The sequence below is a fragment of the Nonomuraea maheshkhaliensis genome (assembly GCF_039529435.1).
GTDB classification, from domain to species: Bacteria; Actinomycetota; Actinomycetes; order Streptosporangiales; family Streptosporangiaceae; genus Nonomuraea; species Nonomuraea maheshkhaliensis.
Genome location: NZ_BAAAMU010000019.1, coordinates 1 through 55,149, shown reverse-complemented (window position 1 = coordinate 55,149; position 55,149 = coordinate 1). Strand labels below are relative to the sequence as shown.

At 69.0% G+C, this 55,149-nt stretch carries 55 protein-coding genes, 1 tRNA gene and 1 pseudogene (1 of these 57 only partly in view); 25 read left to right on the top strand and 32 right to left on the bottom strand.

Annotated features, from left to right (window positions below):
• Positions 1–89 carry the 5' portion of a nucleotidyltransferase domain-containing protein gene (locus tag ABFX54_RS15450; RefSeq protein ID WP_346105358.1) on the bottom strand. It extends 640 nt beyond the left edge of the window, so 89 of the gene's 729 nt are visible here — the first part of the coding sequence; the start codon lies at positions 87–89; its stop codon lies beyond the left edge, outside the window.
• Between the two features lie 10 nt (positions 90–99).
• Between ABFX54_RS15450 and ABFX54_RS15445 the strand changes: the two genes are divergently transcribed.
• Positions 100–915 (top strand): SDR family NAD(P)-dependent oxidoreductase, encoded by an 816-nt coding sequence (locus ABFX54_RS15445; protein WP_346105356.1) that lies wholly within the window; start codon positions 100–102, stop codon positions 913–915.
• Here ABFX54_RS15445 and ABFX54_RS15440 read toward each other — a convergent pair.
• Both ABFX54_RS15440 and ABFX54_RS15435 read right to left on the bottom strand, forming a co-directional pair.
• On the bottom strand, positions 902–1,840 hold the full coding sequence (locus ABFX54_RS15440) for a ribose-phosphate diphosphokinase (RefSeq protein ID WP_346105354.1): 939 nt from the start codon (positions 1,838–1,840) through the stop codon (positions 902–904). The genes ABFX54_RS15445 and ABFX54_RS15440 overlap by 14 nt on opposite strands.
• Positions 1,841–1,930: 90 nt before the next feature.
• Positions 1,931–2,557 carry an HAD family hydrolase gene (locus ABFX54_RS15435; RefSeq protein ID WP_346105352.1) on the bottom strand — a complete coding sequence of 209 codons (627 nt, stop codon included), beginning with the start codon at positions 2,555–2,557 and terminating at the stop codon, positions 1,931–1,933.
• Between the two features lie 131 nt (positions 2,558–2,688).
• Here ABFX54_RS15435 and ABFX54_RS15430 point away from each other — a divergent pair, with 131 nt between their 5' ends.
• Positions 2,689–4,488, top strand: coding sequence for an alkyl/aryl-sulfatase (locus tag ABFX54_RS15430; RefSeq protein WP_346105351.1), 1,800 nt, complete (start codon positions 2,689–2,691; stop codon positions 4,486–4,488).
• An 11-nt stretch (positions 4,489–4,499) separates the two neighbouring features.
• Here the strand turns inward: ABFX54_RS15430 and ABFX54_RS15425 are convergent, their stop codons facing one another.
• Positions 4,500–4,988: a hypothetical protein gene (locus ABFX54_RS15425; RefSeq protein ID WP_346105350.1), complete on the bottom strand. Its 489-nt coding sequence runs from the start codon at positions 4,986–4,988 to the stop codon at positions 4,500–4,502.
• Positions 4,989–5,008: 20 nt separating this feature from the next.
• Complete coding sequence (locus tag ABFX54_RS15420) at positions 5,009–6,427, bottom strand: purine-cytosine permease family protein (RefSeq protein ID WP_346105348.1); 1,419 nt, start codon at positions 6,425–6,427, stop codon at positions 5,009–5,011.
• Positions 6,428–6,699: 272 nt separating this feature from the next.
• On the opposite strand from ABFX54_RS15420, the gene ABFX54_RS15415 reads away from it, so the two are divergent.
• A complete protein-coding gene (locus ABFX54_RS15415; RefSeq protein WP_346105346.1) occupies positions 6,700–8,088 on the top strand; it encodes an MFS transporter in 1,389 nt (462 codons plus the stop codon).
• On the opposite strand, the gene ABFX54_RS15410 is transcribed toward ABFX54_RS15415, so the two are convergent.
• Positions 8,077–9,072, bottom strand: coding sequence for an NAD-dependent epimerase/dehydratase family protein (locus ABFX54_RS15410; protein ID WP_346105345.1), 996 nt, complete (start codon positions 9,070–9,072; stop codon positions 8,077–8,079). The genes ABFX54_RS15415 and ABFX54_RS15410 overlap by 12 nt on opposite strands.
• A gap of 185 nt (positions 9,073–9,257) precedes the next feature.
• Between ABFX54_RS15410 and ABFX54_RS15405 the strand changes: the two genes are divergently transcribed.
• On the top strand, positions 9,258–10,670 hold the full coding sequence (locus ABFX54_RS15405; RefSeq protein ID WP_346105343.1) for a sensor histidine kinase: 1,413 nt from the start codon (positions 9,258–9,260) through the stop codon (positions 10,668–10,670).
• Between the two features lie 10 nt (positions 10,671–10,680).
• On the top strand, positions 10,681–10,986 hold the full coding sequence (locus ABFX54_RS15400) for a MazG nucleotide pyrophosphohydrolase domain-containing protein (protein WP_346105341.1): 306 nt from the start codon (positions 10,681–10,683) through the stop codon (positions 10,984–10,986).
• Positions 10,987–11,031: 45 nt separating this feature from the next.
• On the opposite strand, the gene ABFX54_RS15395 is transcribed toward ABFX54_RS15400, so the two are convergent.
• The gene (locus tag ABFX54_RS15395; protein ID WP_346105339.1) at positions 11,032–12,819 is read right to left on the bottom strand and encodes a bifunctional metallophosphatase/5'-nucleotidase; all 1,788 of its coding nucleotides are present in this window, start codon (positions 12,817–12,819) and stop codon (positions 11,032–11,034) included.
• Positions 12,820–12,927: 108 nt separating this feature from the next.
• Here ABFX54_RS15395 and mshD point away from each other — a divergent pair, with 108 nt between their 5' ends.
• Positions 12,928–13,836 (top strand): mycothiol synthase, encoded by a 909-nt coding sequence (gene mshD / locus ABFX54_RS15390; protein ID WP_346105337.1) that lies wholly within the window; start codon positions 12,928–12,930, stop codon positions 13,834–13,836.
• Positions 13,837–13,850: 14 nt separating this feature from the next.
• On the opposite strand, the gene ABFX54_RS15385 is transcribed toward mshD, so the two are convergent.
• From ABFX54_RS15385 to dcd, 3 genes are all read right to left on the bottom strand, one after another.
• Positions 13,851–14,858: an inorganic phosphate transporter gene (locus tag ABFX54_RS15385; RefSeq protein WP_346105335.1), complete on the bottom strand. Its 1,008-nt coding sequence runs from the start codon at positions 14,856–14,858 to the stop codon at positions 13,851–13,853.
• An 8-nt stretch (positions 14,859–14,866) separates the two neighbouring features.
• Positions 14,867–15,484: a DUF47 domain-containing protein gene (locus ABFX54_RS15380; RefSeq protein WP_106243913.1), complete on the bottom strand. Its 618-nt coding sequence runs from the start codon at positions 15,482–15,484 to the stop codon at positions 14,867–14,869.
• 266 nt (positions 15,485–15,750) lie between these two features.
• Entirely contained in the window at positions 15,751–16,326 is a 576-nt protein-coding gene (gene dcd / locus ABFX54_RS15375; protein ID WP_346105333.1) for a dCTP deaminase, read from the bottom strand.
• A gap of 112 nt (positions 16,327–16,438) precedes the next feature.
• On the opposite strand from dcd, the gene ABFX54_RS15370 reads away from it, so the two are divergent.
• Positions 16,439–16,509: transfer RNA gene (locus ABFX54_RS15370), tRNA-Gly, on the top strand.
• Positions 16,510–16,615: 106 nt separating this feature from the next.
• On the opposite strand, the gene ABFX54_RS15365 is transcribed toward ABFX54_RS15370, so the two are convergent.
• The 7 genes from ABFX54_RS15365 to ABFX54_RS15335 all read right to left on the bottom strand — a co-directional run bounded on the left by ABFX54_RS15365 (position 16,616) and on the right by ABFX54_RS15335 (position 22,377).
• Positions 16,616–17,959 carry a tyrosine-type recombinase/integrase gene (locus ABFX54_RS15365; protein WP_346105331.1) on the bottom strand — a complete coding sequence of 448 codons (1,344 nt, stop codon included), beginning with the start codon at positions 17,957–17,959 and terminating at the stop codon, positions 16,616–16,618.
• On the bottom strand, positions 17,959–18,165 hold the full coding sequence (locus ABFX54_RS15360) for a helix-turn-helix domain-containing protein (RefSeq protein WP_346105329.1): 207 nt from the start codon (positions 18,163–18,165) through the stop codon (positions 17,959–17,961). The genes ABFX54_RS15365 and ABFX54_RS15360 overlap by 1 nt, the downstream gene beginning before the upstream one ends.
• A 12-nt stretch (positions 18,166–18,177) precedes the next feature.
• A complete protein-coding gene (locus ABFX54_RS15355) occupies positions 18,178–19,713 on the bottom strand; it encodes a replication initiator (protein WP_346105480.1) in 1,536 nt (511 codons plus the stop codon).
• Between the two features lie 178 nt (positions 19,714–19,891).
• On the bottom strand, positions 19,892–21,301 hold the full coding sequence (locus ABFX54_RS15350; RefSeq protein WP_346105327.1) for an FtsK/SpoIIIE domain-containing protein: 1,410 nt from the start codon (positions 21,299–21,301) through the stop codon (positions 19,892–19,894).
• 88 nt (positions 21,302–21,389) lie between these two features.
• Positions 21,390–21,692: a hypothetical protein gene (locus tag ABFX54_RS15345; protein ID WP_346105325.1), complete on the bottom strand. Its 303-nt coding sequence runs from the start codon at positions 21,690–21,692 to the stop codon at positions 21,390–21,392.
• On the bottom strand, positions 21,689–21,964 hold the full coding sequence (locus ABFX54_RS15340; protein ID WP_346105324.1) for a hypothetical protein: 276 nt from the start codon (positions 21,962–21,964) through the stop codon (positions 21,689–21,691). Before ABFX54_RS15340 ends, ABFX54_RS15345 begins: the two co-directional genes overlap by 4 nt.
• Positions 21,964–22,377 carry a plasmid replication, integration and excision activator gene (locus ABFX54_RS15335; protein WP_346105322.1) on the bottom strand — a complete coding sequence of 138 codons (414 nt, stop codon included), beginning with the start codon at positions 22,375–22,377 and terminating at the stop codon, positions 21,964–21,966. The genes ABFX54_RS15340 and ABFX54_RS15335 overlap by 1 nt, the downstream gene beginning before the upstream one ends.
• Before the next feature lie 90 nt (positions 22,378–22,467).
• Here ABFX54_RS15335 and ABFX54_RS15330 point away from each other — a divergent pair, with 90 nt between their 5' ends.
• Positions 22,468–22,890 (top strand): hypothetical protein, encoded by a 423-nt coding sequence (locus ABFX54_RS15330; protein WP_346105321.1) that lies wholly within the window; start codon positions 22,468–22,470, stop codon positions 22,888–22,890.
• Here the strand turns inward: ABFX54_RS15330 and ABFX54_RS15325 are convergent.
• Positions 22,878–23,618, bottom strand: coding sequence for a GntR family transcriptional regulator (locus ABFX54_RS15325; protein WP_346105319.1), 741 nt, complete (start codon positions 23,616–23,618; stop codon positions 22,878–22,880). The genes ABFX54_RS15330 and ABFX54_RS15325 overlap by 13 nt on opposite strands.
• A gap of 785 nt (positions 23,619–24,403) precedes the next feature.
• Here ABFX54_RS15325 and ABFX54_RS15320 point away from each other — a divergent pair.
• Both ABFX54_RS15320 and ABFX54_RS15315 read left to right on the top strand, forming a co-directional pair.
• Positions 24,404–25,276 carry a DUF5919 domain-containing protein gene (locus ABFX54_RS15320; protein WP_346105317.1) on the top strand — a complete coding sequence of 291 codons (873 nt, stop codon included), beginning with the start codon at positions 24,404–24,406 and terminating at the stop codon, positions 25,274–25,276.
• On the top strand, positions 25,273–26,097 hold the full coding sequence (locus tag ABFX54_RS15315) for an inositol monophosphatase family protein (RefSeq protein WP_346105316.1): 825 nt from the start codon (positions 25,273–25,275) through the stop codon (positions 26,095–26,097). The genes ABFX54_RS15320 and ABFX54_RS15315 overlap by 4 nt, the downstream gene beginning before the upstream one ends.
• A gap of 530 nt (positions 26,098–26,627) precedes the next feature.
• On the opposite strand, the gene ABFX54_RS15310 is transcribed toward ABFX54_RS15315, so the two are convergent.
• A complete protein-coding gene (locus ABFX54_RS15310; protein WP_346105314.1) occupies positions 26,628–27,140 on the bottom strand; it encodes a hypothetical protein in 513 nt (170 codons plus the stop codon).
• A 1,495-nt stretch (positions 27,141–28,635) separates the two neighbouring features.
• Between ABFX54_RS15310 and ABFX54_RS15305 the strand changes: the two genes are divergently transcribed.
• Positions 28,636–29,913: a hypothetical protein gene (locus ABFX54_RS15305; RefSeq protein WP_346105312.1), complete on the top strand. Its 1,278-nt coding sequence runs from the start codon at positions 28,636–28,638 to the stop codon at positions 29,911–29,913.
• A 186-nt stretch (positions 29,914–30,099) separates the two neighbouring features.
• Here the strand turns inward: ABFX54_RS15305 and ABFX54_RS15300 are convergent.
• Positions 30,100–30,651 (bottom strand): annotated as a pseudogene (locus ABFX54_RS15300) (transposase); the annotation flags it as partial.
• 223 nt (positions 30,652–30,874) lie between these two features.
• On the opposite strand from ABFX54_RS15300, the gene ABFX54_RS15295 reads away from it, so the two are divergent.
• Entirely contained in the window at positions 30,875–31,369 is a 495-nt protein-coding gene (locus tag ABFX54_RS15295) for a GNAT family N-acetyltransferase (RefSeq protein WP_346105311.1), read from the top strand.
• Between the two features lie 110 nt (positions 31,370–31,479).
• On the opposite strand, the gene ABFX54_RS15290 is transcribed toward ABFX54_RS15295, so the two are convergent.
• Positions 31,480–32,043 carry a GNAT family N-acetyltransferase gene (locus ABFX54_RS15290; RefSeq protein ID WP_346105309.1) on the bottom strand — a complete coding sequence of 188 codons (564 nt, stop codon included), beginning with the start codon at positions 32,041–32,043 and terminating at the stop codon, positions 31,480–31,482.
• Between the two features lie 246 nt (positions 32,044–32,289).
• On the opposite strand from ABFX54_RS15290, the gene ABFX54_RS15285 reads away from it, so the two are divergent.
• Positions 32,290–33,081 (top strand): ArsR/SmtB family transcription factor, encoded by a 792-nt coding sequence (locus ABFX54_RS15285; RefSeq protein ID WP_346105307.1) that lies wholly within the window; start codon positions 32,290–32,292, stop codon positions 33,079–33,081.
• 118 nt (positions 33,082–33,199) lie between these two features.
• Here the strand turns inward: ABFX54_RS15285 and ABFX54_RS15280 are convergent, their stop codons facing one another.
• The 3 genes from ABFX54_RS15280 to ABFX54_RS15270 all read right to left on the bottom strand — a co-directional run bounded on the left by ABFX54_RS15280 (position 33,200) and on the right by ABFX54_RS15270 (position 34,353).
• Positions 33,200–33,421: a hypothetical protein gene (locus ABFX54_RS15280; RefSeq protein ID WP_346105305.1), complete on the bottom strand. Its 222-nt coding sequence runs from the start codon at positions 33,419–33,421 to the stop codon at positions 33,200–33,202.
• Positions 33,422–33,507: 86 nt separating this feature from the next.
• Positions 33,508–33,927, bottom strand: a complete 420-nt coding sequence (locus ABFX54_RS15275) for a hypothetical protein (RefSeq protein WP_346105303.1) — start codon at positions 33,925–33,927, stop codon at positions 33,508–33,510.
• A 270-nt stretch (positions 33,928–34,197) separates the two neighbouring features.
• Complete coding sequence (locus ABFX54_RS15270; protein WP_346105302.1) at positions 34,198–34,353, bottom strand: hypothetical protein; 156 nt, start codon at positions 34,351–34,353, stop codon at positions 34,198–34,200.
• A gap of 19 nt (positions 34,354–34,372) precedes the next feature.
• Here ABFX54_RS15270 and ABFX54_RS15265 point away from each other — a divergent pair, with 19 nt between their 5' ends.
• Complete coding sequence (locus tag ABFX54_RS15265) at positions 34,373–34,750, top strand: sensor histidine kinase (protein ID WP_346105300.1); 378 nt, start codon at positions 34,373–34,375, stop codon at positions 34,748–34,750.
• 139 nt (positions 34,751–34,889) lie between these two features.
• On the opposite strand, the gene ABFX54_RS15260 is transcribed toward ABFX54_RS15265, so the two are convergent.
• The 3 genes from ABFX54_RS15260 to ABFX54_RS15250 form a co-directional block, all read right to left on the bottom strand.
• Positions 34,890–35,900 carry a serine hydrolase domain-containing protein gene (locus ABFX54_RS15260; RefSeq protein WP_346105298.1) on the bottom strand — a complete coding sequence of 337 codons (1,011 nt, stop codon included), beginning with the start codon at positions 35,898–35,900 and terminating at the stop codon, positions 34,890–34,892.
• Positions 35,901–36,021: 121 nt separating this feature from the next.
• Positions 36,022–36,441, bottom strand: a complete 420-nt coding sequence (locus ABFX54_RS15255) for a hypothetical protein (protein ID WP_346105296.1) — start codon at positions 36,439–36,441, stop codon at positions 36,022–36,024.
• A 258-nt stretch (positions 36,442–36,699) separates the two neighbouring features.
• A complete protein-coding gene (locus tag ABFX54_RS15250; protein WP_346105294.1) occupies positions 36,700–38,796 on the bottom strand; it encodes an MMPL family transporter in 2,097 nt (698 codons plus the stop codon).
• A gap of 67 nt (positions 38,797–38,863) precedes the next feature.
• Between ABFX54_RS15250 and ABFX54_RS15245 the strand changes: the two genes are divergently transcribed.
• A complete protein-coding gene (locus tag ABFX54_RS15245) occupies positions 38,864–39,334 on the top strand; it encodes a MarR family winged helix-turn-helix transcriptional regulator (RefSeq protein WP_346105292.1) in 471 nt (156 codons plus the stop codon).
• Positions 39,335–39,495: 161 nt separating this feature from the next.
• Positions 39,496–40,137, top strand: a complete 642-nt coding sequence (locus ABFX54_RS15240; protein WP_346105290.1) for a histidine phosphatase family protein — start codon at positions 39,496–39,498, stop codon at positions 40,135–40,137.
• Here the strand turns inward: ABFX54_RS15240 and ABFX54_RS15235 are convergent.
• Together ABFX54_RS15235 and pyrH are read right to left on the bottom strand one after the other, a co-directional pair.
• A complete protein-coding gene (locus tag ABFX54_RS15235; protein WP_346105288.1) occupies positions 40,132–40,974 on the bottom strand; it encodes a class I SAM-dependent methyltransferase in 843 nt (280 codons plus the stop codon). The genes ABFX54_RS15240 and ABFX54_RS15235 overlap by 6 nt on opposite strands.
• 172 nt (positions 40,975–41,146) lie before the next feature.
• Positions 41,147–41,866 (bottom strand): UMP kinase, encoded by a 720-nt coding sequence (pyrH, locus tag ABFX54_RS15230; RefSeq protein WP_346105286.1) that lies wholly within the window; start codon positions 41,864–41,866, stop codon positions 41,147–41,149.
• Between the two features lie 115 nt (positions 41,867–41,981).
• On the opposite strand from pyrH, the gene ABFX54_RS15225 reads away from it, so the two are divergent.
• The 3 genes from ABFX54_RS15225 to ABFX54_RS15215 all read left to right on the top strand — a co-directional run bounded on the left by ABFX54_RS15225 (position 41,982) and on the right by ABFX54_RS15215 (position 44,480).
• Complete coding sequence (locus ABFX54_RS15225) at positions 41,982–42,659, top strand: hypothetical protein (RefSeq protein WP_346105284.1); 678 nt, start codon at positions 41,982–41,984, stop codon at positions 42,657–42,659.
• Positions 42,660–42,762: 103 nt separating this feature from the next.
• The gene (locus ABFX54_RS15220; protein WP_346105282.1) at positions 42,763–43,671 is read left to right on the top strand and encodes an ATP-binding cassette domain-containing protein; all 909 of its coding nucleotides are present in this window, start codon (positions 42,763–42,765) and stop codon (positions 43,669–43,671) included.
• Between the two features lie 50 nt (positions 43,672–43,721).
• Positions 43,722–44,480: an ABC transporter permease gene (locus tag ABFX54_RS15215; protein ID WP_346105280.1), complete on the top strand. Its 759-nt coding sequence runs from the start codon at positions 43,722–43,724 to the stop codon at positions 44,478–44,480.
• A gap of 74 nt (positions 44,481–44,554) precedes the next feature.
• Here the strand turns inward: ABFX54_RS15215 and ABFX54_RS15210 are convergent, their stop codons facing one another.
• The gene (locus tag ABFX54_RS15210; RefSeq protein ID WP_346105278.1) at positions 44,555–46,573 is read right to left on the bottom strand and encodes a GxGYxYP domain-containing protein; all 2,019 of its coding nucleotides are present in this window, start codon (positions 46,571–46,573) and stop codon (positions 44,555–44,557) included.
• Between the two features lie 194 nt (positions 46,574–46,767).
• On the opposite strand from ABFX54_RS15210, the gene ABFX54_RS15205 reads away from it, so the two are divergent.
• From ABFX54_RS15205 to ABFX54_RS15180, 6 genes are all read left to right on the top strand, one after another.
• Positions 46,768–47,994 carry a sensor histidine kinase gene (locus ABFX54_RS15205; RefSeq protein WP_346105276.1) on the top strand — a complete coding sequence of 409 codons (1,227 nt, stop codon included), beginning with the start codon at positions 46,768–46,770 and terminating at the stop codon, positions 47,992–47,994.
• A complete protein-coding gene (locus ABFX54_RS15200; protein WP_346105274.1) occupies positions 47,991–48,644 on the top strand; it encodes a response regulator in 654 nt (217 codons plus the stop codon). The genes ABFX54_RS15205 and ABFX54_RS15200 overlap by 4 nt, the downstream gene beginning before the upstream one ends.
• A gap of 88 nt (positions 48,645–48,732) precedes the next feature.
• Positions 48,733–49,065 (top strand): hypothetical protein, encoded by a 333-nt coding sequence (locus ABFX54_RS15195; RefSeq protein WP_346105272.1) that lies wholly within the window; start codon positions 48,733–48,735, stop codon positions 49,063–49,065.
• Positions 49,066–49,075: 10 nt separating this feature from the next.
• Entirely contained in the window at positions 49,076–51,199 is a 2,124-nt protein-coding gene (locus ABFX54_RS15190; protein ID WP_346105270.1) for a carbon starvation CstA family protein, read from the top strand.
• A 53-nt stretch (positions 51,200–51,252) separates the two neighbouring features.
• A complete protein-coding gene (locus ABFX54_RS15185; RefSeq protein WP_346105268.1) occupies positions 51,253–52,236 on the top strand; it encodes a DNA polymerase domain-containing protein in 984 nt (327 codons plus the stop codon).
• A gap of 122 nt (positions 52,237–52,358) precedes the next feature.
• Positions 52,359–53,861, top strand: coding sequence for a M20/M25/M40 family metallo-hydrolase (locus ABFX54_RS15180; RefSeq protein WP_346105266.1), 1,503 nt, complete (start codon positions 52,359–52,361; stop codon positions 53,859–53,861).
• On the opposite strand, the gene ABFX54_RS15175 is transcribed toward ABFX54_RS15180, so the two are convergent.
• Both ABFX54_RS15175 and ABFX54_RS15170 read right to left on the bottom strand, forming a co-directional pair.
• Positions 53,788–54,501, bottom strand: coding sequence for a zinc-binding metallopeptidase family protein (locus tag ABFX54_RS15175; RefSeq protein ID WP_346105264.1), 714 nt, complete (start codon positions 54,499–54,501; stop codon positions 53,788–53,790). The two genes, ABFX54_RS15180 and ABFX54_RS15175, sit on opposite strands and share 74 nt — an antisense overlap.
• A 134-nt stretch (positions 54,502–54,635) precedes the next feature.
• Entirely contained in the window at positions 54,636–54,944 is a 309-nt protein-coding gene (locus ABFX54_RS15170) for a M28 family peptidase (protein ID WP_346105262.1), read from the bottom strand.
• Positions 54,945–55,149: the final 205 nt, after the last annotated feature.

Below are 55,149 nucleotides of genomic sequence, written 5' to 3'. Positions count from 1 at the left end.
GAGCCGTGAGCCCAGAGCGCGACCAGGGGGACGGCCGATTCGACACCCTCCTGAAAATCTTTGAGCAGTCGTTCGGTGGCTGCGTGCATGATGGCAACTATGATCGATTCCAGGCTCGGAGGGAAGGTAGCGCTGATCACCGGCGCCAATCACGGCATCGGCGCCGCCACCGCGGTGGCGCTGGCCGCGCAGGGCGTCGCGGTCTTCCTCACCTACAAGCGGCTGGCCCCGTCCAACGTGCCGGCCTATCCCGCCGCCTACGACCAGCAGCGGGCCGCCGGCGCCGACGAGGTGGTGCGGCGCATCAGGGCGGCTGGCGGCTCGGCCGAGGCGGCCGAGGCCGACCTGGCCGACCCGCGGACCCCGCAGGTGCTGTTCGACCTGGCCGAGAAGGCGTTCGGCCCGGTGGAGATCCTGGTCAACAACGCCAGCGGCTGGCTCGGCGACACGTTCACGCCGGCCGGGCGCGACGACTTCGGCCGCCCCCTGCGCGTGGTGGACGCGGAGACGTACGACCGGCAGTTCGCGGTGGACGCGCGGGCCCCCGCGCTGCTGATCGCCGAGTTCACCCGTCGGCACCTGGCGCGCGGCGCGAGCTGGGGCCGCGTCATCGGGCTGACCTCGGGCGGCCCCGACGGCTTCCCGACCGAGGTCTCCTACGGCGCGGCCAAGGCCGCCCAGGAGAACTACACCATGTCGGCCGCGCACGAGCTCGGCCGGTACGGCATCACGGCCAACATGGTCTACCCGCCCGTCACCGACACCGGCTGGATCAACGATGAGGTGGAGCGCGCGGTCGCCGCCTCCAGCGTGCTGCGTGACATCGCCCAGCCCGAGGACGTGGCCGAGGTGATCACGTTCCTGGCCTCGCATCAGGGGCGCAGGGTGACGGGGCAGCGGCTCAGGATGTACTGAACAGGGCGCTCACCGACTCGCCGTCGTGGATCCGGCGCATGGCCTCGGCCAGGGCGGGCGCGATCGACAGGACGGTGAGCTTGTCACTGGGCTTGGGCGGCGGCACGGTGTTGGTGCAGACGATCTCCTCGACCTCGGGCAGCTCGCTCAGCCGCTCGATCGCCTCGCCGGCGAACAGGCCGTGGGTGCACGCGACGCGCACGGACCTGACCCGCTGCTCGCGCAGGCGGTTGAGCAGCTCGATGACCGTGCTGCCCTTGGCGATCTCGTCGTCGAGGACGATCACGTCCCTGCCCGTCACCTCGCCGATCACCGAGCTGATCACCACGCGGTCGTCGCTGAAGCGCTGCTTGGCGCCCATCGCGACGCCGGTGCCGAGCAGGCGGGCGAAGTGGGCGGCCTCCTTGGCGTTGCCGAGGTCGGGGGAGACCACGACCGTGTTGGACAGGTCGTAGCGGCGGAAGTGCCTGGCCAGCTCGCGCAGCGCGTGCAGGTGGTCCACGGGGACGCTGAAGAAGCCGTGCACCTGCGGTGAGTGCAACGTCATGGCCAGCACCCGGTTGGCGCCCGCGGCCACCATCAGATCGGCCACCAGCCGCGCCCCGATCGAGATGCGCGGAGCGTCCTTCTTGTCGCTGCGGGCGTAGGCGTAATGCGGCATCACCACGGTGGTCCTGGCCGCGGAGGCGCCACGGGCGGCGTCGAGCATGAGCAGCAGCTCGACCAGGTGCTCCTGGACGGGCGGCACGAGCGGCTGGATGAGGAACACGTCGCGTTCGCGGCAGTTGGCCTGGAGCTGCACTTCGATGACGTCGTTGGCGAATCGGTTGAGCTGGACGGGATGCAGAGGGGTGCCCAGGTGGGCGCAGATCTCCTCGGCCAGTTCGGGATGTGCACTGCCGGAAAAAACGGTGATGTCTCGCACGATTCCGTAATCGTAGTCACAGGATCGACGTTCTCCGAGGCGGCCGCCTACGGGCGTGTCACGACAGCGCGGCGGCACGCGTACGGGCGGCTACGACAGCGCCTCCGGGGTGAGCGCGTCGAGGTCGGGCAGCACACGCCAGGCCAGGGCGAGCGCGTCGGGCGCGGGCGGGTAGCGGGGGTGCGGTACGGCGATCACGCGCATCCCGGCGGCGTGCGCCGAGCGCAGCCCGTTGCTCGAATCCTCGACCGCCACGCAGCCGCCGGGATCGGCCCCGATCCGGCGGGCCGCCTCCAGGTAGCCGTCGGGTGCGGGCTTGCCGCGCGGCACCTCCTCGGTGGAGACGGTGGCGGCGAAGCACCCCGTCAGCCCGGCCGCGTCGAGCACCACGTCGATCAGCCGCCGCGGTGACGAGCTGGCCAGCCCCAGCGTGGTCCGCTCCGCCAGGCGTCGCACCGCCTCGACGGCGCCGGGCATCAGCGGCACCTCGTCCCGGTAACGCGCGGCCATCTGGTCGACCACCCCGCGGGCGATCTCGCCGGGCGGCAGGTCCACGCCCAGTTCGTGCAGGTACGCGGCCCACTCGGGGGTGCTCATCCCCATCAGCCTGGACTGCGTGTCGGGCTGCCAGGCGCCGCCGTGGCCGGCGACGAAGCCCCGCCGTACCTCCTCCCACACCGGCTCGGAGTCGACCAGCACGCCATCGAGATCGAACACGCACGCTTCCATGGACGACAAGCCAATCACACGGCCGGAGCCGGCTCCCCCTCGACCGGCGCTGTCCTTATTGTCCATGATTAGGGGTTTTGTTGAGCTATGTCGGCTGAATTCAGGGCATGCGGCAGGGCATGGCAGACCTTCCCTTCCACGACAGAGGCGACTTCGAGGACGCCGACCGCGGCTTCCTCGCCAAGCTCAGCCCCGCGGTGATCAAAACGGTGGACGGCCGGGTCGTGTGGGACAACGACTCCTACGACTTCCTCCAGGAGGACTGCCCCGCCACGGCCCACCCCAGCCTCTGGCGGCACGGCAAGCTCTGCGCGAAACAGGGCCTGTACGAGGTGACCGAGGGCATCTACCAGGTACGCGGCCTGGACCTGTCCAACATGACGCTGGCCGAGGGCGAAAACGGCGTCATCGTCATCGACCCGCTCATCTCCACCGAGTGCGCCGCCGCCGCGCTCAAGCTCTACCGCGCCCACCGCGGCGGCCGCCCCGTGACCGGCGTCGTCTACACCCACGCCCACGCCGACCACTACGGCGGCGTACGCGGCGTCACCACTGGCGGGGTGCCGATCCTGGCCCCGGCCGGCTTCATGCGGCACGCGGTGACCGAGAACGTCTACGCCGGCCCGGCCATGACCCGCCGCGCCGCGTACATGTACGGCCCCGCCCTGCCCCGCTCCCCGGAGGGCCAGATCGGCGCGGGCCAGGGCCTGACCGCCTCGACCGGCACCATGTCGCTCATCCCGCCCACCGTCGAGATCGCGCGTACGGGCCAGGAGGAGACGATCGACGGCGTCAGGATGATCTTCCAGCTCACGCCGGGCGCCGAGGCCCCGGCCGAGATGAACTTCCTCCTCCCCGCCCGCCGCGCCCTCTGCCTGGCCGAGAACGCCACCCACAACCAGCACAACGTGCTGCCCCTGCGCGGCGCCGCCACTCGCGACGCCCGCGCCTGGGCGCGTTACCTGGGCGAGGCCCTGTCCATGTTCGCCGGCCTGGCCGACGTGGCCTTCGCCTCCCACCACTGGCCCACCTGGGGCGCCGAGCGCATCGAACGTTTCCTGTCCCAGCAGCGGGACATGTACGCCTACCTGCACGACCAGACCCTGCGCCTGCTCAACAAGGGCCTGACGGCGGCCGAGATCGCCGAGACCGTACGGATGCCGCCCGAGCTGGAGCAGGTCTGGCACACCCACGGCTACTCCGGCTCGGTCAGCCACAACGTCAAGGCCATCTACCAGCGCTACCTGGGCTGGTTCGACGGCAACCCCGCGCACCTGTGGGAGCACCCGCCGAGGGAGAGCGCGATCCGGTACGTCGAGTGCATGGGCGGCGGCGCGGCCGTGGTCGCCTACGCCAGGCGTTACATCGACGAGAACGACCTGCGCTTCGCCGCCCAGCTCCTCAACCACGCCGTCTTCGCCGACGAGGGCAACAAGGAGGCCAGGGACCTGCTGGCCGAGGTCTACACCCGGCTCGGCCACGGCGCCGAGAACGCGACCTGGCGCAACTTCTACCTCATGGGCGCCCTGGAGCTGTCGGACGGCATCGCGCCCACCCTCATGGAGACGGCCTCGGCCGACTTCTTCAACGCGCTGACCGTGGAGCAGATCTTCGACTCGATCGCCATTCGGGTGGACGGTCCCAAAGCCTGGCACGAGCGGCTGAACATCGACTGGCACCTGATCGACCTGGGGGAGCGCCATCGTACGACGCTGTCCAACGGCGTGCTGATCCAGCAGTTCGACCCGCCGGGAGAGAGTGCGGAGCTGACGTTGCGGCTGACCAAGGCCCAGCTCGTCGGGCTGCTGTCGGGCAAGGGGGTGGAGGGCATCGAACGCGAGGGGGACGCGACGGTGTTGCAGCGGCTGGTGGCCGTACTGGACCGGCCGCTGCCCGACTTCGCCATCGTGACAGCCTGATGGGAGCGGGCTCAGGACGGTCGTTCGTGGGCGGTGCTCATGGCCTCGCAGGCGAGCGCGAGCAGCGTCACCACGACCGCCGCCACGCCCGGACCGACCAGGAGCGGCATGGTCAGCTCGCCCGCGTGCCAGGCCGCCGCGATGATCGCCGAGGAGGTCAGCACCGTCACGCCGAACATGGCCGCCCACAGCGGCAGCACCCGCAGGTAGGCGAAGAGCAGCGGGAACGCCAGCCACACGAACGGCGCCGCCGCCACGGCCAGCACCGCCCACCCGGCGGTCACCAGCCCCAGCCACACGTGCGCGAGCCGTACGTACCCGGAGCCCTCCCGGCGCCGGAACGCGGGCGCGGCGGCGTACACGAGGCCGAGCAGCGCGCCCGCGGCCGCCACCGCCGCGCGCTCCTCGCGCAGCATGGTGATCACGGCCATCGCCAGCAGCCCACCGGCGGTGGCATGCACCGCCCACCGCAGCAGTCGCAACGGAACGTCCATCATCAACTACCAAGGGTAACGGACGTTCAGGCGTGCGCGTCCCCTCGGCGACGGCCGCCGACGGCGGTGATCGCGAAGTAGAGCAGCCCGGCCAGCACCAGCGCGATCACCACGCCGATGTTCGCGCTGCCGAACGTGCCGCCCTTCAACTCCTCGCTCATCAGGAAGCCGACCACCCTGGCGATGTACGGATCGGCCGACACGATGAGCCCGAGCCCCACGATCGACGCCACGACCAGCGACACCAGCCCCGCGCCGTTGAGCGCCGGCGCGCCCTGCCGCAGCAGCCGTTCGTCGTACGACGCGCCGCCCGCCCGCAGCCGCCACATGTCCACCAGGAAGATCGCCACCCAGGCCGCCATCACCACGCCCGCGATGGCGAGGAACGCCTGGAACGTGGCCAGGAAGCTGGTGGAGACGAACAGCAGGTAGTAGCCGCCCAGCACCATCAGCACCCCGTCGATCAGCACCGCGTAGTGCCGCCTGACGGGCACGCCCAGCGCCAGCATCGACAGCCCGGACGAGTAGATGTCCATGATCGCCCCGGCCAGGAACCCGCCGATGGCGGTCAGCAGGTATGGCAGCAGGAACCAGGTGGGCAACGCCTCGGCCAGCGCCGCCACCGGGTTGGCGCCCGCCGCCTCGGCCAGCTTCGGATCGCCCCCGGCCAGCAGCACGCCGAACACCAGCAGCACCATCGGCGGCAGCGCGCCCCCGAGCATCGTCCACAGGGCCACCGAGCGCGGCCTGGAGCTCGCCGGCAGGTAGCGCGAGTAGTCGGCGCCGCAGTTGACCCAGCCCAGACCGAGCAGGGTCATGGCGAAGATGACCCCGCCCACCCAGCCGCCGGGCCCGGCCGTGGTCTCCAGCGAGCCGCCCAGCCTGGGCGCCATGAGGGCCATGTAGACGACCGTGAGCACGACGAACACGTACGTCAGGTAGCGCTGGACCACCATGATCATCGCGTGGCCGTACACGCCGACGACGATCACGACCAGGGCGGCGACCACGAAGCACACGGCGGTGGTCGTGGTGGCCGGGATGCCGGGCGCGAGCCGCCGCAGGATCTCCGCGCCGCTCTGCGCCGCGAGCGTGACCAGCACGATCTCCCAGCCGACGTTGGAGATGTACGAGAACATCGTGGGCAGCTTGTTGCCCTGGTAGCCGAACGGCGCGCGTCCCAGCGTCATGGTCGGCACGCCCGAGCGGGCGCCGCCGATGGCCACCAGGCCGACCAGCAGGAACGACAGCGCGTACCCGATCGCGCCCGTGACGATCGCGGGCACCACGCCGAGTTGCAGGCCGACGATGTAGACGCCGAAGGCCACGCCGAAGAGTGACAGGTTGGAGCCCGCCCAGGGCCAGAACAGGTCCCTCGGCCGGCCGCGCCGCTCGCCCTCGGGGACCGCGTTGATGCCGTTCTGCTCGACCGCCATCGTTCCCATGATCGGACGTTACCCGCGTGCGGGGGCTGCGGGCAAAGAAATCATCGCTCAAAGATATTTCCGGATTTGTCGGGAATTATGAGCGCAGGGGGTGCAGGGGGTGCAGGGGGTACAGCCGCCGGAGAGGCGCTTGAAGGGGCTTGCCCCGCGGGGCCGCCTGGGACCGATACCTGACGGGGTGTCCGCGGGAGTCGCCTGAGCCGGACATCTAAGAGGCACCCTTGAGGGGACGCCTGGGGGGTGCCTTGAGGGGGTTGCCTGAGGGGGTGATCGTGGCGCCGGATACGCGACGGCGCGCACTGGCCGTCTGCCTCGTGGCCGCGTTCATGACGGGGCTCGACGTGAGCATCGTCAACGTCGCGCTGCCGTCGATCCGCGACGGGCTGCACGCCACGGACGACGGCCTGCAGTGGACGGTCTCCGGGTACGCGCTCACGTTCGGCCTCCTGCTGGTCCCGGCCGGGCGGCTCGGCGACGCCAGGAGCCGCCGGACGATCTTCATGTGGGGCGTGACGCTCTTCACCCTCTCCAGTGCCGCCTGCGGCCTGGCCGGCAGCATGAACGTGCTGATCGCGGCGCGGCTGATCCAGGGCATGGCGGCCGGGATGATGAACCCGCAGGTCTCCGGCATGATCCAGCAGATGTTCCAGGGGTACGAGCGGGGCCGGGCCTTCGGCGCGCTCGGCGCCACCATCGGCGTGGCCACCGCCGCCGGGCCGCTGATCGGGGGCGCGCTGGTGACCGCCTTCGGCGCCGATCACGGCTGGCGGTGGGTGTTCCTGGTGAACCTGCCGATCGGGCTCGTGCTGCTGCCGCTGGCCTGGAGGCTGCTCCCGAGGCAGCAACTGGTGCACTGGCGGTCGGAGAGCATGGACCCGGTGGGCGTGCTGCTGCTCGGGATCGGCGTGGCGGGGCTGCTGCTGCCGTTCATCCAGCGGCACCAGTGGGAGGGCGACGCCAAGTGGCTGCTGGTGCCGGCCGCGCTGGTGGTGCTGGCCGGCTTCGTGATCTGGGAACGGCACTACCGCCGTGAGCCGCTGATCACCCTGGCGCTCTTCCGCAAGCGCTCCTACACCTTGGGCTCGACGATCGCGCTGTTCTATTTCGCCGGTTTCACCGGCATCTTCTTCATCTTCACGCTGTACCTGCAGAGCGGGCATGGCTACAGCCCGCTGCTGGCCGGGCTGGCGATCACCCCGTTCGCGCTCGGCTCGGCCTCGGCGGCCGTGGTCGGGGGCCACCTGGTGGGGCGGCTGGGGCGGCGGCTGGTGGTCATCGGGCTGTCGATGGTGATCGCCGGGCTGCTCGCCACGATGGCGGCCACCGCGCTGGTGCCGGGACAGGCGACGGGGCTGGCGACCGCGCTGCCCCTGCTGTTCGCGGGCATGGGCAGCGGCTTGGTCATCTCGCCCAACCAGGCCATCTCGCTGTCGGAGGTGCCGCCCGAGGGTGGCGGGAGCGCGGCGGGGGTGCTGCAGACCGGGCAGCGCCTGGGGTCGGCCTTCGGGATCGCGGCGGCGGGCACGACGTTCTTCGGCTCGCTTGGTCAGGGGTGGGCGACGGCGTTCAGGCACGGGCTGGTCGTGGTGACGATCTCGGTCGCCATCGCCCTGTCCGCCGCCCTCTACGACCTCTTCCGCACCTCCCGCTCACCCACCTGAAGCCCATCCTCCGAGCAGCTTGGCCTCCACCGCCGGGTCGAGGCCCACGGCCGGGCGGTCGGGTCGCATGGGAGCCTTCCCGCCGATGCTCCGCAACCAGGCCCACGTGTCGGCGACGGTCTCCTCGACCGGCCTGACCTCCAGCCCGGCCGCCACCGCCTTGCCGACGTCGCCTCCGTACATGAAGTCGTAGCCCTCGCCCGTCAGCCAGAGCGGCAGCTCGGTCCACTGCCGCACCCCGGCCGCCAGTAACCGCTCGCCCTCGACCCAGCGCAGCTCGGCCCCCGCCCCGGTCACCCGCGCACAGATCTCCAGCAGCTCCCGCATCGTGGTGAACCCCGGCGGGCTCACCACGTTGAACGCCCCGCCGACGCCCCGTGCGGCCGCCCGCAGGCACCAGCCGGCCAGGTCACGAGCGTCGATGTACTGCAGCCCCGCCTCCGCCGGGCCGGGTGCGAGCACAGGCCCGCCCCTGGCCATCCGGCTCAGCCACCACGGCAGTCGCCCGACGTTCTCGTACGGCCCGAGGATCAGCCCCGCCCTGGCCAGCAGCGCCCGATCGCCGAACGCGGCCACGGCCCCCAGCTCGGCCCCCGCCTTGTTGCGCGCGTAGTCGCCGTCACCGTCGCCGGCCGAGGCGGCCACCACGGGCGCGCTCTCGCCGGCCCCGAACGGCACGGGATCGGCGTAGACCGACCGGCTGGAGACGTAGACGTAACGGCCGGCCCGCTCGGCCAGCAGCGCGGCCGTGTCTCTGACCGCGACGGGCGCCCACGACCAGGTGTCGACCACGACGTCCCACTCACCGCGCTCCAGCGCGGCCAGCCCGCCGGGAGCCGACCGGTCGCCGTGCAGCGCCGTCACCCCCGCGGGCGGAGCGTGGCTGCCCCGGTTGAAGACCGTGACCTCCCACCCCATGGCCACGGCCTCCTCGACGACCGCCCGCCCCACGAACTCCGTACCGCCCAGCACCAGGACCTTCATGACCCTCACCCTGCCCGCCGCGGCCCGAGGGCGGAACCCGTGCACGCCGTCAGCGGAATCGCCCGGAGCGGAATGTACGGAGAGTATCCGCCGCGCGCTCAGCCTCCGGCGAAACCCCATGTTGCGAAGCCTCGCGACGGGTAAAGGTCACACACAGTGATGCTGTGTGGAGGGTGGGATGGGATGTGCGGCTGTTTCCCCGCTCGATCCGGGCACGCCTGACCACGTTGGCGGTCCTGGTGGCGGGCGTCGTCCTCATCGGTTCGGCCCTCCTCACGCTCGGCATCGTGCCCGACAGCCTGCGCGGCGTCGTCCACGGCCGGGTCGAGCTGGCCGTACGCCGGGTCGCCATCGAGGCCCGCGACGGAAACCTGCCCCCGCAGCTTGAGCCGCCGGCCCGCGTACCACTGCTCCGGGTGGTCGCGGACGGCGGCCGGGTGGTCGCGAGCAGCCCTTCGTTCCCCGAGGCGGCGCGCGTCACGGCGGCGCTGCGGCCACGCATGTTCGACCGGGTCGAGACCACCAGGATCGAGCTGACCAGGCACGAGGAGGACGCCGAGACCAACCACCTGGTCAAGGCCATGCGGGTGCGCACCCCCGACGGCCCCGTCACCGTGTACGGGGCCTCCTCCCTCGCCGACGTGGAGCGCGGCCTGCTGGTGATCCATCTCATGGTGTTCGCCGGCATCCCGCTCATCCTGGCGCTGATCGGCGGCATCACCTGGGCCGCGGTCAGGGGCGCCCTGCGCCCGGTCGAGCGCGTCAGGGCCGAGCTGGCCGAGATCACCGGGCGTGACCTGAGCAGGCGCGTCCCCGTACCCGCGACCGGCGACGAGATCGCCGGGCTGGCCGTCACCACCAACCACACCCTCGACCGCCTCGAACGCTCGGCCGAGACCCAGCGCCGCTTCGTCGCCGACGCCTCGCACGAGCTGCGCAGCCCGGTCTCGGCCCTGCGCGCCCAGCTGGAGGTGGCCGGCGCCTATCCCGGCGAGACCGACTGGCCGGTCGCCGGTGCGCGCGCCCTGGCCGCCGCCGACCGTCTCACCGGCATCATCGACGAGCTGCTGATGCTGGCCAAGCTCGACGCGGGTGCGATCGTCCATCGTGAGGTGGTGGACATGTGCGCGCTGGTCACCGACCAGGTACGCCGCCGCGAAGGCGGAAAGATCCCCGTTCATCCGCAGCTCTGCGAGGAGGCCCCGGTCTTCGGCTCGTCGCTCCAGCTCGACCGGCTCCTGACCAACCTGCTCGACAACGCCGCCCGGCACGCCGCGACCCGCATCGACGTCGAGGTGACGGTACGGGAGGACCGGGTGGTGCTGACGGTGACCGACGACGGCGACGGCATCGCGCCGCAGGACAGGGAGAGGGTGTTCGAGCGGTTCACCCGGCTGGAGGCGGCCAGGGCGAAGGACAAGGGCGGCAGCGGCCTCGGCCTGCCCCTGTCGAGGGAGATCGCCGCCGCGCACAAGGGCACCCTCACCGTCGCCGACCACGAGCCCGGCGCCCGCTTCGTCGCCGTCCTGCCGCTGTATCAAGCTGAGCGCCGTTCGTCCTGCCCCGAGCCCGGCGGACCGGCGCCGCATCGGGCCTAGACTCGGCGAAATGGATCTGCGTGAGCTCGCCGACGAGATCGAGCCGATCTCGGCCCGCTACGCGAGCAGCATCGGGGTCGAGCGCGACGACGCCTGGTTCCTGCTCAAGCTGCAGGAGGAGGTGGGTGAGCTGACGCAGGCGTTCCTCATGCTCACCGGCCGGGCCAGGACCAAGGGCCGCACCGAGGCGGAACGCGACGCCGACTTCCGCGCCGAGCTGGCCGACGTGCTGTGTCACGTGGTCCTCCTGGCCCGCCGGCACGGCGTGGACCTGGAGGCGGAGATCGAGCGCAAGTGGCTGGTCTGGAAAGGGTGAGGGCCCGCCCCCTGACGGAGACGGGCCCTCGTTCGGTGAGACCGGTCAGTCCACCACGGTGATGCGGTTCGTCGCCGGAGGGGCGATCGGGTTGTCGCGGCCGAGCTGCTCGACGAAAGCGTCGATGTCCAGCGGCCCGCTCCACAGCTCCGTGCCCTCGGTGAAGGCGAGGAAGGCGTCACCGCCGCCGACCAGGAAGTTGTTGGCGGCGACCCGGATCGTCTGGATGTCCGTCACCGGCACCCCGTCGATCTTCATGTCGGACACCTTGGAGCCCCAGGCGGCGCCCCGGCTGTAGGTGTAGGTGAAGTTCGCCGACGGCTGCAGGATCTTGGTGAAGGCCTGGTTGTTCGGCCCGCCGGTGAACTGCTGCTCGAGCAGCGTCTTGAGCTGGGCGCCGGTCAGCGTGACGACCTGCATCAGGTTGTTGAACGGCTGCACGGTGAACGCCTCGCCGTAGGTGACGACGCCGTCCCCCTCGTTCGCGGGGGAGCCGGCGAACGCCAGCGACGCCCGTACGCCGCCCGGGTTCATCAGCGCGATCTGCGCGTTGCCGCCCGTCCGCGTGGCGGCGAGCTGGCCGTCGGCGATGAGGTTGCCGAGCGGCGACTCTCCGGACGGCGCGGCCGTGTTCGTGATGTCGGCGCTGATCGTCCCGACCGCCCGGTTGGCGACGGGCGCGACGCGGTCCTTCCACGTCTGCACGAACGCCGAGATCTCGGGGTCGGCGGTGACCGTACGGGTCACGACGTGGTTGTCCGCGACGACCGAGGCGCGTTCGACGTCCCGCGTCTTGGTGTTCACCTTCAGGTCGACCTGCGTGATGACGCGCCCGAACGAGCCGCCCTGGGAGTACAGGCGGTCCTCGCCGGCCGGGTCCTTCACCTTGCACAGGTACGCCTGGTGGGAGTGGCCGCTCAGGATGAGGTCGATCTCGGCGTCCACCTGCGTGGCGATGCGGTTGCCCGCCCCCGGGACGGCGCTGCAGGCGTCCGGCGACTGGCCGGCGGTGACCTGGTCACCCTCGTGCACGAGGACGACCTGGGCCTTCACGCCCACCAGCTTGAGCAGCTTGGAGGCCACGTTCGCGGCCTTGACCTCGTCCACGAACTTGAGGTCCTTGATCCCCTCGCTCGTGACGATGCTCGGCGTCGTCTGCGTGACCAGCCCGATGAAGCCGATCGGCACGCCGTTCATCCACTTGATGCTGACCGGCGGCAGCGCGGGCACGCCCCAGTCGGCCAGGGCCTGCTTGACCTTGGCCGAGTTCGAGCCGCCGAGTGCGGCCAGCGCGTCGGTGCGCTCGCGGGGGTTCTTGAACAGGACGTTCGCGCCCACGTAGTCGAACTGGGCGCCCTTCCACGTGCCGGCCGGCGAGCAGCCGTCGACCGGGTGGCAGCCGCCGTTCATGATGCGGCGCAGCTCGGTGTAGCCCTCGTCGAACTCGTGGTTGCCGACCGCGGCCACCTTGAGCCCCAGCTTGCCCATGAACTCGACCGACGGCTCGTCGTGGTAGGCCGCCGAGACCAGCGGCGTCGCCCCGATGAGGTCGCCCTGGGCGACGGCGATGGTGTTCCTGTCGGTCAGGCCCTTCATGTGGGTGGCGACGTAGGCCGCGCCGCCGGCGTCGACCGTGTTGCCGTTCTCGTCCACCATGCGGCCGGAGGACCCGGTCGGCGGTTCGAGGTTGCCGTGGAAGTCGTTGAGCGCGAGCAGCCGGACGGGAACCGTCTTGGGGGCCTTGCCCGCGTCCGCCGGAAGGGTGGTGAACAGGACCCCACCCGTGGCGACGGCTCCGGCCAGCGCCAGCCGGAGGAAGGAACGAGACGTCATGGCCCAAGACGTTACGGCGGGAAGCTATGCAGCCAATGTCGCAAAGGTAACGATTTGCCGGGCTGCCGCATGGCGTTATTTGCCAGTCGGACGCCTAGAGTTCGTTCTGTGACTGCGCGCGTGGAGATCAGAGAACGGCTGGACGACCAGGAGATCGACAGAGTGCTCGCCCTGGTGGCGGCGGCGACGGAGACCGACGGCGTCCGCCCGCTCAACGAGCACGTGATGCTCCATCTACGGTACGGCGGCGACGCGCAGGCGCGTTCGCTGCTGGCGTACGCGGATGACACTTTGGTGGGATACGCCCACGTCGACCCGACCGACGAGGTCGAGGGGCCGAGCGTGGAGCTGGTCATCCACCCGGCCCATCGCCGCCACGGCCACGGCACGCGCGTGCTGCGCACGGTCATGGAGCTGACCGGCGGCAGGCCCCGGCTGTGGGCCCACGGAGACCACGCCGGCGCCGGCGCCCTCGCCGCCGCCTTCGGCTTCGACCGGGTGCGGTCCCTGTGGCAGATGCGGCGTTCCCTGTTCGCGCCGCTGGCCGCGTACACGCTGCCCGAGGGCGTGAGCCTGCGCACCTTCGTGACCGGGCAGGACGAGGAGCCCTGGCTCAAGGTCAACGCGGCCGCCTTCGCCCACCACCCCGAGCAGGGCGCCTGGACGATGGACGACCTGCTGCGCCGCGAGCAGGAGCCGTGGTTCGACCCCGAAGGCTTCTTCCTGGCCTTCAGGGACGAACGCCTCGTCGGCTTCCACTGGACGAAGATCCACGGCTCGTCCGACCACGGCCATGAGCCGCTGGGCGAGGTGTACGTGGTCGGCGTCGACCCCTCCCAGCAGGGCACCGGCCTGGGCAAGATCCTCACCCTGGCCGGGCTGAGCCATCTGCGCTCGCGCGGTCTCGCCCAGGCGATGCTGTACGTGGACGAGACCAATGCGGCGGCGATCCGGCTGTACGAGTCCCTCGGCTTCAACCGGTGGGACGTGGACGTGATGTACGCGCCGGCGGAGTGACTTGAGCCGTCCCGTCACCCTTCCACGATGGCGTGCAGGACGAAGTAGGACAGAGCAGCCACCAGCGCGGCCGCGGGGATCGTCAGGATCCACGCGGTCACGATGTTCCCCGCGACCCCCCACCGCACGGCACTGAGCCGCTTGGTGGCCCCCACACCCATGATCGCCGAGGTGATCGTGTGCGTGGTGGAGATGGGCGCCCCGAAGCCGATGGCGGCCCCGTACAGGACGGTCGCCGCCGCCGCCTCCGCGGCGAACCCTTGGGGCGGGTCCAGCGCGATGATGCGCCGGCCCAGCGTGCGCATGATGCGCCAGCCGCCCGCGTACGTGCCCAGGGAGATCGCCCCCGCGGCGGCGAGGATGACCCACTGCGGGATGCCGTCCGTCGGCTGCGCGAAGCCGCCGACGGTGAGGGCCAGGAAGATGACGCCCATCGTCTTCTGCGCGTCCTGCAGCCCGTGCCCGAGCGCCATGGCGGCGGCCGAGACGGTCTGCGCGTAGCGGAAGCCGCGGTTCGTCTTGCCCGGCTGGCTGTTGCGGAAGATCCAGTAAATTGCGATCATGATCGCCGCGGCGAGCGAGAACCCGATCAGCGGCGAGAGCACCATCGGGATGACGACCTTCTCGACCACGCCGTCCCAGTGCACCACGCTGGCCGAGGCCAGCGCGGAGCCCACCAGGCCGCCGATGAGCGCGTGACTGGAGGAGGAGGGCAGGCCGAAATACCAGGTGATCAGGTTCCACGTGATCGCCCCGATGAGCCCCGCGGCCACGATGACCAGGCCGTGCGAGCCGTCGGGAGCCTCGATGATGCCCTTGCCGACCGTCTGCGCGACCTGGGTGCCCAGGTGGGCGCCGATGAAGTTCATGGCCGCGGCCATGAACAACGCGGCCCTGGGGGTCAGGGCCCGGGTCGAGACGGAGGTGGCGATGGCGTTCGCCGCGTCGTGGAAACCGTTGGTGTAGTCGAAGATCAGGGCTATGACGACCACGCCGATGACGAGGCCGAGCGTGAGGTCCACCGCTGGTCCTAGCTTTCCTTGACCGCGATCGACTCGACCGTGTTGGCCACGTGCTCGAAGGCGTCGGCCGCCTCTTCGAGCGCGTCGACGACCTCCTTCATCTTCATCACCGTGAGGGCGTCGTACTCACCGCTGAACAGCTTGGCCAGCAGCCTCCGGTAGACCTGGTCGCCCTGGTTCTCGAGCCGGTTGACCTCGATCCAGTACTCGTTGAGGTTCTTCATCGAACGCAGGCGCGGCATGGCCTCGGCGGTCAGCTCCGCCGCCCGCTCCAGCACTTCGACCTGCCGGACGACGTCCTTGGGCAGGTGATCGATCTGGTAGAGCACGATGAGGTCGGAGGCGGCCTCCATCGCGTCCATGACGTCGTCGAGGTTCGAGGCGAGGCGGTAGATGTCCTCGCGATCGAACGGGGTGATGAAGCTCTCGTTGAGCCGGTTCATGATCGCATGGGTGCGTTCGTCACCGGCGTGCTCGCAGGCGCGCATCTTCTCGGCCAGGGCTTCCCGGTCCGAGCCGTCACTGATGATCTCGACCAACAGACGGGATGCCGTGACCAGGTTGTTCGCGGAGTCGGCGAACAGGTCGTAGTAGCTGTCCTCACGTGGCGTGAGACGCAGGCGCACGTCGTTCTCCAGATGTGCGGGGATGGTCCGTGGAAGAGGTTATGGCTAACCAGGCGAAATGCGAACTTCATGTCCCCTTCGCCTAATGGCTACCCGGCGTATGTTGTGCGACACCGCGAATCCGCGTAGTTTCCGGGGTTTCTCTGCAGCTCGAACCACTTCGAGAGCCGGTCAGAACACCTCGCGCGCGGGCGATGCCCTGCTCTTGGTCACCTACTTGTTCCGCTGATGTTCACCTGTTGTTCATCTAGTGCGGATCTTCTGGTTCAGATCTTTGTCCGATGGAAGTTCCGGTACGACCGGGACGGGGTCGGCCCCCGCTGACCCTGATAGCGCGAACCGTACTTGCTGGACCCGTACGGATGCTCCGACGGGGAGCTGAGCCGGAACACGCACAACTGCCCGATCTTCATCCCCGGCCACAACTTGATCGGCAACGTCGCCACGTTCGACAACTCCAGCGTCACATGCCCGGTGAACCCCGGATCGATGAACCCCGCCGTCGAATGCGTCAGCAACCCCAGCCTCCCCAGCGAACTCTTCCCCTCCAACCGCGAGGCCAGATCGTCGGGCAGGCTGACGACCTCGTAGGTGGAGGCCAGCACGAACTCCCCCGGATGCAGGATGAACGGCTCGTCCCCGCTCGGCTCCACCATCCGCGTAAGGTCCGGCTGCTCGACCGAGGGGTCGATGTGCGGATATTTATGATTTTCGAAGACCCGGAAGAGACGGTCGAGCCGTACGTCGATGCTGGACGGCTGGATCATCTCCGGGTCGAACGGATCCAGAGCCAGCCGGCCGGAGTCGATCTCGGCAAGGATGTCACGGTCAGATAGCAGCACGGGGAGCAACTTACCGGTCGGGTGGGGGTCGGGTGCGAGGTTGGGTGGGGCTGGGATTGCTGAAGTGCGCCAAGTTTCCGCTAGAGTGGGGGGACGCGCCTTCGGGCCGCACGCGGGTGTAGTTCAATGGTAGAACATCAGCTTCCCAAGCTGACAGCGCGGGTTCGATTCCCGTCACCCGCTCTCATAGGGAAAGCCCAGGTAGACCGATGGATTCGGTGCCTGGGCTTCGTTGTTTTCTAGGGCTGTTGATCTCTGCGTGCCATTAGCGTGCCATTAGGGCTTGTGATCACCCGGCGGGAACCAGCAGGCCAGGAGGGTCGTCCTCGTCATCGTCACGTGCCCCTTCGTGCCCGATGAGGTGCTTGTCGATGGCTTCGGTGATCAGTTGGTCGGCTCCCCGGACGGCGTGCTGATAGATCATCGCGGCGCGGACGTTGTCGTGCCCCATGCGTGCCATGAGGTCCTTCAAGCCCGCGCCCGAGCCCGCTGCGATCATGTTTCCCGTGTGACGGAGATCATGGAAGTGCAGCCCCGGAACGCCGATCGCCCGTACGGCCTCGATCCAGCCGGAGAGCTTGTTGAACCCGCTCCGGCGCATCGGGCCGCCCTTGACCCCAGTGAAGATCAGCGCTCCGGCTTCGGGCTTCACGCAGAGCCGCAGGTGTTCTCTCATGGCCGGGATGATCGCTTGTGGGATGCCGACGATGCGCTTGCTGGCCTTGGACTTGGGCGGACCAAGAACCAGCTCGCCTGTGGAGCGTTCCACGTAGGCCAGGCGCACGCGGACCGTACCCGCGTTGAGGTCGAGGTCTGATCGGGTCAGTGCGGTGATCTCGCCCCATCGGAGACTGGCGAACGTGGCCAGGAGAACGAAGGCCCGGTAGCGGCGATCGTGCGTGCAGTCGGCCTGCCCGGTGTCGATCATCCGCCACAGCGCCCGCTCGGCTTCTGCTCGCGTCGGGAAGACCTCCGGGTAGGTTCGCATCTCACCGTGTCTCTGGAAGCGGATGCGGTGTCCTTCGCCTCTCTTGAGCGCCCGGATGCTGCCCACTGGGCGGCGCCCAACCTTGTCCGCCAGCTCGAAGACCTGCCCCACGGAGAGGACCGGTCGCTCTTCAGCGTGCTCGTCGCCGGCCCCGCGGATCCTGCACGGGTTGCGGGAGATGATCCCGTCGTCCTCGGCCGCCGTCATGAGCACGGCACGTAGGAGGCGGTATGCCTTCGCCGCCATGCTCACCGAGACGCCCTTGCCGAGCAGGTCCGCCCGCCACTGCCGAATCATCGCCGTGGAGAGCTTGCCGAGCGAGATGTTGCCGAGGTGCGGCGTGATGTGCTTCTTGAGCAGCCAACGGTAGAGATCGATTGTCCTCGGCCGAAGCCCGGGGCGCTGGTCGATCCAGGTTGCCGAATACTCTGCGAGCTTGATCTTGGCCCGCTCGGGGTCGGTCCACGTACCTGCGAGAATCCGCCCCTCGATCAGGGTCAGTGCCCGATCTGCATCGCCCCTGCGCTCGTAAGTATCCTCACCGGTCCTGATGCGCCCATCCGGTCCGGGGTAGCGGATCTGGAACCGTCCCGAGGGCAGCTTGCGGATGTTGCCGAAACGGCGGTGGTTGTCCTTGTTCGCCATCAGGCGGCCCTCCCGGTTGCGTCGAAGGTCGTCATGGGCGCGACGGTCCCGGCGACGACGAAGGCGATCAGTGCGGACTCACGTATGCGGACGTGCCGCCCGACCTTCACGAACTCGATCCGGCGTTCGGCGATCAGTCGGCGGACGAAGCGAACCGAGGTGCTGAGCAGGTCGGCCGCTTGCGGGACGGTGAACAGTTGGTCCAAGATCTCCTCCTCTCAGGCTGCCTGCGGAGTTGCCGAAAGTTCTTCGAGGTGTCTCAGGTGAGCGCGCCATCGCTGGCGTTCGGCGATGGATCGAAGGAGCCGGACCCCGATCGGAGCGACCTCGGGATCGCCCGGCTTGACCGGCTGCCAGACGTATCGGTGCGGGTCGGTAGGCTCGTCGGCCTGGCCGAGCGCTTCGAGAACCCAGGTACGGCGGTCCTGCTTGTGCTCGGCGAGCGTCTTGTTGCTCCACTTGCGGGACACGAGGACCCGGCGACCGGCGTAGCCGAGGTGTTCGGGCTTGTGGGCCTTGGACCGGCAGCAGCCGGGGACCATCCCGGACTTGGCGCTCTTGGGCTGTACCCCGTACCGCAGCCAGTTCGGGCACGTCGGCGAGCACGGCTCGTAACGCAGGGCGTCAACGAAACGGGTCGCGTGCTCCCGCTGGGCCTGACCGTCCAAGGTCTCGCCGAGGCTCTTCGTCAGGTACTTGGACAGGTACCGGATGCACTGGTCAGCGTCCGGCGACCCGGCGAGCACGCCCTTGACGTCCACCTGATCGCCGAAACGGATCACGTGCATGGGCTCGTCGCTGAGCTGGTCGAGGGCTTCGTCCCAGGTGGGCAGGACTTCGCCCGTGTCAGGGTTCACGTAGCCGATGCCCTCGTTCCAGATGGGCAGGTGGTCACCCTCGAAGCGGGCCTCATCCGCCTGAGGCCACCAGATCTGGTGATAGGTCGCCGCCGCGATCTGCTTCATCTCGGCGCGTGGCAAGGTGCCCCGGACGGCCATATGCAGATGCGGGGCGAGCCGCTTCTGAGGCTCCACCGTGGCGAAGTACTGCACGTCATAGCCAGCGACCCGGCGAAGGTTCTGCACGAACCGGTCCACGAGCTTGGAGAAGTGCAGCGCGTCACGAGCCGCCCGGACGTAGTCGTACGTGTCCGGATCGACGGGAGCGCCGTTCATGACCTTGCCGTAGCTCGGCAGAGTGAGCGTGACGAACAGAGAAGGCCGGTAGGTCTTGCCGTCCGCCGCCTCGAAGGTCCGGCCCAGAGTCGTGCTGGCCATCTTCCGCTTAGGCAGATCGGGCGCGTCCTGGCGACGCTTCGTGGAGCGGACGCGCTTGGAGCTCGTACGGCCCAGCACGTTGCCGCGCATCCCAGCTTCGTTGATCTCGATGTCGAGCCCGGTGAGCACGGCGTCCAAGTCGGAGGTGTCGCCGCCGGCCTTTTCCTCCTCGTCGCGCTTGGCCTGCATGTCGGCCCGGAACTCGACGAGCCAGCGCTGCCCATCGGTCGGTTCGTCGGGTGTGATGATCGGCTCCTCGTCGAGGTGCCAGCCCTCGCGGCACTGCGCCATCCGGAGCTGCCGGTTGCGCTTGGCGCACGGAGGACACTTGCTCTCCAGCGGTGAGCCGCACGGGACATCGACGACCTCTGACTTACCGGTCGTCATGTCGAGCCGCTTGAGCGCCACGGGCCGGATGCAGACGCCGTGAAGCTTGGCGATCTCCTCAGCCACGTCGCGGGCGAGCGGTTGAGCCATGCGGACAGCGCGCGGAGTCTTGCGGTCGTTCAACGGACCTCCTCTCCGATTTCGGGGAATGCGAGCGCGGTCTGTCCGCACTCGGAGCACTCGACCAGGCCGCGTAGCGCGTCGAGCCAGAGGGCATTCAGCGCACGGCACGAAGCGCAGCGGAGGCCGTCGAGGAAGTGAGCCAGCGTCATCGGACCTCACCGACCATCGAGCGGATGTCGTCGTCGGAGACGTACGCAGCCCGGACACGGATCGGATCGGGACTGGTCTCCAGCCGCACATATCCGACGCCCGCGCCCCGCTCCGGACGAGGAGAGATGCGATCGGCCAGCGCGCCGCGATCCCTCGCCCCGTCACCGAGCACCATGTCCACCTGCTCCGACTCGTCGAGCCGCAGAGCGATCTTGTCCGGGAAGAGGTTACGGATGTTCATGACCTCCTTGCGAGGGTCCTGGAGAGCCGCCAGGATGCCGACACCGACCGCGCGTCCCTGAGTGGTCAGCGTGGCCAGGGCAGCCGAGATGCGCTGCCTGAGCTGCCTGTCGGACTGGTAGGCGGTAAGGAACGCCACCTCATCGACCGCGACCAGGACGAACGGGTCATCAAGAGTGGGTGTGTGTGACCGCTGGACCCCAGCGAAGCGAGCCGCACGCTTCTGCATGACGCTCACGGCCTCGTCGAGCAGGTCAGCGCAGTCAGCGGGATCAGCCGCGTACCGGCCGCCGAAGAGAGCCCTGCCGTACGACAGCTCCATCAGCTTCGGGTCGAGCGCCCAGATCTCGACCAGGCTCGCATGCATGGCAGGCATGAGGCCACGAATCGCTGACCAGATGATCGAGCCCTTGCCCGCCCCCGTGGCCCCGGCGACGAGGACATGAGTCCCGTGCAGCCGGAGGAGCCACGGCGAACCGTCCTCTTGCCTGCCGATCTCGACCGGCCCGACAGCCGGGGTATCCGGAATTGGTAGCGCCGCTATAGGCGTGGCCAGCGGATCGTGACGCGGGAAGGTCAGCACGAGGTGACCGGCCCTGACCACCGCGACCCGGCAGCTCTCCGACCCGAAGCCGTGGGACAGGTTCTCGATCCTGTCGGACCAGTCCTTGACTGCCTGGCCGTCGAGCATGCGGACGGTGAGCCGATCGGCCCAGGAGTCGGAGGCGACCTTGACCAGCCGCGGAACGTACTCTCGTCCGCGTATGTGCCGAGCCAGCCCGGCGACTGCCATGACCGGTTGCCAGTGCCGCCGATAGATCCAGAACCAGCGGCCGAAAGCGATCATCCGCCAGCCGATCCACCGTGCGAATGTCGGCCTGTCGAGGATCGCCCAGGCGCCCATCGCCGCGAGAGCCGGAATGACGAGCAGCAGCGCGACGCGCCAGCCATACACGAGGCAGAGCCCAGCGGGAACGGCGATCGTGGCCAGTGCGACGGGATGCCGCCAGACGAGGCGGAAAAGGCCGGCTACGAACCGGGCGAGGAAGATGACCAGAGTGATGATGGCCGGGGTCTGCACCACGGCCGGTTTGAAGACCACCGCCGTATCAGGGGTGGTGGAGACGATGCGGTGCGGCTCGTCGCCGGGCATCCTCTTGAACATTAGGGTGAAGTCCTTCCATGCATATCGCGTGTGTGCGGAAGACCGAGGGGCCGCCGGAAGTTGCCGCTTCCTGCGGCCCCGCTGAGCATCAGGCCGCCTCGATGTCGGTGGCCTTGTCTGACTCGCCGAAGTACAGCCGCTCACAGTCGGCCAGGTACCGAGCGGCGGCGTTGAAGATCTCGCGAGCAACGGTCAGATCGTCATCGGTCACCGGCCCTGAGGTCGAGACGGTCACCGAGGCGTCCGAGGTGTTCAGGTCGAAGCAGGGCCTGCCGTTCTCCCCGAGCCAGGCACGCGCCTGCAACTCCGCCGAGCAGAAGGCGATACTGAAGCGCGACGGCTGATCGGGCCGCATGGAGACGGTGACGTAGGTGTACGGGCTGAGCGTCATCGACCCGCCACCCCCAGCCCGTTCGGCAGGCCGTGGAACATGCGCTCCACAGCACCGGCGAACATGGCGGCCTCACGCGCCAGATTCCGAGCGAACCTGACGTCGTCGAGGGTGACGTGATCGTTGGCCGACGTGGTGACGAGTACCTGCGTGCCGCCGAAGACGAGCCCCAGAACCGGCGACCGCTGCGGATACGGATGGTTCCGCACATCAGCGCCCTGACCGACCTTGAGTGCGATGGTGCTGGCCGGACGGGCCTTCTGCCGCCCCATCACGCCGCGTCCTTGGCAGCGGGCGTCGCCTTACCGGCCGGACGAGGAGCACGCATCTCTCGAACCTTGATCGAGTACGCCAGCCTTCCGGCCTGGTTGACGTACGGCGTTGCGGTCATGTGGTCGAACTCGACCGGCGTGAACGGCAGCCCGGCCATCGGAGCCGGAGGAACCGGCTGCACCGGGCTGAGGATCTTGACGGAGACGGTCTTCTGAGCCGCCTTGAGCGTGGGGTCGGCGTCCATGACGCTGACCTGCCAGACAAGCTCTGCACTCTGCTTGTCGCGGGTCTGGACGAAGCGCCCGTTGGTCGAGGCGTCGAAGTCCTTGACGGGCTCGACCTCGCCCACGATGTAGCAGCCGTGCGGGAAGACCATGTCGAACGTGACGGGGATGTGACCTTGCAGTGCCATGAGGCTTGCTCCTAGCTAGTCGTCTTGTCGCTAACTCGTCTTGTCGAGTTGTCATGAAGAACCCCGCCTGCGAGCACTCGACAACACAAGTTGGAGACATTTTTCTTGAGGGCAGGCGATGTGCGGGCGCTATGCGGAGAATTGCGCCAGTTTGTCCAACAGAAAGAGAGCGTGATGGCTCAGCGGATGTCGGCCCAGGAGGCGGTTCTCAGCCTGATGTCTTTGGCATTCATCGAGATCAGGTATCTGGCACGGATGAGGCAAGTCCATAGGTCTGTTGATGAGGATTTCCCTGCTGATTTCATCGAGCAGATTCGACTCATTGCCGACCTATGCCACAATCTTCCCGGCGACTTCAGCGCACGAGGAAAGAGAGAACGCGAACGACGCGCTACCGCGAGTCTGAAATTCTTCCTGCGACGGCCGGAGAGCCACCACAGTCGGTGGGTGAAGGAACACCTGACGGAGCTGGGATACGACTACTCACATCTGCTCGAACCTCAAAGCGAGTAGGAGTCTTCCAACTCGTGCAGGTCTCCGGGCAGCACTAGGTCCACAACAAGCACGGGCCGACCTCCACCGTTGAACACGCTGGCCAGCACTCCGAGAACCGGCGCGCTCTTGCGAATCTCCATGAGCTTGGCTTCGTCTGTTGAAGGGTGCCTGGCGCTCAGTCGTTCGACGACGTGTTGAAGTTTGAGCCCCTTGCTCGCTCGGAGATGTTCCCTGATGCCGGCGGTGAGAGGCTGCGCCTCGCCGAGCTGCGTTCCCTCGGACTGATGCACCGGACACCACACGGTGAACAGGTCCGTAGGTCGCTCGTCATCGCGGAACAGAACACGGCGCCGTACGACCGTAGATCCCTCCGGCACGTCCAACAGCTTGGCGACTGCCGCAGTGGCTGCCACTGACCCGGCGTCGATGACCGTGCTGTTCTCGTCGGCTTCCACACGGTCCAGGACGGCGCGGCCTGGACGGGGGTTCTGGCTGGACGCGCCCGGCGGGGTCGCCTTCACAAAGGATCCCTTACCGTGCTCCCGCTCGATGACGCCACGGAGCTGGAGAACTTGGAGGGCGCGGACGACAGTTGGACGGCTCACCTTGAAGTCTCGAACAAGCTGCGTCTCGGAGGGCAGCAGAGAGCCAGGTGGATAAGTCCCATCCGCGATCTTCTGCCTGATCGTCTGCACGATCTGGGCGTATTTCGGTGGCGCGAACTCTTCAGACGACATGACGACCATCCAACAACTCGACTTGTCGTAAAGCCTAGTTCGAGTTGGACAGCCTGTCGCCCCCTCAGCACAGGAAGCGTACGAGCTGGTGGAGGAAACCATCTGACTGCGCAACAGACAGCCCCTCCACCAGCACCAAGACGCGACGGAATGGCACCCCTGTACTCGCCAACCGCCGCGCCCGCCTAGCGAGCCTCACCATTGAGGAGGGCAATCCAGACGTCTTGCGCCTTCTTGGACGGCCAGCGATACGTCTCGTGAACCTGCTGTACCACCCCATCGAGACGCGTAGTCCGACGGATGTAGGCAAGTCCACCCTCGCGACACCGTTCGTAGACGGTGTCCTCGCACTCGCAGGTGTACTCGATCACGCGCGGTGGACCCTGCTCGCGGACTACCTCTCCCCAGACCAGACGCATGTGGTTCGGCCGAGGCGGACCAACATGAGGCGCGAAACAGCCGACATAGATGTTCACAGCAGCGCACCCGCCCGTCCGGTCCCGCTGCACCGCCAGCAGTCATCGCGGTGTCGATCATCGGGAGCGGCATCGCCTGAGCTCTTCCCGGCCACCACCACGGCCCGGCGGAGGCTGATGTACTTCCAGCCTCGCCCTGAGCAGGAGTTACACGACGCAGTCATGGAACGAGGATTGCCCGAGGACTTGTCACGTCTCGATCGCTCCCGAGTACCGTCTGTAATCGACTCATCTCTTTTCGTCTCCTCTTTGTCTCGTCCGAGCCCGTCTCTGTCGCTAACCTGGGCCTATATGGCACCCCAGCCCGAGGCGCGGATCATGACTGACCAGCCGATCCTGTTGAAGACCCTCCTCACGCAACGCCACTGGCAGACCTACAGCACGTTCTGTAAGGAGTACGACAAAGCCGCCAAGAAAGTGGACCCGTCGTTGCAGGGCGGTTGGCCGAGCCGAGCACAGCTCCACCGATGGCTGAACGGGGAACTCAAGGGCCTGCCGTTCTCAGGCCACTGCCGCGTCTTGGAAGCGATGTTCCCAGGCAGATTGGCACATGAGCTGTTCACCACGACCGCCGTCGAGATCCCGGCACAGAGGACAGAACCAGAACCAGCCAGAAGCGCCGGCCCCGGCACCGACGCCTGCCCCATGCCGCAGATGGCCGACGTGACCGCTGTCTTCAGTAGCCGCTCGGCCTTCTCCTCGGCATACCCGGCCTCGTCGATGTTCGACGACTCCAAGGAGATCAACGCAGCAGGCCTGTCGCTCAACATCCTCTGCCAGAGCTACCCCGATCACCAGCTCAAGCGTCTGCTCGACTCCGGGACCCGCATCCGCTGCCTCTTCCTCGACCCGAAGGGCCACGCGATCCGCGCCCGCGAAGCAGAAGAGGGCTACACCGACAGCACCCTGACAACCCTCACAGCGCTCAACATCAGCATGCTGACCAGGCTGCGCGATCGGCTCGACACCACGTCAGCCCAGCGCCTCGAACTCCACGTCTACGACGAGACGATCCGATTCAATCTGATCATCGTGGACCGGGCGTTTTGCGTGGTCCAGCCATACCTACCGCAGGCACGCGGAGTCGATTCACCTACGTTTGTGATCACAGACAACACCGCCGCGGAGGGGCTGTTCCCCATCTTCGACCAGGTGTTCAGGGATATGTGGGAGCGGAGCAAACCCGTATGACCATCGACGCCAGGACTCTTCTCCCCATCGCTGAGCGCGCCGTGTCCATCGCGAGCGAGATCATCCGTACCAAGGTTCCCGGCGTCATCACGGCCAAGGGAGACCGGGACATGGCGACGGAGGTGGACTACGCCGCAGAGCATGCCGTACGGGAGTTCCTAATCCGCGAGACGCCCGAGATCGGATTCCTGGGCGAGGAGGAAGGCGTCGGCCACCTGGGCGACGGCCTGATGTGGGCGCTGGATCCCGTGGACGGAACAGCCAACTTCCTGCACGGCATCCCGCTCTGCGGTGTCTCCCTCGGGCTGATCGACAAGGACACGCCCGCAATCGGAGTGATCGACCTGCCGTTTCTCAAGCTTCGCTACTCGGCGGCCGAGCATGTTGGCGCTAGCGCCAACGGATCTGCCATCCAGGTGAGCGATGCCCGCGAGTTGCAGACCGCGATCGTGGCGCTCGGTGACTATGCCGTGGGGGAGAACGCCGATGAGCGGAACCGGCCACGGCTTGCCCTGACCCAAGAACTCGCCGCTCGCGTCCAGCGAATCCGAATGTTCGGCTCAGCCGCGATCGATCTCGCCTGGGTGGCAGACGGCAAGATCGACGCCAACATCATGCTCAGCAACAACCCGTGGGACACCGCAGCAGGAGTCGTCATCGCCCGAGAAGCCGGAGCGACAGTGGTCGATCTCGACGGCAGCCCACACAGCATGAACGCTCACGCGACCATAGCAGCAAGCCCCAAACTCGTGGCCGACCTCGTGGAACTCATCGCTGAGGCGCGCAAGGCCGTGGTGCTCGACCGGAACATTGCCGAATAGCTCTTGTAGGTATCAAGCGCCGGCGCGGCGCGCCGCCGTACAGCGGCCCGTCGCTTGCCCGCCGCCCGGGCATGCGGCCTGGGGGCCGGTCCCGGGCGGCAGCAGCACGGACCGCCACGCCGATCGTGGCGCCCGCCGTACTGAGCAAGCTCACCGACCCCAGCGTCACGCCGCCGCACGAATGCAGCCCTACGATCGCCACGCGTGGGCTGGCCTCAGGTAGTGGCTGAGGGCGATCGACGATCCGGTGCTTCGTTCCTCAGCACCGGCTCACCGGATAGCGGTGTCCTCAGGTCGCGAAGCCAAGCATGTGGCTGCTGACTCGGTCGTGTCGTCGTAGGTAGACAGCGAGACAGCGGATCGTCTGTGCGCCCTTTCGGGATTTGACTGCTGCCCATACTCTGTGCCCTAGCAAGAACGATCATGCATCGAAAGCGGGGCATCAGTGAGCTTCGGTGTGGTCTTCTACCGGGCTGGGCTGGCGTTCTCGGCCAGAACCCGGTGAGGAGCTGAATGCCCTACGGGTCAGCTCAGCAGCCGTACCACCCGGCGTAGGCGTCCCACTTGCCGTCCTTGGTGAATTCTGCGCTCTTGCCCTTGTTGATCGTGGTGCACTTCGAGTCGGGCATAAAGGCCCCCCTCCAGTCCACCTTGAGCTTCTTCTTGCTGGCGCAGTTGTTCGTGATCTTCACCCAGTGGTGATAGTACTTTCCGAAGGCGGTCTCCTCGTAGAAGGTCCTCCCATGCTGGACATTGACGCAGGAGGGCGCGGCGTTGGCCGCCGGAGCGGCGGCGGCCGGTGTGGCGACAGTCATGGTGAACATAGCTGCCGCCACAGCTGCGGCTCGGATGAAGGCACGGGAATCCATCGTTCTCCTTGGGGATATCGCGGCGATTTTGGATGCTGCCGGTTGGGCAGCAAGAAACGCCCGCCACATGCGGGTTGTTGACACGGCCAACGCTAGTGAGGGGCGGTATATCGCGGGTATGGCAGTGATTCGGGCAAGGCCAGGCCGGATACCCGCTTCGTCGACCTCGACCACGCTCAACCGCTACACGCACGCGTCGCCCGAGGGTCTGTAGTGCCGAGTCAACAATCGCCTCTGGAGTGGATCTCCAGCTCAGGGAGGGGGAAGTGCTCAAGATCGGCGGGTCCTAATGGGGCCGAGGCGGGCGGGGTGCGCGCAGTGCGTTTCAATCCCAGGTCGGAGAGCTGATACTCGTGCCAGATGCGTGCCAGAACGAACGGCAGGTCAAGGTCATTCAGGGCCACTCACGGCCACTCGTCGCGGTCTGACCAGGAGCCCCGTTCTCCCCGCTCAGGACACCAAGATCAGTAGCCGGTTCCCAAGCTGACAGCGCGGGTTCGATTCCCGTCACCCGCTCCAACTGCTTGGTTGAGGTGGAAGCCTGGTCATCCCGCCCACCATCGACCCGGGACAAGCCGAGCAGACCAGGGCCACGGGGCAAGGTCGTTCGTCCGGCGGGGCGCTCCATCTTGACCCCGTTGCTCTGGCCCGCTTCCCCTCGGGCGGGTCGACGGCAGACGGATGATCAGGCGGGCGGGGTACGCGCGTCGCGCGGGAAACACCAGGTCGCGGGCTGATCGTCGTGCCATTAGGGTGCCATTGAGGGCGGTGGCGAGGGGTCAACCACGGTCACTCACGACTGGCCTCAGCTCCAGGCCAACGCGTCTACGAGCCAAGATCCCTGCAATTCCCAAGATGGCAGCGCGGGTTCGATTCCCGTCACCCGCTCCAATCGCTTCCGGGCCTCACTGCGTGGGCCTTCCACTTGGGGCGCTTCACGCCTTGGTGTTCCAGATTGTGCCTCCCATGGGGTTCCGCCCCCTTCGACCCCCGGACAGGCCTGCCCGCTTCGCTCGCCCTCCCTGCCCGTTGCCTGGTTACCCGGTGGGCTGGCTGATACCCGCACCCGAACGAGCCTCGCTGATCGCTCGAATGGCACCTCTGTCCGCGTACGACCTCGCTCGACGATGGTCGTACGACCTCATATATAGGTGAGGCCTTCTTCTTCCCCACGCTCTCCATCATGGACATCCCTCCAGGGACAAACCCCTGATCTCGGATGTCCGTCAAACCGGATCAAGCCCGGTACGTCCTTGGCTGACGGTGTGAGGTGTGGAAACCGCCGTTATTCGTTCTTCCTCCGCAAAGCCCGGCCGGAAAGCTTCACCAAAGCTGGAAGTGTTACGGCTGGTCGCCATTGGAGAGCTACGCTCCCCCTTTGCCGGGCTCCTGTACGAAGGCCGGTGGACCGAGCTAGTAGCGATCAGAGAGGGGAGGCATCATGGCACAGCCGCCCTACCACGCCGGGCCCGGTGCGTGGCAGCCGCAGGGCCAACCGCGCCATGCCGGCAGCGGGGCGCAGAGCGGATACGGGAATGCGCGGCAGCCGCAACCGCCCTATCCGTTCGGTCCGCCATATGCGTCTGGGGGGCCACCGCCCCCGCGGCGGCGCATGAATTCGGGGTGTACGGCGGCGCTGTTGGGCGTCGCAGGGCTGCTGATAGCCGCCTTGGTGATCGTCGTCGGCTTCGTGGCGGTGTCGAAACTGCGGGGCGATGCCCGTCCGATCGCACGGGGAGACCGCACCGCCTCTCCGGAGCCCAAGCGGGACATGGCCGAGGGCGGCGCCAAGCTGAAGACGGTCGAGCGCGACGGCTACGACGAGCTGAAGGGGGAGGAGGCGGAGGGGATCGCCGATCCTGGGCCGTTGGTGGCGAAACCCGGCCGCCCGCCGCACCGGTACGCCGGCTCGCCGGTCATCTCAGCCTGCACTCTGCTGACGTTCGCCGATCTGAACAAGCTCGGGCTGCTTCTGCACCCCAATCCCCTGATCGGATCGTACCGGCGCTCCTACTTCGACGGGCAGGGCAATGGCCCGATCGAGAAGGGCGGGCTGTTCGTCCCGACCGACGCGCCGAACAGCTGCAAGTACGTGCTGTGGCCGAAGTCCCCGGTGGAGATCGCGGTTTTTCAGGAGAGTTACACCAGTTCCCGCGCCATGGACTACTCCTTCGAGCGCTACAGCACGAGGCCGGCGATCGGCGCCGTGACAGTTCGGGAGCGCAAGCGCAGCTCGAGCCAGGTGAACGAGACCATCGACCACCTGCACTACGTTCTACGGCTGAGGAAGACGGTCGTGCAGGTGGAGTTGTCGCTACAGCGCGGACCCCGGCAGGAGAAGCTCAGGCGGGGGCTGCTGGAGACGATCGCCGGCAACCTGGTGGAGCGCTCGGCGGATCCGGCGGGCATTCCTTCCATCGCCTATGACAGCCCTCTGATCACCGCGAAGCCGGCGCCCGCGTGCGCCCTCATCGATGCCAAGGACTTCCGGACGCTGTTCCGCTGGCCGGCTGCGCCGTTCGTCGGGGAGGAGTTCGGCAGCGCGGCCGGCAGGACGAACTTCAGTATCGGCACGAGCATTCCCGACCAGAACGAGTACGCCTACGTCTACACACGGTGCGAGCGGAGCACGGGGCATAATTACCTCACCGACCGATACAAACTGCAGGTAGAGGTCATCAGCTACATGGCCGATGCCGCGCCTGCGCACTCTATCGGGTTCACCAGACCGCTCGACGGCGGGCAGCCACTGACCCGTTCCGCGGGCGAGGAATCGTACTGCGTGACCCGGCCCTATGCCCGATCGGCCGGCGCGCTGGTGTTCCGGAAGGGGCGATTCCTGGTGACGCTGTCGATGACTCAGCCCGATGATGTTCAGCGCGTGGATCCGCGCGAGCGATGCGCGCGCATCGCCTCCGTGGCGCAGCGGGTGGCCGGGAGACTCTAAGGCCCCTGCCCCGGAAGGCACGTCGATCGCGTGCTGCGGCTCGTCGCAACCGCTGATGCGAACGTTTCCGAGTTCGACGACCGACTCGCCTGCTGCCGAACAGCGAATACCAAGCCCATCGGCCGTTCGGGCGCGCGCGATCCGACGTGTGGCTCTTAGTGGGCGTTTGATTTGTAGGTGTTCGTCCTAGTACGTTCCTCGCCAGGTTGGGGTGGATTCGTCGGTGATGCGCTTGCCGGCATTGTCGATCACCGCTATGTGGATCACGGCCTCGGAGCTGGCGGGCAGGGTCTCGTAGGCGCGGGCAAGGCGGCGGTGAAGCATGAGCCGGCCGAAGGTGCGCTCGATCACCCAGCGTCGCTCGAGGACGTGAAAGCCACGGGTTTCGGGGCCGCGATGGACAACCTCGGCGATCTTCTTCGCGGCGTCGGTGCCCTGTGAGGCGGTCGGCGGGTTGGTGGAGGTTGTGATCGTCTGGGTGTCGATGACGGCAGCGGTGGGTTGGGGGTCGCGTCCTTGCTTGACGCGGGCCAGGCCGGTGAGGTCGTAGTTGGGCTGGGCGAAGATGCCCTCATCGCGCCGGGCGGCGTAGGAGGAGTAGACGGTGCCGTGGGGTGGGAAGTCGTGCGGGAGGTAGGCCCAGGTGACGCCGGTCCGGTTCAGATACAAGATCGCGTTGAAGATGTCTCGCAGGTCAGTGGGCGCGGGTGCGCCGGCTGGACGGCGGTCGAGCCGGGCCTCGCCGGTGACGTTTCCGATGCTCGGATTCTGGACGTCGGCTCCTGGTGCCCACGTCGTCGGGATCGAGGGCAGCGCCACGCTGCTGCGGCATGCGCGAGCGCGCCTGAACGGTCACGCGGAACTGCGTCTCCACGATGTGGAAGAGCCGCTCGACTTGCCGTGAGACTGCGGCGTCCCTGATCGTCGGACCGGCACTGATCAGGGCGATAACATGATGTTCGTGGCGGATTGGGTGCTTCGACCGGCTTTGGCGGTAGATGTCGAGGCGGTGGCCGAGTTGCGGGCCGTGGTGTTGCGGCCGGATCTTGAGCGGCTCGGGCGATACGACGAACAGCGGGTGCGGCAGCGGCTGCGGGACGGGTTCGCGCCGGCGCACACCTGGATGATCGAGGTGGACGGCGCCCTGGCCGGCTGCGTGGCGCTGCGGCCGGCGGAGGACGCTTACTGGCTGGAGCACTTCTACCTGGGTCCGGAGGTGCAGGGCAGGGGTATCGGCACTGCTGTTCTGGGCGGGCTGCTGGAACGGTGTGATCGCGAGGGCGCCGTGGTTCGGCTGAACGTGCTGCAGGGCAGTCCGGCCCGCCGGCTGTACGCGCGGCACGGGTTCACGGTCGAGACCGAGGATGAGGTGGACGTGTTCATGGTGCGTCACCGGCACCCCGCCTCGGCCGGTGATCGGCCGGCGGAAATGGGGTCCGGCGGCCCTCATCCATGATGCGGCGGTCGAGGGGCTGGTGGTCGGCTGACCGTACGTTCGGCTGGACGAGTGCGAAGTGGATGCGCGGGGGCGCCGGTGGTTGTCGAGGATTCCGCGGCTGCCGTTGACTAGGGCTGGTTGGCCTTCCACTCGTGGGCGAGGGTCGCGTACACGCATTCGGTGCCCCAGCGATCGCCGTCGAGATGGCTTTCGACGAGGCGGGCCTCGCAGCGCATGCCGAGGCGTTCGCAGACGTTCGCGGAGCCGGTGTTGAGCGCGTCGAGGCGGGCGAAGAGCCGGTGGGTGCCCAGGTCGGCGAAGGCCAGTGAGGCGACGGCGAGCGCTGCTTCCGTCGCGTAGCCCCGGCCGCCGTACGCGGGGTTGAAGATCCAGCCGATCTCGGTCTGGCGCGCCCGCGTGTTCGCCAGCTTCAGCACCACTTCGCCGATCACCGTCGCATCGCCGGTCCGGCAGACCGCGATCACCAGGTCATCGCCGTCCTCGGTCCACGCCTGGTCGGCAGCGCGCCGGGTCAGGCTCTCCGCGCACTGCTCGCGGGTGAGCGGCGGACGGTAGAGGTAGCGGGCCACCTCGGGGAGGCTCTGGTACGCGTACAGGTCATCGAGGTCGTCCAGCCTGAACCGGCGGAGGGTGAGCCGTTCGGTGGTGATAGGCAGGGAGAGTGCGGTCATCGGCTGGGTGTCTTCCATTCGTCTGGGGTCGCGTCAGCCTAGTCGATCGCGTGATGCCCGAATTGGGTGCATGCTCCACGATCCCCGCCCTTGGGGGGCTGTGGAGGTCGGGCATGGCTGGTGAAGGGTTGGGACGGGTTCTGCTGTGGAGGGTGCGCCTTGACAGGCAGCCGTTTGGCTGCCTAAATGGAAAGGCAGCCAAACAGCTGCATATCGACCAGCGGCGACACGGGTACGAGGGCGGGCATGGACGAGGTGTTCAAGGCGCTGGCTGATCCGAGCAGGCGCGCGCTGCTCGACTCGCTCAACGCCCGCAACGGGCAGACGCTGCGCGAACTGTGCGCCGGACTCGACATGGCCAGGCAGTCCGTCAGCAAGCACCTCGCGGTGCTGGAGGAGGCCGGGCTCGTCACCACCGTACGGCGGGGCCGGGAGAAGCTGCACTACCTCAACGCCGCGCCCGTGCACGAGATCGCCCACCGGTGGATCAGCCGCTACGACCGGGCCAGGGTCGAAGCCCTGGCAGACCTGAAACTCGCTCTGGAGGACGCCCCGATGGACGCGCCGACCTTCGTCTACACCACCTACATCCGCACCACCCCGCAGAAGCTCTGGCAGGCGCTGACCGAGCCCGCCTTCACCCGCCGCTACTGGGCCACGGAGTTCACCACGGACTGGGCCCCCGGCTCGCCGATGACCTGGGACAACCACGGCGTGCTGATCAGCGACCCGGAGCAGGTCGTGCTGGAGGCAGAACCGTACAGCCGGCTCTCCTACACCTGGCACGCGATCACCCCGGAGCTCGCCAAGCGCTTCGAGTGGGACGACGAGATGCTCGACCGGTTGTCCGGCGAGCCCCGTTCGAAGGTCACCTTCACGATCGAGGAGTCCGGGCAGGTCGTGAAGCTCACCGTAGTGCACGACGGCTTCGAGCCCGGGTCGATGCTGGCCGAGATGGTCAGCCATGGCTGGCCGAACGTGGTGGCGAGCCTGAAGTCGCTGCTGGAGACCGGGGAGCCGCTGCCGGACGACTTGTGACCTCGACGATCAGACTGAGGCCGCCGTGGACCGGCGTCGTCGCGAACATCGGCGGAGCCCCTTTTCGGGCCCCGCCGAGTCGCGGCTTTCTAATCACTGAGTGGAGGGGAGCCGCCGGTCAAGGTGTGGTGAACAGCCACCATTGCGGGGTGCCGTTCTGCGCGCAGAAGTACGACACCCACTGGCCGGCCTGCTGTCCTTGGTTGCCGGACACCCAGCAGACCTCGTAGCTGGCGTAAGGGCCGTAGACGGACTGGGCCGTCGCGGGAGTGGCGGCGACGCCCAGCGCCAGGCCGGTGGCTGCGACGAGGCCGGCGAGCAGACGAGCTCGATATCTCATGATCGTTCCTTTCGCGTGATGTCGTTCGCCGGACGCGCGCGCGGGGAGGGGTCGGGCCGCTGCACGATCGGGTGATCGGGGCTGGGTCAGCAGGCGATGTGGAGGGAGAACGGGCGGTCGTCGTCGACGGTCCTCGGGTGCGGGGCGGAAGGGGTGGCCGTGCGGACGAAGAGCGTACGCGGGCCGACGGCGCCGACCAGGATCGATGAGCTGCCCGGCCCGGGGTCGTTGCCGCCGTTGGTGTTGATCGTGCCGGTGAGGGCGCAGCGGGTGATGTCGGCGCTCGTCGTCAGGTTGTAGCGTCCCTGGCCGAACTTGTTGACGTTGCCGATGCCCGATGCGGCGAGCAGGGCGCCGTTCGCGGCCACTTTGGCCCAGAACGTCGTTCCCGCGGCGGCCCGCTGGGCGGATGCCTCCTGCGCCGCGGCCCCCGAGACGGTGAAGATGCCGCCGGCGAGAATGGCCGATGCCGCCACCGTCATGAACAGCCTGGTTGAGTTCCTCACTTCTGCCTCCTGTGGGAGTTGCCGCGGAATGGGATGAACTCTTGGGGCGGACATTGATTCTTCGGTCTATCCGTTTCTCTGTTTGTGAATTCGTGTCCGCCGGAGTTCCTGCATCCAAATGTGCAGCGTGGGCGTGGGTGAGGAAATCCCGAGCTTTGGGGGTTGCGGTCGGCTGGGATCCGTTGAGTGGGTGCTATTGGGGAGGAAGGGGGATGGCGGAGGATTACTTATGATTTTGGAGGTTTTGCGGCTTGGAATTCGGCGTACGGCTCAGCTGGAGGTGCTGGTCGTTCTGCGGATCCAGGTCCTGTAGGCCGCGGCGTCGGTCCACACGCCGGGGCCGACGCAGTTGGGGTCGGTCTTCTCGTCGCCGTCGCGGCTGGTGATGCCGACCAGCTCCCAGCGGCTGCCGAACCTGCGCACCACGGGGCCGCCGGAGTCGAGGATGCAGCTCTGCGCCTTCTTGGTGGGGTGCTGGGAGCAGATGTCGCTCGCGGTGTGGGTGGTCGGACGGGCGGTGCGTGCCCGCCGGGAGCACGAGACGCGAGCCGTACGGCAGGTGCTGACCGACGAGCGGTTGCGCATCGCGCGCGACCTGCACGACGGCGTCGCGCACAGTCTGAGCCTGATCACGGTCCAGGCGTCCGTGGCCCTCCACGTCGGCGACGAACGGTCCGGCGAGGCCCGCTCCGCCCTGACCGTCATCGAGGACACCAGCCGCGAGGCCGCCAGGGAGTTGCGGCGCATGCTCGGCCTGCTGCGCGCCGTCGACGACGACCCGCAGGACGCCGCGCAGTTGGAGCCGTGGGGTCGGTGGTGGTGAGTGTGGTGGGTCGTTGTGCCGCCGGTCGTGCGCATGGCGGGGGGTCGGTCGCCCCGCGTTGGTGGTGGTCGGTGTGGTGGGTCGTTGTGTCACTGGACGTGCTCATGGCGGTCGTTGGTCGCCCCCGCGTTGATGGTGGTCAGTGCGGCGAGTCGTTGTGTCGGCCGGTCATTTCTTCGATCAGGGCTTCGGCCAGGGTGTTCGTACGGTCCTGGTTGTCGTCCAAGGCGATGATCACGAAATTGGAGCCTCGGTCGGACAAACGGGCGAGTCGCGTGGTCAGGCCGGGCCAGCTGCCGCCGTGCTGGTAGATGCGGTGGCCTGCGTGTTCGCGGATGCCGAGGGCCCAGGCGTAGTCGAGTTCCGTGCCGTCGTCCAGGCGGCCGGGTGTCTGTAGGAGCGCGGAGATGCCGAGTTCGTCGTGTTCCAGTGCTTGGTTCCAGCGGATGAGGTCGGGGGCGGTTGACCAGGCGCCGCCGTCGCCGAGCGAGAGTGGCGCCGGGTAGTGCGGGTCGAGGGGTGCGGCTCCGGGGGGATGCGGGGGTGGGCCGGGCCAGAAGCGGGTGGCGGTCATCCCAAGCGGGGTGAACAGGTGGTCTCGGGCGAAGCCGGGCAGGGGGGTGGTCGCGGCGCGTTCGACGATGACGGCCAGGCAGACGTAGCCGGCGTTGCAGTAGCGGAACTCGGCTCCTGGCGTGCTCGCGAGGTGGTCGAGCCGGCTGAGCGCGTGGATGACGCCGGACGTGGTGTGGTCGAGGTTCGTGCGGTCCAGGTCGTCGAACTCGATGCCCGTGGGCAGGCCGCTCGTGTGGGAGAGGAGATGGCGCACTCGTACGGTGGCGGACCAGGAGGGGAGCTCGGGCATCCAGTGCGCCACGGTCGATTCGGTGTCCAGCCGGTCTTGACGTACGAGCAGAGCGGCGCAGGCTGCCGTCAGCTGTTTGGACAGGGAGGCGGTGTAGACGATCGTGCCGGGGGTGAGCGGTTTTCCGGCCAGGGTTCGTCCGCTGGTCACGAAGACGGGTGGGGTGCTGTCGTGCTGTACGCCGACGATGAGGGGGTCGTGGGCGCGGTAACCGGCTGCTCTGGTCAGCGCGGTGATTCGGTCATGGAGGCGGGATTCGGGGGATTGATCGGAGTGCGGTGGCATCGAGGCGAACCGGTCTTGCGGCGGTGGGGAGGTTCCGGCCGGTTCATGGGCTGTCGGCCCGCTGGACCTTTCGATCACCGGTTCATTATTCAAGCGGGTATGCCCGGATGTACATCGGCGGTTATCGCGGGTGTGGTGGGGGTTGGGTGAGGCGGGTTTCGACGTAGTGGTGGCTGTCGGGTGGGAGGGGGCGGGCGGTCAGGGCTCTGTGCAGGAGGTCCGCGTCGTACCCGTGGGCGGACAGGTGGTCGAGGAGGGGTTCGTAGCGGTCGGGGCGGTCGCGTAGGAGTTCGGTGGCCAGGCGTAGTTCCAGGCGGACCACGGGAACGTGGTGTGGGCCGCAGGGGATCAGGACGTGGTGTCGCCATGGGCCGACTCCTATGCACTCCAGCGCGTCGGAGTCGGTTTCCTGCTCGACCGTACTGATCTCCACCTGGACGCCGTGCACCTCGTACCTGGTGAAGTACTGGGAGCTTTCTGGGATCCAGGTCGGCGGGTACAGGCAGGGGTGGGAGGAGAGGGCGGCGGCGAAGGTGTTCACGTCTTCGCGCCGTGACACCAGGAGGTCGACGTCGCCGGTGGGGAGGTGGACGCCCTGCAGCAGGGCGGCGCTGGTGCCGCCGACGCGGTAGGGAGGGGCGCCGCCCGTAGCCGCCAGGGCAGTGAGGGCTGTGAGGGTCGTTGACAGGGCCGAAGATCGGGCCAGCCCTCTACGGACCCGTCCCCGCGAGCACTTGAGCCTTTGCCAGCAGGCTCTCAGGTGAGATCGGCCGGGAGAGGCCCACCTTCGTCGTCTCGGTCAGTGGTGGTGGGCGGGGGTGGGTTCTGGGGCCGGGTTCGTGGGTTGGTGGGCGAGGCGGCTGGGCCACCAGGCGCGTGCGCCGAGGTCTCGTACCAGTGCCGGGACCAGGAGCGAGCGCACCACGAGGGTGTCGAGCAGGACGCCGACGGCGACGATGAAGGCGATCTGGACGAGGAAGGCCAGGGGGATCACCACCAGCGCGGCGAACGTGGCGGCGAGGACGACTCCGGCGGAGGTGATCACCCCGCCTGTGGTGACCAGGCCGCGCAGTACGCCCTCGCGGGCCCCATGGCGGGCGGTTTCCTCGCGTACGCGGGACATCAGGAAGATGTTGTAGTCCACGCCCAGCGCGACCAGGAAGACGAAGCCGTACAGCGGCACCGACGCGTCGCTGCCGGTGAAGCCGAGCACGTGCGGGAGGACCAGGGTGGAGATGCCGAGGATGGCCAGGAAGTTGAGCGCCACGGTGGCCACCAGCAGCACGGGCATCGCCAGGGAGCGCAGCAGGACGATCAGGATGAGCAGGATGATCGCCAGGACGACGGGGACGATGAGCAACGTGTCCTGTTTCGCGGTTTCTGTGGTGTCGTAGCGCTGGGCGCTGTAGCCGCCGACCAGTACGCCGTCCTCGCCGTGCAGGGTGGCGCGCAGTCGCTGGACGGTGTCCTGGGCGGCGTTGCTGTCCGGGGCGTCACGCAGGGTGGCCTCCACCAGGACGCGTCCGTCGACCACCTTGGGATCGTCTCCCGGGCGGCCGCTTGCGCTCACGGTGGTGGCCTCGGAGACGCCCTTGACGGTGCGGGCCTTGTCGATGATCGCCGCAGTCCGGTCGGCGGGGGCGACGATCACGGCGGGCTGTCCTGAGCCGCCGGGGAAGTGCTCGCTCAGCGCCGCCTGTGCGGACACGGACGGCGCGTCGTTCACGAACGTCTCGTCCAGCGGTACGCCCCTGGCGTTGAGCTGGGGCGCGAGCAGGGCGAGGGCGACGAGGGGGAGGACGGAGGCCACCCAGACGAGGCGGGGGCGGCGGTCGACCAGCGCGCCGACCCGGCTCCACAGCCCGTGCGCGCCCGCGCCGGACGGGCGGGGCCGGGCCGGCCACAAGGCGGCGCGGCCCAGCAGCACCAGGGCCGCGGGCAGGAACGTGAGGGCGCTGAGCGCCGCGCAGGCGATGCCGATGGCGCCCACGGGGCCGAGCGCGCGGTTGTTGGTCAGGTTGCTGAGCAGCAGGGCGAGCAGGCCCAGCGCCACGGTGGCGGCGCTGGCCACGATCGGCTCGACCGAGCGGCGCAGCGCGATGCGGCCGGCCTGGTGGCGGTCGGCGCCGGCGGCCAGTTCTTCGCGGAAGCGGGCGGTCAGCAGCAGCGCGTAGTCGGTGGCCGCGCCGATGACCAGGATGAACAGGATGCCCTGCACCTGGCCGTCGACGCGGACGATGTCGCGGTCGGCCAGGAAGTACACCACGGCGCACGCCAGCCCGAGCGCGAAGACCGCGCCGGAGATGATGATCAGCGGCAGGAGCACGCTGCGGTACACGGCCAGCAGGATGATCAGTACGGTGATCAGGGCGACGCCGAGCAGTACGCCGTCGATGCCGGCGAAGGCGTCGGACAGGTCGGCCCGGGTCGCCGCGGGGCCGCCGAGCCGCGGTTTCAGGCCCTCGACCGGCAACTTCGCGCCGATCTGCTCCAGGGCGTCGCCGAGCTGGCCGCCGCTGAGGCCGGGGCTGAGCTGGACGACGCCCCGCAGCGCCCGCTTGTCGTCGGAGCCGAAGGCGGGCGTGGGCGTGCCGACGACGCCGGGCGTGCCGGGCAGGGCGGCCAGCGCGCGGGTGGCCTCGGCCTGCTGTTCGGGGGTGACGTTCGCGCCGCTGGACGTCCACACGACGATGAGCGGTTGCGTGTCTCCCTGGCGGAACTTCTCCTGTGTCTCCAGGACGCGTGTGGACTCCGCGCTCTCGGGCAGGAAGGCCGCCTGGTCGTTCGTGGAGACCTCGGTGAGCTTGCCGGCGAACGGTCCCGCCCCGCCGCCCACGGCCAGCCAAGCCAGGACCAGCAGCGCCGGGACGAGCCAGCGGATCGATCGCCGCGCCATGAGTCGCCCTTCCCTTATTGCTCAATCATTGAGATTCTTAATTATTGAGTTAATGTAGCATGGCTCCATGGACGGCGGCGGGGAGGGGGACATCGACCTGAGGTCGTTCGCGACCCGGTTGCGCCGGATGACCGCCGAGTTCAACCGCATCGCCCACGAGTTCGCCAACGAGCAGAGCCTGCACACGACAGACGTTCAGGCGCTGATCAAGATCTTTGACGCTCCGACGCCGATCACCCCGGGCAAGCTGCGCGACGAGCTCAATCTCACGTCAGGTGCGGTGACCGCGTGCCTCGATCGGCTGGAGCGGGCCGGGCACATCCGCCGGGTCCGTGACGCGCACGATCGGCGCGTCGTTCATCTGCACTATCGCGACGCGGCCAAAGAGCTGGCCGCCGCCTTCTTCCGGCCGCTGGCCGGCAGCACCGAGAGCGTGTTGGGGCGGTTCAGCCCCGACGAGCTGCGTACCGTGGCCGCTTTTCTCGATGCGATGAATGAGGAGCTGGGGGTGTTGCGGTCCGCGCCGGGCCCGGGCTGATCTGATGCTCCCCTCAGGATGGGTTCGGTGCTCGGGCGTCCCTGTTACGGCTGGTCCGGGGTGCTGTCGGTGGCGAGGTGCTTGACGAAGCGGTTGAGCGCGTACGGGCTCCGGCGCTCGTCCTACGGCCCGGGATCGGTGGGTCGTGGCATCATCCGCCCATGGAAACCCGGATGTTCTTCGTTCGCCATGGCGATTCGCACCACAAACGGGACGGCGTGGTGGGTGGTCCGGAAGGGTGTCGTGGGCTTACCGATGAAGGTCGTGAGCAGGTCGCGCTGGTCGCACGCCGGCTCACCGCCGATCTTGGTGCGGGGAAAGTGGCGATTTACACCTCGCCGCTGCCGCGTGCCGTGGAGACCGCCGCCGTGATCTCGGCCGCCGTCGGTCTGCCCGCCGTACCGGATTGCGGCCTCTGTACGTGGCACACGCCGGCCGGGGCGGACGGCCTCAAGCAGGAGGAATTTCTCGAACGGTTCGGCGTCGAGGGCGGCGGGCTCTACCGGCCATTCCAGCGGGGGAACGAGACCTGGGCCGAGATGGTGACCCGGACCAGCCGTACCATCACCGAGCTCGCCCACCGTCACCACGGGCAGAGCGTCGTTCTCGTCGGTCACGCCGAGACGGTCGAGATCTCCTTCAACGCCCTCGGACTGTTGCCGATCTACCGCTCGTTCGATCTGACGGTGGCCCCGGGCTCCGTCACCGAATGGAGCACCGGCGAGGATCCATCGCGGTGGGCGCCGCCGCGATGGACGCTGCGCCGGTTCAACGTCGTTCCCGAGGAGGCCGATCGGTCATAGACGGCGGCCGATGGTGAGGACGGCCGACCAGTGGCGGGTGAGGCGTCCGTCGGGGCGGGCGGCGAGCAGGCGGCGGATCTCCTCGTAGAGATGACGGCGGCGGTCCGGGTCCATGGCGATGTGGCCGGAGAACGTGTCGAGCAGCGCGATGTACTCGTCGGCCGTGTATCGCAGGCCCCAGACGTACGGCCGTCGTTCGACGACCGTGAAGAGGCCGGAGTCGTGGAGCTCGGCGGCCGTGTGGTCGGGCTGGATCTCGGGCGGTGGCCATGGGTCGCCGGGCCCCTCGCCCAGTGCGTCGTAGACCTGCTGGATCTCGGTGAAGAACGGGTCGAAGTCCGGGGGGAACGCGTGGTCGGCGTTCCACCCGGCCAGGTGGCCGCCGTGGTCGAGGAGGGAGGCGGCCTTGGCGTACTTGATCTTCGGGTCCACCCACTTCCAGGCCGTGGCCGCGTACACGAGGTCGAACCGGGCATCCGCCGGAGGCTGCCAGTCCTCGAACGACGAGGTGATGACCGAGACGGCGGGGAAGTCGGCGAGGTGGTGCCGTGCTTGTGCGGCGAGGGCGGTGCCGAGCTCGATCGCGGTGATGCGGAAGCCCGCGCGGGCCAGCGGCAGCGTGGCCTTGCCCGGGCCACAGCCGACTTCGAGCAGGTGGGTGCCCGATCTGCCAGGCCCGCCTGATTCGCCAGGTCCGCTCGGTTCGCCTGGTTTTCCTGGTTCGATGCCTGTGACCGTGAGGAGGTGGGAGTAGAGGTCGGACGGGTAGTCGGGGCGGGCGTGCTGGTAGGTGGTGGCGGCGTGGTCGAAGGTGCGGCGAAGAGGGTCGACGGGCATGCGCCCATCCTGGCAGCCGGGCGGATCCGCCTCCGCCGGATTTATCGCGGGTCGCGGAGGGGGTGCGGCTCGCTCGCGTGCGCCGGCGTCGCCGGCCGCCGGTCGTTGGTCGCGGGTCGTCGGTCGCTGGTCGCCTTCGCCGTTGGCGTCGGCGTCGTCGGCGGGGGTTCCGTCAGTCGCGCGTGATGCGGGTGCCGATGTCCTCGCCCTCGCAGATCGCCGTCATCGCGCCCTTCGCGGCCACGTTGAAGACGTGCATGAGGAGGCCCTGCTCGTTGGCGAGCACGAACGCACTCTCGTCCATCACCTTGACGCCCGCCGCCAGCGCCTCCCGGTAGGTGAGGGTGGTGTAGCGCTTGGCGTCGGGGCTCAGGTTGGGGTCGGTGTCGTACACGCCGTCCACCCCGCGCTTGGCCACGAGCAGGGCGTCGGCGTCGAGTTCCAGGGCCCGCTGGACGGCGGGATAGTCGGTGGTGACGTAAGGCTGGCCGATGCCGCCGGCCAGGAGCACGATCAGGTCGCGGCGCAGGTGCCGGTCGGCCCGGAGCCTGATGAACGGTTCCGCGACGGTCTGCATGGGCACGGCGGTCATGACCCGTACGTCCGTCTCCGAGCGGGCGGTCAGGACGCCGCGGAGCATGAGCGCGTTCATGACCGTGCCGAGCATGCCGATGTTGTCGGCCTCCGCGCGGCCGATGCCCCAGCCTTCGGCCATCCGGCCGCGGAAGTAGTTGCCGCCGCCGATCACCACGGCGATCTGCACGCCGAGCCGGTGCACCGCGAGGATCTCGTCGGCCAGCTGGGCCAGGCTGGCCGGGTCGACGCCGGTGCCCGCGGGGCCGGCCAGGGCCTCGCCGCTGAGTTTGACGACCACGCGTGAGTAACGGCGCATGATGCTTCCCTTCGCGGTCGCGCGCGCGGCGACCCGGTCAAGGATAGAAGGCGCGGCGGGAGTACTGGGAACATGGATCGGACGGTGCCGGGGAAGCAGGGGGATGGGCGGCGGTATGACGGTTCTCGATCGGTACGATCCCGTCGAACTCGGTGCGCGGCTGGCGCATGTCCGCTGGCTGGCGGGCGGCACCGGCGCGGGGAAGAGCACGCTGGCCAGGGTGCTGGGCGAGCGGTACGACGTGCTCCGCTACGACGGCGACCGGGCCGAGGCCGGGTACGTCGCCCGGTGCACCCCGCAGCGCCAGCCGTACATGTGCGCTTTGGTGCGGATGTCGAAGGAGGAGCGGTTCGCCGCTCGCACGCCGGAGGAGATCTTCCTGTCGATGCCGAGCCTGCACGGGGAGACGTTCGAGTTCGTGGTCGAGGATCTGCTCGCCCTGCCCGCCGACCGGCCGGTGCTCGTGGACGACTTCCGTACGCTGCCGAGGGAGGTCGCGCCGTTGCTGGAGTGGCGGGAGCAGGCCGTGTTCCTGCTGCCGACGCCCGAGTTCCGCCGACGGGCTCTGAGCGAGCGGTACGCCGATCCTGATCGTGCGCGGGCCAACTGGGGAGATGGTGATCATGCGGCCGCGCTGGCGGCGCGGCTGGGGCGGGATGAGTTGTGGGACGAGGAGGTACGCGGGCAGGCCCGTGAACGTGAGCTGGCCGTGGTGCGGGTGGACGGGTCGCGAGGGGTGGAGGAGTTGGCGGATGAGGTGGCCGCGATGTTCCGCCTGAGCGAAGGCGGATGAGCGGGGCCCTCTGAGCGGCGGCGGTTGAGCGCCTGAGGCTGGGCGAGGGGCATCAACCGATCGGTGGATGTCGGGGCGCGCGGGTGGCGGAGATTCTCGAGGCATGACAGCCATCGAGCTCAAGGCCCTGACCAAACGGTACGGCGACCGTACCGCCGTGGATGGGCTGACCTGCACGATCGAGCCCGGCCGGGTCACCGGATTCCTCGGTCCCAACGGCGCGGGCAAATCGACGACCATGCGGATGATCCTCGGCCTCGACCGCCCCGACGCGGGCAGCGCGTACGTGGGCGGGTGTCGCTACACCGATCTGCCGGCCCCGATGCGCGAGGTCGGCGCCCTGCTGGACGCCCGCGCCGTGCACGGCACGCGTACGGCGCGCGACCATCTGCTCTGGCTGGCGCACGCGGCGGGCCTCCCCGAGAGCCGGGTGGACGAGGTGCTGCGGCAGGTGGGGCTGGAGTCGGTGGCCCGCAGGCGGGTGCGGACGTTCTCGCTCGGCATGAGCCAGCGGCTCGGCATCGCGGCGGCGCTGCTCGGCGACCCGGCGGTGCTGCTGTTCGACGAGCCGGTCAACGGGCTCGACCCCGAGGGCGTGAAGTGGATCAGGGAGCTGATGCGCGGGCTGGCCGGTGAGGGGCGTGCCGTGCTGGTGTCCAGCCATCTGATGAGCGAGATGGCGCTGACGGCCGATCATCTGCTGATCATCGGCAGGGGGCGGTTGATCGCGGACGTGGCGACGGCGGACTTCGTCCGGCGCAGTTCGGGGGTGCTGGTGCGGGCGGACGATACGGAGCCGCTGGTCAAGCGCCTCGCCGGGGCGGGCGCGGACGTGCGGACGGAGGCCGACGGCGGGCTCGTCGTCGGCGGCATGGAGCCGGCAGAGATCGGGCGGGCGGCGCTGGCGGCGGGGGTGGCGCTGTCGGAGCTGACGCCGCGGCGCACGTCACTGGAGGAGGCGTACATGGAGCTGACGCGGGACAGCCTCGAATTCAAGGCGGTGGCGGCATGACGGCGCGGGTGCCGGGGTCCGGACAGGCTCGGGTTCAGGGTGGTGGCGGCATGATGGCGCGGGCGTTTAGGTGTGAATGGACCAAGTTTCGTACGGTTCCGTCCAACCTCGTCACGCTGACGGCGGCGGTGGTGCTCATGGTGGGGCCGGGCGCGCTCACCGCCTACCGCGCGGCGGAGGGGCACCAGGGGGTGTTCGACGCGGCCAACGCCAGTCTGTACGGCGGGTTCCTGTTCGCGCAGATGGTGGTGGGGTCGCTGGGGGTGCTGGTGGCCAGTTCGGAGTACGCCACGGGCATGATCCGTACCAGCCTGACCGCCGTCCCGCGCAGGGCGCGGCTGCTGGCCGCCAAGGTGATGATGTTCGGCGCGGTGGCGTTGGCCGCCGGGCAGGTGGCGAGCTTCGCGTCGTTCCTGCTCGGGCAGGTGGTCATCGGCGCGGCCGGTGCGCCCACGGCCTCGCTCGGGCAGCCGGGCGTGCTGCGCGCGGTCGCCGGGATGGGCGTGGTGTGGGCGCTGGTCGGGCTGGTCGGCGTGGCGCTGGGGTTTCTGCTGCGGGAGACGATGATCGCCACCACGGTGCTGGTGGCGATCAACTTCATCATTCCCATCATCGGCCCCAGGCTGCTGCCGGAGGCCGTGGGGGAGACGGTGATGACGTACTGGCCCATCGCGGCCGGGCTGCGGGTCGCCACGACCGTGGCCGACCCGGCGCGTCTCGGGCCGTGGGCGGGTCTGGGGCTGCTGGCCGCCTTCACCGCCCTGCTCCTGGCCGCGGCGTTCGCCGCGTTCAGGACCCGAGACGCATGAGCCCAGCCGTCGGCGTTCGGGCCCCGAGACGCGTGAGGTCAGCCGTCGGTCTTCAGAGCCCGAGACGCGTGAGGTCAGCCGGTCCGGTCGAGGTGCTGGTCGAGGAGGTGGAAGAAGGTGTCTCCGCGGACGATCTCGAACGCGTCGCTGAGCAGGGATCCGAGCTCGGCGATGTCACTCGGCGTCCAGTTCCAGGCGTTGATCGCCCCGGCGATGAACAGCGGCGACTTGCCGTCCCAGCCCTCGATCTTCTTGACCAGCGTGTCCCGGTACTCCTGCGCCTTGCCCTGCGGCGAGAAGTTCCCGATGACGGGCAGGCCCGCCGGATGGATCTGCAGGTCTCCCGACTCCCACGACTGGACGATGCCGCGCAGCGGGGTGTTCTTCCGGTACGAGGACACGATCCGCTCGTCGAAGGGCACCCAGCCGTTGCCCTCGGCGTTGCGGTGGTTGTAGGCGTAGACCAGGTCCATGCCCGTACGGCGCAGGAAGCGCCCGGTCAGCTCGGTGTAGGCGTCCACGTCCTTCTCGGGCCAGGAGCCCGGGTAGGTGTAGCCGGCTCCGGAGGGGCCGGCGATCAGCAGGTCATTGGCGGTGGCCGTGCGCTGGTAGTGGGAGAGCAGCGCCGGGCCGATCTCGGCCAGCAGCGGGCTGACGGTCCAGTTGGTCGGCACGCGGCCCCGGGCGGGGTCGTCCCAGAGCTGGCGCATCCTGCGCTGGCAGTACTGGATGTTGTCGCCCTCGCCGACCGTGAGCGTGAGGTAGACCCGGTTGCGCAGGGTGGCCGGCGGCCTCGGGCGCACCTTGCTGGAGACCTTGGCGGCGACGCCCGCGTGCACGGTGGCGTTCATGTAGTAGTCGGCGGGCACCACTTCGACCGCGTGCTGCGAGGCCCGGTCCACGCCGCCCCACTCGCCGGCCACGTCGTTGGAGAACCAGCCCGCGTACGGCGTCGTGGGCTTGACCTTGGTCAGGATCTCGTCGAGCAGTTCGCCGGTCTGGCCGCTGGGCGGCAGCCAGAACACCATGGCCCGCATCGCCGTCGTGTAGTCGCGGAAGTAGGGGAACGGCTCGACCCTGGTGGGTGCGGTGGTCGTCGCGGTGACCAGGAACTGGTTCCACAGGTCCACCTCGACGGTGAGCTGCTGCGTGCCGGCGGGCGCGGTGAAGCGGTAGATGAAGTAGCCGCCGCCGTCAGAGAACCGGTTCTCGTCGCCGCCGATCGAGGAGTTGAGCCCGTCGAAGAGGAACGGGGTCTCGGCGTCCGTGCCCGGCTTGAACGAGGCGATCTGGGCGCCGTCGGCCTTGACCACGACCGAGCCCACGGAGGCGCCCCAGCCGTCGTCGCCGAGTGAGTCCTGGAAGCGCAGGTAGACGCCGTCCTGGCCGGACAGCTCCTGGCTGAGGTCGAACGTGCGGACCTCGCGGTTGGAGGAGTCCCTGATGCGCTCGGTCTCCCTGGCGATCTCGCGCCACTGCACGTCGTCCACCTTGACCGTGCGGGTCGGCGGCAGGCCGCTGAGCAGGGCGTGGGTGCAGCGGGGCCACAGGTTGTCGAGCTGCCAGCGGTAGAGTCCGAGGATGTCGTCCGCCTTGAAGCGGCCGCGCAGGTCGGTGATGGTTCGCAGGCCGTACTGCTCGGCCTGCTCGGCGGTGGCGGCCACGGCGTTCTCCAGGCCGGCCAGGGTGGTGGCGACGTTCACCGAGTCGGGGACGTCGGGGTCGTGCAGGATGGCGCCGCGCACCTCGCCCCGGTAGCGGGCGATCAGGTCGAGGGGGCGCTCGTGCCGGGTGACGGCGGCGCCGGTGCTCGCTAACCAGGTGTTGTCGTAACCCTCGGTGGTGTAGTTGAAGTACAGGCGCGGACGGCGGCGGTTGACCACCCCTTGGAGGGTGGCGAGGAGTAGCTGGTCGTTTCCGTGGAGGGTGCTGATGTCGGCGAAGTCCAGGCGGGTGGCGCGGCCGAAGCCTGGCAGAAGGGGTGCGGGGGCGCTGGTCGTGGCACCGGCGGGGCCGGCGGGCAGGGAGATACCCAGTCCGCCGGCCGCGAGGACCACGCCGTTCGCCCACAGGAATTCACGTCGGGACACCATCGGCGTTCACTGCTCCTTGCGAGGAGACCGTCTGATGACATCGTTGTCAGACAGCGTTGTCATAGGGACCGTAACAATGTCACGGAACGTTGTCTATGGTGTAAAGCGCGCGGTTAGCTCAATCCCGGCAAGCGCCCTGAGACCGTACTTTCGGCCGGTACACCTGCGGTGCCCGGCTCCCTAGCCTTGGCCGCGTGCGTGTGCGGGAATGGCAGTCCGACCTCGGTCTCGTCGTGGCGTCCCTGGCGGTGATCGGCTCCGCCGCCCAGCGGGTCGCCGACAGCTGGGGCGGCGCCTACTGGGTGTTCGGCGGTGCGGCGGGGGCGGTGGCGTGCGCGCTCGCCCTGGTACGCCGTCGTGACCGGCTGTGGACGGCCGTCGCGGGCCTGGCCGTCGCCGTCGTCGCCATCCTCGTCGCCCGGTGGGCGGGGCTTCCCGCCGAACCCGGGCCCGGCCTGGCGTTCGGCCTTTCTGTGCTGGTCGGCTCCGCCGTCAGGGTGCTGCCCGCGCGGCAGGCGGCCGGGATCGCGGCCGGCGGGCTGGCCGTCGTCGCGGCCTCGTCGTTGTCCGGGTCGACGCATCTGGCGGTCGTGGTGCTGAACGGCGGGGCCTGGCTGGCCGCTGTCGCCGCCGGGCTCGGGCCGCGGCTGCTCGCGATGCGCAGGGAGGCCGCCGCCGAGCGTGTACGAAGGCACGAACGGCTGCTGCTGGCCAGGGAACTGCACGACGTCGTCGCCCACCACGTCACCAGCGTGGTGCTCCAGGCCCAGGCCGCCCGGCTCGTCACCCGCCGCGATCCGGGGCGGACGGAGGACTCGCTGGCCGGCATCGAGACCGCCGGCTCCGAGGCCCTGGCCGCGACCAGGCGCGTGGTCGGCCTGCTGCGCGAGCCCGGCTGGGCGATCTCCGAAGGCTCGGGAGGCGCAGGAGGCTCGCGAGGCGTAGGGCACTCGGGAGGTGCAGGAGGCTCGGGAGGTCTTGGGCCGTTCGAGCGGCTCGCGGAGCTGGCCGGGCGCTTCACCGGGCCGCCGGTGCGGCTGCTCCTGCCGGACGGGGAGCCGGCGTGGCCGTCCGAGGTGGCCGGGACGGTGTACCGCGTCGTGCAGGAGTCGCTGACGAACGTGTCCCGCCACGCGCCGCACGCGACGTCGGTCACCATCAGCGTCACACGACAGGAGGACACGCTGGTCACCGAGATCACCAACGACCCCGCGGTACGGCGGGACGCGGACGGGGGCTCAGCGTGGCGGGACGGGGCCGGTGGGTGGGGGTGGGGTGGGGGATATGGGCTGGTCGGGATGCGGGAGCGGGCCGAGGCGCTCGGTGGTGCGCTGGAGGCGGGCCCGCGTTCCGGCGGTGGCTGGACGGTCGTGCTCACCCTGCCCCTGCCCATGGCGGCCCCCGTACGGGAGCGCCGATGAGCATCACGGTCCTGCTGGCCGACGACCAGCCGATGATCCGCGCCTGCCTGCGCCTCATCCTGGAGGACCAGCAGGACATCCGCGTGATCGCCGAGGCGGGCGACGGCGCCGAGGCCATCGCCATGGCCCGCAGGCAGCGCCCCGACGTGTGCCTGGTGGACATCCAGATGCCGGGCCCCGACGGCGTCGAGGTCACCGCCGCCCTGGCCGGGCCCGGCGTCCGCGATCCCCTCAGGGTGATCGTGCTCACCACGTTCGACCTCGACGAGTACGTCTACGGCGCGCTCCGCGGCGGCGCGGCCGGCTTCGTGCTGAAGGACGCGGGCCCTGAGCTGCTGGTCGAGGCGGTACGGGCCGCGCACGCGGGCGAGGCGTTCATCTCGCCCTCGGTCACCCCGCGCCTGCTGCGCCACCTGACCGCCACCATGCCGGGCCCCGAAGCCGCCGGACCTGCCCAGCCGCTGTCCGGGCGCGAGGTCGAGGTCACCCGCGCCGTCGCCCGGGGCCGGACGAACCGGGAGATCGGCGCGGAGTTGTGCATCTCGCTGAGCACGGTCAAGGGGCATGTGGCCGCCGTCCAGGCCAAGCTCGGCCTGCGCAACCGCGTGGAGATCGTCGCCTGGGCGTACGGGAGCGGCCTGCTGCGCTGACAAGCCAAGCTGCGGCGGCGTTTCAGAGGCGATCATCGTGGGTAAGGCCGACGGTAATTCTGAGCTGCCTGTACTTCAGGAGCCCCAGATGTCCCTTATCACGCTCACCCCCGGCGCACGTGAAGCACTGAGCGGCGACGAGATCGTGTTCTTCGACTGGCATGTGACCGGTCTGTGCTGTGCGGACGCTGGGGAGTTCTCGGTAAGGCCGCTGCGCCGTTCCCGGTTGCCCCGCCGCGCCCGCCGCCTCGGGGAGACCGGCCTGGTGTACGCCCATCCGACCGCCTGGGTGCATCTCGCCGAGCTGCCTGTGACGATCGACTGCCGTCCGCTGTGGCGCTGGCGGCGGTTCACCACCGATCTGCCGCCGGACGCCGGCCTGCGCTGCTGCCTGGGGCGCCCTATATATGGCCCTATATAGGAGGTAACCGGTGAAGCTGCGTTCCATCATCATCTGGACGGCGGTGGCGATCGTCGGCGCCGTCGGATGGGCGGTGCTCGCCTTGTCGAGAGGCGAGAACGTCAACGCGGTGTGGCTCCTCTGCGCCGCCCTCGGCTCCTACGCCATCGCCTACCGTTTCTATGCCCGCTTCATCGTGCGCAAGGTGCTGCGCGCCGACGACCGCCGGGCCACCCCGGCAGAGCGGCTCGACAACGGCATCGACTACCAGCCGACCGACCGCCGGATCCTGTTCGGCCACCACTTCGCCGCCATCGCGGGGGCGGGGCCGCTGGTCGGGCCGGTGCTGGCGGCCCAGATGGGCTACCTGCCCGGCACCATCTGGATCATCGCGGGCGTGATCTTCGCCGGTGCCGTGCAGGACATGGTGATCCTGTTCTTCTCCATGCGGCGCAACGGCAGGAGCCTCGGGCAGATGGCCCGCGAGGAGATCGGGCCCGTCGGCGGGGCGGCGGCGCTCATCGGGGTCTTCGCCATCATGATCATCCTGCTCGCGGTGCTGGCGCTGGTCGTGGTCAACGCCCTGGCGCAGTCGCCGTGGGGCGTCTTCTCCATCGCGATGACCATCCCCATCGCCCTGTTCATGGGCTTCTACCTGCGGGTGATCCGGCCCGGCAGGGTCGTCGAGACCACGCTGATCGGGGTCGCGCTGCTGATCCTGGCGATCATGGCGGGCGGCTGGGTGCAGGAGTCGAGCTGGGCGTCGTTCTTCACGCTGAGCCCGTCGGCGCTGGCGCTGTGGCTGATCGCGTACGGGTTCGTCGCGGCCGTGCTGCCCGTGTGGATGTTGCTCGCGCCGCGCGACTACCTGTCCACGTTCATGAAGATCGGCACCATCGTGCTGATCGCCATCGGCATCGCCGTCACCGCGCCCCCGCTGCAGACGACGGCCTTCACCGACTTCGCCTTCAACGGCAAGGGGCCGGTCTTCGCCGGATCGTTGTTCCCGTTCGTCTTCATCATCATCGCCTGCGGCGCCCTGTCGGGGTTCCACGCGCTGATCTCGTCGGGCACGACGCCGAAGATGATCCAGAAGGAGACCCAGGTCCGGATGATCGGCTACGGCTCCATGCTCATGGAGTCGTTCGTCGCGGTCATGGCGATCACGGCGGCCTGCGTGCTGTCCCCCGGCCTCTACTTCGCCATGAACGCCCCCGCCGGCGTCGTCGGCGCCACCGTGCAGTCGGCCGCCGAGGCGGTCACCAACCTGGGCTTCGTCATCACGCCCGGCGAGCTGCAGGCCGCGGCGGCGGCCGTGCAGGAGGAGACGCTGATCGCGAGGACGGGGGGCGCGCCCACGCTGGCCGTGGGCATCTCGCAGATCTTCTCCGGCTTCCTCGGCGGCGCGGCGCTGCAGGCGTTCTGGTACCACTTCGCGATCATGTTCGAGGCGCTGTTCATCCTCACCACGGTGGACGCGGGCACGCGGGTGGGACGGTTCATGCTCCAGGACACGCTGGGCAACCTGTGGAAGCCGATCTCCCGGGTGAGCTGGTGGCCGGGACTGATCGCCTCCAGCGCCGTGGTCGTGGCGGCCTGGGGATACTTCCTCTACCAGGGCGTCAACGACCCGCTCGGCGGCATCAACCAGCTTTTCCCGCTCTTCGGCATCGCCAACCAGTTGCTCGCCGCCGTGGCGCTCACCGTGGCCACGACCGCGCTGATCAAGAGCGGCCGGCTCAAGTGGGCCTGGGTGACGGGCGTGCCGCTGGCCTGGGACGCGGCCGTCACGCTGACCGCGAGCTACCAGAAGGTGTTCTCCACCGACCCGACGCTCGGCTTCTTCGCCCAGCGCGACCGCTACCAGGCCGCGCTCGACCAGGGGCAACTGCTCGCCCCGGCGAAGACGACGGACGCGATGCGGCAGATCGTGGTCAACTCGACCGTGGACGGCATCCTGGCGGCGCTGTTCGCGATCCTGATCATCGTGGTGATCGTGGACGCCGCCCGCGTCTGGATCAAGGCGATCAGGTCGCCGGAGCCGCTGCCGGACGCGGAGGCGCCGTTCGAGGAGTCGAAACTGCTGGCCCCCGCCGGGCTCATCGCCACCCGCGAGGAGAAGGAGATGATGGCCAAGGCCACGTCAGGAGGATGACCCGGCGGCCCGGGACGTTGACCACACGTTCGAATGTGGGTTAGGTAGGTCGGGTGGCCGCTGATGAGACGCGCGACGGGGTCGCCCTGACCAACCTCGACCAGCCGCTGTTCGACGGCGCCGAGGCGACCAAGCGTGACCTGGTCGACTACCTCGACGCCGTCAGCGACCGCATCCTGCCGGTGCTGCGCGGCCGGGCGCTCTCGGTGATCCGGGTGCGCCCGGGCCAGCCGCCGTTCATGCAGAAGAACCTGCCGAAATACGCGCCCGACTGGGTGCGGTCGGTGACCATGTGGGCGGATTCGTCGCGGCGGCAGGTGACGTACGCGCTGTGCGACGACCGCAGGACGCTGCTGTGGTTCGCGAACCAGCGGGCGGTGGAGTTCCATCCGGCGCTGTTCGTCGGCGACCAACCCACCCACCTCATCCTCGACCTCGACCCGCCCGAGAACCCGCCCGAGGACTCGCCCGAGAACCCGCGGGAGCACGACGGCTCCTTCTCGTTGGCCGTGCGCGGCGCCTTCCTGGTCCGCCAGGCGCTGGCGGACTGCGGCCTGGCGGGCGCGGTGAAGACGAGCGGGGCCAAGGGCGTGCACGTGTTCGTCCCGGTGACCGAGGGCACCGCCCCCGACGACCTGGCGGCGGCCACCAGGGCGCTGGCCGCCCGCGCCGAGCGGCTGGATCCCGCGCTGGCCACCACCGCCTTCATCAGGGAAGACCGCGAGGGCAAGGTGTTCCTCGACTCCACCAGGGCGGGCGGGGCCACGGTCGCCGCCGCCTACAGCCCGCGCATCCGGCCGGGGGTGCCGGTGTCGTTCCCGGTGGCCTGGGCCGACCTCGACCGGGTCTCGCCGCGCGACTTCACCCTGCGCACCGCCCCCGGGCTGCTGGAGCGGGCCGATCCGTGGGCCGAGCACATGCCGGCGCCGCAGCGGTTGCCGGTCGACCTGGTCGAGGAGGGGCACACGATCCCGATCGCCCGCGTCCAGGCGATGCACGAGGGCAAGCGGAGGGCCCGCGCCCGCCGCGCCGAATAGTGTCCGGATTTTGCCGCATGAGTGGGTCTTCTCAGCGGTTCCCGGCCGGGTTACGTTTCCGTTCGCGGCGGCTCGGGGCGAATCGCCGCCGCGATTCCCGTCCAACCCGGGGGGAAACCTCAATGCGCAGAACGCTCATCGTAGTGATCGCCGCTCTCTCCTTACCGCTGGCACTGGCGACACCGGTCCATGCGGGGGGCCTCGACGACGTGTTCGCCAAACTGCTCGTCAAGCAGGTCAAGGGCAGCAACGTCAAGAAACATCTCGACGCGCTGCAGGCCATCGCCACGGCCAACGGCGGCAACCGCGCCGCCGGCTCGCCCGGTTACGACGCCTCCGTCGACTACGTGGCGGGCAAGCTGCGCCGGGCCGGGTACAAGGTGACGCTGCAGCCGATCAACTTCGTCGAGAGCTGGTCGGAGAACAGCGCGCCGGTCCTCGACGTCACCGCGCCGAGCGCGAAGTCGTTCGTGCCGAACGAGGACTTCTTCACCTTCCAGCCCTCCCCGTCGGGCGACGTGACCGCCCAGGTCCAGGGCGTGGACCTGACCCTGCCGCCGACGCCGACGCCCACCTCGACCAGCGGCTGCGAGGCCGCCGACTTCGCCGGGTTCGTCGCCGGTCGCGTCGCTCTCGTCCAGCGCGGCACCTGCCCGTTCGTGAACAAGGTGCAGAACGCGGCCGCGGCGGGCGCGAGCGGGCTCATCGTCTTCAACGAGGGCCAGCCGGGACGTACGGAGGCGAACCCGCTCGACATCGGCGAGTGGCGCGGCGGGATCCCGATGGTCTACGCCGACTTCGCCGTCGGCCAGGAGCTGGCCGCCACCGCGGGCGCGACCGTGCACCTCAAGGTGGACGCCGACCTCGTGCTCGGCACGAACAACAATGTGATCGCCGAGTCCCGCGGCGGCGACCCGCGCGACGTCGTCATGATCGGCGCCCACCTCGACAGCGTCCCCGAGGGGCCGGGCATCAACGACAACGGCTCGGGCAGCGCGGCGATCCTGGAGGTCGCCGAGGAGATGGCGAAGTACCCGGTCAAGAACAAGGTCCGGTTCGGCTTCTGGGCCGCGGAGGAGATCGGCCTGCTGGGCTCGGACCAGTACGTCGCGGCCCTGTCGCAGGCACAGCGCGACCGGATCAAGGTCTACCTGAACTTCGACATGGTCGGCTCGCCCAATTACGCGTACATGCTGTACGACGGCGACGACTCCGACGCCGAGGGCTCGCCGGCCGGCCCGCCCGGATCCGACGAGATCGAGCGGCGGCTTGAGCGCTTCTACGACTCCCGCCACCTGCCCACCATCGGCACCGACTTCGACGGGCGCTCCGACTACGGGCCGTTCATCGCGGTCGGCATTCCGGCGGGCGGCATCTTCACCGGCGCCGAGGGCATCAAGACGCCCGAGGAGGCGGCGCTGTTCGGCGGGACGGCGGGGGTCGCGTACGACCCCTGCTACCACCAGGCGTGCGACACGATCGCCAACGTCAACCTCAAGGCCCTGGACGTGGACGCGGACGCGATCGCCGACTCGGCGGCGCGCTTCGCTTTCAGTCTGAAGGGCATCCCGAAGCGCACGGCCGCCAAGACCGCGGCGGCCCTGTCCGCTGAGGGCACCCGCTAGGGACACGGGCAGAGACGCGGGGCCGGGCGGACGCACCCGCCCGGCCCTCGCTCATGAGAGGTGGTCGGCTCGCCGGGGACGGGTAGCCGACCGGGCTGCGGTGGCCCTGCTCGTCCACCGCGCGGATGCCGAACTGCGCGTTGTCCTTGGACAGGCCCTCCACGGTGTACGAGGTGACGTTCCCGACGAAGCGGGAGTGGGTCCACGTCGGCTCGGTCGTGTCCCGCCTGAGCACCTCATCTCCGGAAAGGTCGGGCTCGGGGTTGGCGTCCCAGCGCAGGTCCGTGTCGTTCGTGAGCCGGCTCGGCACGCTGGCCGCCCGGCCCGGCGAGCGAGGACCCCGTGCCGGCGCCGCCAGCGCGGCCACGTTCACCTGCGTCATCCGCGCCACGTAGTCCGGCTCCACGTACGGCAGCAGGTCCCCGTACTGGACGCCGTCGTGCACCCGGATGTCCTGGTGCTGGTGCCGGTAGTCCTCGTGCACCTCCGTGAACCGCACCGCCGGGTAGCCCTGCTGCAGGAACGGGATCTGGTCACCGTCCCGCAGGTGACGGTAGCGGCGGTAGTACAGGCGGGCGTCGAAGCGCGGCACGTACTGGCCGGCCGTCTCGTTGACGAAACGGGCCGACTGCCGCGACACCCCGTCGTTCTCGCCCCCGACCGGCTGGTGGACGGCGGCCTGGGCCGGGGTTCTCCGAGGTGGGCACGCCCTGCGAGAACACCCGGACGGCCCTGGCGTCCCGCCCGTTCTCCCCGTCGGCGCTGCCCACGATGTCATTGGAACATGCCCTGGATGTCGACGTTGTTCTGCTTGGTGTCCTGGGCGAACGTGCGCCTGGCCATCACCCGGGCCGCCTCGATGGCGACCGCGACCCCTGAGGCGTCGTCGTTCGTGCCGGGGGCGTCGCAGGTGACGTTCATGACGTCGCTGCAGCGGGAGTCGTAGTGGCCGCTGACCACGTACGTGCGGCCCGCCGACGCGTCCTGGGTGCCGCGCAGCGTCGCGACGACGTTCGTGATCACCGTGGGGGTGGGCACGCGGGGGGAGACCGGCTGGACGAACGACTGCTTGCGCACCGTCATGCACCCGCCGGGGGGATGCCAGGGGGAATGAAGGCATGGCACCGCTCCACGAGGGTGAGGCGGGCCGGCCCCGGCGTCCCGCGCGAGGGCCGGCCCGTGAGGGGGGAGCTAGTTTGTGATCTTGACGTCGTCGACGCCGGCCTCGACCAGGGAGGCTCCCGAGGCGTCGGCCGCGTCGATGACGATGCGGACCGTCTGGCCGGCG

Excerpts from the sequence above, each read along its gene's own strand:
- ABFX54_RS15445 (WP_346105356.1), top strand. The coding sequence starts at position 100 with ATGATCGATTCCAGGCTCGGAGGGAAGGTAGCGCTGATCACCGGCGCC.
- ABFX54_RS15430 (WP_346105351.1), top strand. The coding sequence starts at position 2,689 with ATGGCAGACCTTCCCTTCCACGACAGAGGCGACTTCGAGGACGCCGAC.
- ABFX54_RS15420 (WP_346105348.1), bottom strand. The coding sequence starts at position 6,427 with ATGGGAACGATGGCGGTCGAGCAGAACGGCATCAACGCGGTCCCCGAG.
- ABFX54_RS15410 (WP_346105345.1), bottom strand. The coding sequence starts at position 9,072 with ATGAAGGTCCTGGTGCTGGGCGGTACGGAGTTCGTGGGGCGGGCGGTC.
- ABFX54_RS15400 (WP_346105341.1), top strand. The coding sequence starts at position 10,681 with ATGGATCTGCGTGAGCTCGCCGACGAGATCGAGCCGATCTCGGCCCGC.
- ABFX54_RS15395 (WP_346105339.1), bottom strand. The coding sequence starts at position 12,819 with ATGACGTCTCGTTCCTTCCTCCGGCTGGCGCTGGCCGGAGCCGTCGCC.
- ABFX54_RS15365 (WP_346105331.1), bottom strand. The coding sequence starts at position 17,959 with ATGGCGAACAAGGACAACCACCGCCGTTTCGGCAACATCCGCAAGCTG.
- ABFX54_RS15355 (WP_346105480.1), bottom strand. The coding sequence starts at position 19,713 with ATGGCTCAACCGCTCGCCCGCGACGTGGCTGAGGAGATCGCCAAGCTT.
- ABFX54_RS15350 (WP_346105327.1), bottom strand. The coding sequence starts at position 21,301 with ATGTTCAAGAGGATGCCCGGCGACGAGCCGCACCGCATCGTCTCCACC.
- ABFX54_RS15345 (WP_346105325.1), bottom strand. The coding sequence starts at position 21,692 with ATGACGCTCAGCCCGTACACCTACGTCACCGTCTCCATGCGGCCCGAT.
- ABFX54_RS15340 (WP_346105324.1), bottom strand. The coding sequence starts at position 21,964 with ATGGGGCGGCAGAAGGCCCGTCCGGCCAGCACCATCGCACTCAAGGTC.
- ABFX54_RS15335 (WP_346105322.1), bottom strand. The coding sequence starts at position 22,377 with ATGGCACTGCAAGGTCACATCCCCGTCACGTTCGACATGGTCTTCCCG.
- ABFX54_RS15325 (WP_346105319.1), bottom strand. The coding sequence starts at position 23,618 with ATGGTCGTCATGTCGTCTGAAGAGTTCGCGCCACCGAAATACGCCCAG.
- ABFX54_RS15320 (WP_346105317.1), top strand. The coding sequence starts at position 24,404 with ATGACTGACCAGCCGATCCTGTTGAAGACCCTCCTCACGCAACGCCAC.
- ABFX54_RS15315 (WP_346105316.1), top strand. The coding sequence starts at position 25,273 with ATGACCATCGACGCCAGGACTCTTCTCCCCATCGCTGAGCGCGCCGTG.
- ABFX54_RS15290 (WP_346105309.1), bottom strand. The coding sequence starts at position 32,043 with ATGACCGCACTCTCCCTGCCTATCACCACCGAACGGCTCACCCTCCGC.
- ABFX54_RS15285 (WP_346105307.1), top strand. The coding sequence starts at position 32,290 with ATGGACGAGGTGTTCAAGGCGCTGGCTGATCCGAGCAGGCGCGCGCTG.
- ABFX54_RS15280 (WP_346105305.1), bottom strand. The coding sequence starts at position 33,421 with ATGAGATATCGAGCTCGTCTGCTCGCCGGCCTCGTCGCAGCCACCGGC.
- ABFX54_RS15265 (WP_346105300.1), top strand. The coding sequence starts at position 34,373 with ATGCAGCTCTGCGCCTTCTTGGTGGGGTGCTGGGAGCAGATGTCGCTC.
- ABFX54_RS15260 (WP_346105298.1), bottom strand. The coding sequence starts at position 35,900 with ATGCCACCGCACTCCGATCAATCCCCCGAATCCCGCCTCCATGACCGA.
- ABFX54_RS15250 (WP_346105294.1), bottom strand. The coding sequence starts at position 38,796 with ATGGCGCGGCGATCGATCCGCTGGCTCGTCCCGGCGCTGCTGGTCCTG.
- ABFX54_RS15245 (WP_346105292.1), top strand. The coding sequence starts at position 38,864 with ATGGACGGCGGCGGGGAGGGGGACATCGACCTGAGGTCGTTCGCGACC.
- ABFX54_RS15240 (WP_346105290.1), top strand. The coding sequence starts at position 39,496 with ATGGAAACCCGGATGTTCTTCGTTCGCCATGGCGATTCGCACCACAAA.
- ABFX54_RS15235 (WP_346105288.1), bottom strand. The coding sequence starts at position 40,974 with ATGCCCGTCGACCCTCTTCGCCGCACCTTCGACCACGCCGCCACCACC.
- pyrH (WP_346105286.1), bottom strand. The coding sequence starts at position 41,866 with ATGCGCCGTTACTCACGCGTGGTCGTCAAACTCAGCGGCGAGGCCCTG.
- ABFX54_RS15225 (WP_346105284.1), top strand. The coding sequence starts at position 41,982 with ATGACGGTTCTCGATCGGTACGATCCCGTCGAACTCGGTGCGCGGCTG.
- ABFX54_RS15220 (WP_346105282.1), top strand. The coding sequence starts at position 42,763 with ATGACAGCCATCGAGCTCAAGGCCCTGACCAAACGGTACGGCGACCGT.
- ABFX54_RS15215 (WP_346105280.1), top strand. The coding sequence starts at position 43,722 with ATGATGGCGCGGGCGTTTAGGTGTGAATGGACCAAGTTTCGTACGGTT.
- ABFX54_RS15210 (WP_346105278.1), bottom strand. The coding sequence starts at position 46,573 with ATGGTGTCCCGACGTGAATTCCTGTGGGCGAACGGCGTGGTCCTCGCG.
- ABFX54_RS15200 (WP_346105274.1), top strand. The coding sequence starts at position 47,991 with ATGAGCATCACGGTCCTGCTGGCCGACGACCAGCCGATGATCCGCGCC.
- ABFX54_RS15195 (WP_346105272.1), top strand. The coding sequence starts at position 48,733 with ATGTCCCTTATCACGCTCACCCCCGGCGCACGTGAAGCACTGAGCGGC.
- ABFX54_RS15180 (WP_346105266.1), top strand. The coding sequence starts at position 52,359 with ATGCGCAGAACGCTCATCGTAGTGATCGCCGCTCTCTCCTTACCGCTG.
- ABFX54_RS15170 (WP_346105262.1), bottom strand. The coding sequence starts at position 54,944 with ATGACGGTGCGCAAGCAGTCGTTCGTCCAGCCGGTCTCCCCCCGCGTG.